The sequence below is a fragment of the Pararhodobacter sp. SW119 genome, from assembly GCF_017811755.1.
Taxonomy (GTDB): Bacteria; Pseudomonadota; Alphaproteobacteria; order Rhodobacterales; family Rhodobacteraceae; genus Pararhodobacter.
The window spans coordinates 111865-158209 of sequence record NZ_JADDJF010000006.1 but is presented as its reverse complement, the minus strand read 5'-3'; the positions used below and the strand labels follow the sequence as shown (position 1 = coordinate 158209).

General features: G+C 69.0%; 40 protein-coding genes and 1 pseudogene (1 of these 41 cut by a window edge). 14 read left to right on the top strand and 27 right to left on the bottom strand.

From position 1 onward, the window contains the following. The 6 genes and pseudogenes from IM708_RS06210 to IM708_RS06185 all read right to left on the bottom strand — a co-directional run. Positions 1-629: pseudogene (locus IM708_RS06210) on the bottom strand (hypothetical protein); the annotation flags it as partial. Next, positions 626-1030, bottom strand: coding sequence for a biopolymer transporter ExbD (locus tag IM708_RS06205; protein ID WP_209425463.1), 405 nt, complete (start codon positions 1028-1030; stop codon positions 626-628). The gene IM708_RS06205 and the pseudogene IM708_RS06210, both read right to left, overlap by 4 nt. Continuing rightward, positions 1027-1449 (bottom strand): biopolymer transporter ExbD, encoded by a 423-nt coding sequence (locus IM708_RS06200; protein WP_348524947.1) that lies wholly within the window; start codon positions 1447-1449, stop codon positions 1027-1029. Before IM708_RS06200 ends, IM708_RS06205 begins: the two co-directional genes overlap by 4 nt. 3 nt (positions 1450-1452) lie before the next feature. Further along, positions 1453-2091: a MotA/TolQ/ExbB proton channel family protein gene (locus IM708_RS06195; protein WP_209425462.1), complete on the bottom strand. Its 639-nt coding sequence runs from the start codon at positions 2089-2091 to the stop codon at positions 1453-1455. 7 nt (positions 2092-2098) lie between these two features. Further along, positions 2099-2536, bottom strand: coding sequence for a hypothetical protein (locus tag IM708_RS06190; protein ID WP_245243024.1), 438 nt, complete (start codon positions 2534-2536; stop codon positions 2099-2101). Positions 2537-2729: 193 nt separating this feature from the next. Further along, on the bottom strand, positions 2730-4394 hold the full coding sequence (locus IM708_RS06185; protein ID WP_209425461.1) for a class I SAM-dependent methyltransferase: 1665 nt from the start codon (positions 4392-4394) through the stop codon (positions 2730-2732). A gap of 188 nt (positions 4395-4582) precedes the next feature. On the opposite strand from IM708_RS06185, the gene IM708_RS06180 reads away from it, so the two are divergent. The 7 genes from IM708_RS06180 (at position 4583) to IM708_RS06150 (ending at position 16274) form a co-directional block, all read left to right on the top strand. Next, complete coding sequence (locus tag IM708_RS06180; protein WP_209425460.1) at positions 4583-6595, top strand: caspase family protein; 2013 nt, start codon at positions 4583-4585, stop codon at positions 6593-6595. A gap of 168 nt (positions 6596-6763) precedes the next feature. Beyond that, positions 6764-8521, top strand: a complete 1758-nt coding sequence (locus IM708_RS06175) for a ShlB/FhaC/HecB family hemolysin secretion/activation protein (protein ID WP_209425459.1) — start codon at positions 6764-6766, stop codon at positions 8519-8521. Between the two features lie 20 nt (positions 8522-8541). Continuing rightward, positions 8542-13722: an MBG domain-containing protein gene (locus IM708_RS06170; RefSeq protein WP_209425458.1), complete on the top strand. Its 5181-nt coding sequence runs from the start codon at positions 8542-8544 to the stop codon at positions 13720-13722. 59 nt (positions 13723-13781) lie between these two features. After that, the gene (locus tag IM708_RS06165) at positions 13782-14075 is read left to right on the top strand and encodes a DUF1330 domain-containing protein (RefSeq protein ID WP_209425457.1); all 294 of its coding nucleotides are present in this window, start codon (positions 13782-13784) and stop codon (positions 14073-14075) included. Between the two features lie 52 nt (positions 14076-14127). Beyond that, positions 14128-14715, top strand: a complete 588-nt coding sequence (hisB, locus tag IM708_RS06160; protein ID WP_209425456.1) for an imidazoleglycerol-phosphate dehydratase HisB — start codon at positions 14128-14130, stop codon at positions 14713-14715. A 4-nt stretch (positions 14716-14719) separates the two neighbouring features. Further along, the gene (gene hisH / locus IM708_RS06155) at positions 14720-15358 is read left to right on the top strand and encodes an imidazole glycerol phosphate synthase subunit HisH (protein WP_209425455.1); all 639 of its coding nucleotides are present in this window, start codon (positions 14720-14722) and stop codon (positions 15356-15358) included. Between the two features lies 1 nt (position 15359). Continuing rightward, positions 15360-16274, top strand: a complete 915-nt coding sequence (locus IM708_RS06150) for a glutaminase (RefSeq protein WP_348524946.1) — start codon at positions 15360-15362, stop codon at positions 16272-16274. 3 nt (positions 16275-16277) lie between these two features. Here IM708_RS06150 and IM708_RS06145 read toward each other — a convergent pair whose 3' ends face one another. Further along, positions 16278-16670 carry a DUF2147 domain-containing protein gene (locus IM708_RS06145; RefSeq protein ID WP_209425454.1) on the bottom strand — a complete coding sequence of 131 codons (393 nt, stop codon included), beginning with the start codon at positions 16668-16670 and terminating at the stop codon, positions 16278-16280. 137 nt (positions 16671-16807) lie between these two features. Between IM708_RS06145 and hisA the strand changes: the two genes are divergently transcribed. Next, positions 16808-17527 (top strand): 1-(5-phosphoribosyl)-5-[(5-phosphoribosylamino)methylideneamino]imidazole-4-carboxamide isomerase, encoded by a 720-nt coding sequence (hisA, locus tag IM708_RS06140; RefSeq protein ID WP_209425453.1) that lies wholly within the window; start codon positions 16808-16810, stop codon positions 17525-17527. Here hisA and IM708_RS06135 read toward each other — a convergent pair. Continuing rightward, positions 17524-17988 carry a DUF302 domain-containing protein gene (locus IM708_RS06135; protein WP_209425452.1) on the bottom strand — a complete coding sequence of 155 codons (465 nt, stop codon included), beginning with the start codon at positions 17986-17988 and terminating at the stop codon, positions 17524-17526. The two genes, hisA and IM708_RS06135, sit on opposite strands and share 4 nt — an antisense overlap. Before the next feature lie 100 nt (positions 17989-18088). Between IM708_RS06135 and hisF the strand changes: the two genes are divergently transcribed. Both hisF and IM708_RS06125 read left to right on the top strand, forming a co-directional pair. Then, positions 18089-18850 carry an imidazole glycerol phosphate synthase subunit HisF gene (hisF, locus tag IM708_RS06130; protein WP_209425451.1) on the top strand — a complete coding sequence of 254 codons (762 nt, stop codon included), beginning with the start codon at positions 18089-18091 and terminating at the stop codon, positions 18848-18850. Then, complete coding sequence (locus IM708_RS06125) at positions 18847-19173, top strand: phosphoribosyl-ATP diphosphatase (RefSeq protein ID WP_209425450.1); 327 nt, start codon at positions 18847-18849, stop codon at positions 19171-19173. Before hisF ends, IM708_RS06125 begins: the two co-directional genes overlap by 4 nt. 185 nt (positions 19174-19358) lie before the next feature. On the opposite strand, the gene IM708_RS06120 is transcribed toward IM708_RS06125, so the two are convergent. The 4 genes from IM708_RS06120 to IM708_RS06105 all read right to left on the bottom strand — a co-directional run bounded on the left by IM708_RS06120 (position 19359) and on the right by IM708_RS06105 (position 26815). Further along, a complete protein-coding gene (locus tag IM708_RS06120) occupies positions 19359-20906 on the bottom strand; it encodes a trimethylamine methyltransferase family protein (RefSeq protein WP_209425449.1) in 1548 nt (515 codons plus the stop codon). 14 nt (positions 20907-20920) lie between these two features. Further along, positions 20921-23356, bottom strand: a complete 2436-nt coding sequence (locus IM708_RS06115) for an FAD-dependent oxidoreductase (protein ID WP_209425448.1) — start codon at positions 23354-23356, stop codon at positions 20921-20923. An 8-nt stretch (positions 23357-23364) separates the two neighbouring features. Beyond that, positions 23365-24267 carry a homocysteine S-methyltransferase family protein gene (locus tag IM708_RS06110; protein WP_209425447.1) on the bottom strand — a complete coding sequence of 301 codons (903 nt, stop codon included), beginning with the start codon at positions 24265-24267 and terminating at the stop codon, positions 23365-23367. Between the two features lie 118 nt (positions 24268-24385). After that, positions 24386-26815 carry an FAD-dependent oxidoreductase gene (locus IM708_RS06105; protein ID WP_209425446.1) on the bottom strand — a complete coding sequence of 810 codons (2430 nt, stop codon included), beginning with the start codon at positions 26813-26815 and terminating at the stop codon, positions 24386-24388. Positions 26816-26920: 105 nt separating this feature from the next. On the opposite strand from IM708_RS06105, the gene IM708_RS06100 reads away from it, so the two are divergent. Beyond that, positions 26921-27772 (top strand): LysR family transcriptional regulator, encoded by an 852-nt coding sequence (locus IM708_RS06100; protein ID WP_209425445.1) that lies wholly within the window; start codon positions 26921-26923, stop codon positions 27770-27772. A 4-nt stretch (positions 27773-27776) separates the two neighbouring features. On the opposite strand, the gene IM708_RS06095 is transcribed toward IM708_RS06100, so the two are convergent. From IM708_RS06095 to pyk, 8 genes are all read right to left on the bottom strand, one after another. Continuing rightward, positions 27777-28244 (bottom strand): hypothetical protein, encoded by a 468-nt coding sequence (locus IM708_RS06095; RefSeq protein ID WP_209425444.1) that lies wholly within the window; start codon positions 28242-28244, stop codon positions 27777-27779. Between the two features lie 47 nt (positions 28245-28291). Beyond that, positions 28292-29281, bottom strand: a complete 990-nt coding sequence (locus IM708_RS06090; protein ID WP_209425443.1) for a protease modulator HflC — start codon at positions 29279-29281, stop codon at positions 28292-28294. Further along, positions 29278-30405: an FtsH protease activity modulator HflK gene (hflK, locus tag IM708_RS06085; RefSeq protein WP_209425442.1), complete on the bottom strand. Its 1128-nt coding sequence runs from the start codon at positions 30403-30405 to the stop codon at positions 29278-29280. The genes IM708_RS06090 and hflK overlap by 4 nt, the downstream gene beginning before the upstream one ends. A gap of 190 nt (positions 30406-30595) precedes the next feature. Then, on the bottom strand, positions 30596-31957 hold the full coding sequence (gene gorA, locus IM708_RS06080; RefSeq protein WP_209425441.1) for a glutathione-disulfide reductase: 1362 nt from the start codon (positions 31955-31957) through the stop codon (positions 30596-30598). A gap of 7 nt (positions 31958-31964) precedes the next feature. Beyond that, entirely contained in the window at positions 31965-32747 is a 783-nt protein-coding gene (rpiA, locus tag IM708_RS06075; protein ID WP_209425440.1) for a ribose-5-phosphate isomerase RpiA, read from the bottom strand. Positions 32748-32914: 167 nt separating this feature from the next. Then, positions 32915-33277, bottom strand: coding sequence for a 50S ribosomal protein L20 (gene rplT / locus IM708_RS06070; RefSeq protein WP_209425439.1), 363 nt, complete (start codon positions 33275-33277; stop codon positions 32915-32917). 13 nt (positions 33278-33290) lie between these two features. Next, complete coding sequence (gene rpmI, locus IM708_RS06065) at positions 33291-33491, bottom strand: 50S ribosomal protein L35 (protein ID WP_209425438.1); 201 nt, start codon at positions 33489-33491, stop codon at positions 33291-33293. Positions 33492-33602: 111 nt separating this feature from the next. Then, positions 33603-35048, bottom strand: a complete 1446-nt coding sequence (pyk, locus tag IM708_RS06060) for a pyruvate kinase (protein ID WP_209425437.1) — start codon at positions 35046-35048, stop codon at positions 33603-33605. A 160-nt stretch (positions 35049-35208) separates the two neighbouring features. Between pyk and IM708_RS06055 the strand changes: the two genes are divergently transcribed. Beyond that, entirely contained in the window at positions 35209-35523 is a 315-nt protein-coding gene (locus IM708_RS06055; protein WP_209425436.1) for a DUF1244 domain-containing protein, read from the top strand. A 31-nt stretch (positions 35524-35554) separates the two neighbouring features. Here IM708_RS06055 and phaR read toward each other — a convergent pair whose 3' ends face one another. The 3 genes from phaR to phaC all read right to left on the bottom strand — a co-directional run bounded on the left by phaR (position 35555) and on the right by phaC (position 38769). Then, positions 35555-36136 carry a polyhydroxyalkanoate synthesis repressor PhaR gene (phaR, locus tag IM708_RS06050; RefSeq protein WP_209425435.1) on the bottom strand — a complete coding sequence of 194 codons (582 nt, stop codon included), beginning with the start codon at positions 36134-36136 and terminating at the stop codon, positions 35555-35557. A gap of 204 nt (positions 36137-36340) precedes the next feature. After that, positions 36341-36829, bottom strand: a complete 489-nt coding sequence (locus IM708_RS06045) for a Phasin (protein WP_209425434.1) — start codon at positions 36827-36829, stop codon at positions 36341-36343. Between the two features lie 146 nt (positions 36830-36975). Next, positions 36976-38769, bottom strand: a complete 1794-nt coding sequence (phaC, locus tag IM708_RS06040) for a class I poly(R)-hydroxyalkanoic acid synthase (protein ID WP_209425433.1) — start codon at positions 38767-38769, stop codon at positions 36976-36978. Positions 38770-38872: 103 nt separating this feature from the next. Between phaC and phaZ the strand changes: the two genes are divergently transcribed. Beyond that, positions 38873-40150 carry a polyhydroxyalkanoate depolymerase gene (gene phaZ, locus IM708_RS06035; RefSeq protein ID WP_209425432.1) on the top strand — a complete coding sequence of 426 codons (1278 nt, stop codon included), beginning with the start codon at positions 38873-38875 and terminating at the stop codon, positions 40148-40150. 171 nt (positions 40151-40321) lie between these two features. On the opposite strand, the gene IM708_RS06030 is transcribed toward phaZ, so the two are convergent. Together IM708_RS06030 and mgtE are read right to left on the bottom strand one after the other, a co-directional pair. Further along, on the bottom strand, positions 40322-40891 hold the full coding sequence (locus IM708_RS06030; RefSeq protein ID WP_209425431.1) for a 5-formyltetrahydrofolate cyclo-ligase: 570 nt from the start codon (positions 40889-40891) through the stop codon (positions 40322-40324). After that, positions 40888-42306 carry a magnesium transporter gene (mgtE, locus tag IM708_RS06025; protein WP_209425430.1) on the bottom strand — a complete coding sequence of 473 codons (1419 nt, stop codon included), beginning with the start codon at positions 42304-42306 and terminating at the stop codon, positions 40888-40890. Before mgtE ends, IM708_RS06030 begins: the two co-directional genes overlap by 4 nt. 113 nt (positions 42307-42419) lie before the next feature. Between mgtE and guaD the strand changes: the two genes are divergently transcribed. Further along, entirely contained in the window at positions 42420-43712 is a 1293-nt protein-coding gene (guaD, locus tag IM708_RS06020) for a guanine deaminase (protein ID WP_209425429.1), read from the top strand. Between the two features lie 291 nt (positions 43713-44003). Here guaD and IM708_RS06015 read toward each other — a convergent pair whose 3' ends face one another. Both IM708_RS06015 and IM708_RS06010 read right to left on the bottom strand, forming a co-directional pair. Beyond that, the gene (locus IM708_RS06015) at positions 44004-44753 is read right to left on the bottom strand and encodes a DUF1028 domain-containing protein (protein ID WP_209425428.1); all 750 of its coding nucleotides are present in this window, start codon (positions 44751-44753) and stop codon (positions 44004-44006) included. A gap of 1 nt (position 44754) precedes the next feature. Next, positions 44755-46345, bottom strand: partial view of a gamma-glutamyltransferase family protein gene (locus tag IM708_RS06010; protein ID WP_209425427.1) — the 3' portion only. The gene runs 197 nt beyond the window's last position; only the last 1591 of its 1788 coding nucleotides appear in the window; its start codon lies beyond the right edge, outside the window — the gene reads right to left on this strand; its stop codon occupies positions 44755-44757.

Here is a 46345-nt window from a genome sequence, read left to right as displayed (position 1 = left end):
TGCGCGACGTCGCCCGGGGGTGCGGCCGGGGCAAGCGTGGGGCTGTCGGCTGATGCCGCGCGCATCCGATCGGCGGTCGCTGCGCCTGCGGTCGCGGTCAGGCGCGGTGCCTCGGTGGCGGTGCTGGCCAGCGCCTGTGCCGCGCCGGTCACGGCCGGCGCGGGTTCGGCGGGCGGTGCGGCGGCCTGCGCGGCGTCGCCCTGCGGCGGGGCGGGCGCAAGCGTGGGGGTGTCGGTCGAGGCCGGGCGCACCCGGTCGGCGGGCGGCGGGGCTCCGGCCATCGTTTCGCCCTCGGCCGGGGTTGTCAACGCGGAGGTGGTGGGCGGCGGAACGGGTGCGGCCCGGCCGGTGGGTGGTGGCACAGGGGTGGCGCGGCCGGTGGGCACGACGCCGGCGGCCAGTTGCGCGGCGTCGGCCTGGCCCTCGGGCGCGGGGGTGCCTTCGGCCGCGCGCGGTTGCGCTGCGACCTGCGCGACGGGTTCGGCCGAGAGATCGAACCGCGCCTGCGGCGAAGGCTCGGGCGGCACCGGGTCCGGCCGCAGCGTCAACGCCAGCGCGGCGGCGACGCCCAGATGCGCCAGCACCGAGGCCAGTCCGGCCAGCCCCCACTGCGCGGCGGCCCCCCTCATGGCGGGTTGGGCGTGACGACCAGGCCGATGTCGCGCAGGCCCGCCGCTTCCAGCCGGGCCAGAAACGGCAGCACCTGCCCCAGCGGCGCGGCGCGGTCGGCGTTGACGCGGACGGGCGTGGCGCCGGTTTCGCCCGCGCGCCGGGCCAGTTCCGCGACGATCGCGTCGGCCGGCATCTCCACCCCGTCGAGCGCGTGGCGCCCGCTTTCGTCGATGGCGACAAGGGTGCCGCCGGCGGGCAGGTCCTCGCCGCTCAGGCCCAGGGGGGGGATGACCGCGAAGGGCGCGGTCGCGTCCATCCGGCCGATCAGCATGAAGAAGACCAGAAGGAAGAAGACCACGTCGATCATGGCGACGATGGTTTCGGCCGGGGTGCGGGGGGGCGGGCGGCGCAGGTTCATGGCGCCTCCTCGGTGCGCAGGATACGCAGACGGGTCAGGCCGGCCGCGGCCGCGGCATCGAGCACGCCGACCAACGCCTGCATATCGGCCCGGGGCGAGGCCAGCAGGCTGACCGCGGCCTCAGGCCCGGCCTGGCGGTGCGCGTCGAGCGCGGCGCGCAGCCCCGGCGGGTCCAGCCGCTGGCCGCGCAGCCAGACCGCGCCATCGGGCGCAAGCCGGATCAGCAGCATCGTCGGGCTGCCCGGTGCGGTGGCGGGTGCGGGGGCGGCGGCGTCCTCGGCGCGCTCGGCGGCGGGGATCACGTCGAGGTCGAGGTAGGTCGAGGTGACCATGAAGAAGACCAGCATGATCAGCAGCACATCGACCAGCGGCACCAGCGAGATCAGCGCCGGCGTCGGACGGATCGCGGCCAGCCGCACCGCTCAGCCCCGCGGCCCGGCGTCCACCCGGGCCCGCTCGATCACCAGAAGCTGGCCGACCGTGCGCTCGATCGACTGCGCCGCGCCCTCGATCCGGGTGGAGAAGAGCGCCGCCGCCGCCGCCGCCGGGATCGCCACCAGCAGCCCCGCCGCGGTGGTCAGAAGCGCCCGCCAGATCCCGCCGGCCAGCACCGAGGCATTGGCCGAGCCGCCGGCGAGGTCGAGCTGCTGGAAGGATTCGATCATCCCCAGCACCGTGCCCAGGAGGCCCAGGAGCGGGCTGATCATCGCCACCAGTTCCAGCACGCGGATATGGCGGTTCATCGCCTCCAGTTCCTGGTTGCCGAGGATCTCGGCCTCGGCCTCGACCGCGGGGGGCGGGGTTCCGGCCAGCAGGCGGTCCATCACCGTGCCGGTCACGCGGTCGGCAGGCGCGGTGCCGGCGGCAAGCTTGGCGCGCGCGGCGTCTCGTTCGCCGGCCAGCCATTGCTTCAGGGCGGCGTCGCGCTGACCGCTGCCGGCGCGCACGCCGCGCAGCTGGATCAGCTTGGCCGCGATCAGCGTCAGCGACAGAAGCGACAGCGCCAGCAGCACCACGATGACCGGGCCGCCTGCGTCGATGATGCCCAGCAGGTCGGTCACGGCGGGCCTAGTTCACCATCGCCGCGCCGGTCCGGCTGACCAGGTCGAGCAACGGAAAGCAGTCCATCTCGTCGGCGTTCTGCGGCTGGCAGGAGGGCAGGTCGTGCAGCAGGATCTCCGAAATCGCGTCGCAGCGCGTTCCCGGGATCTCGAACAGCTTCAGCGTCGTGCGCGCCGCCGGCAGGGGCGCGGCGTCGATGGTCAGAAGCCGGTCGATGACGCCCTGTCGGTCGAGGATCGCCAGCGACATCTCGAAACCCGCAAGGGTCAGTTCGGTCTCGTTGCGAAAGAGGAAGAAGGCGCGGCAGCCTGCGTCCTCGGTCTCCTCGAACTTGTTCAGCTCGATGGTCAGGCGGCCGGGCTCGGCCGCGGCGGGCGCGGCCAGCGCAAGGGTCAGCGCGGCAGCCAGCGCCGCGGCGCGCGCCCCGAGAGTACGAAAATCCATGCCTTCCTCCGCTCTGTCCGGGCAAGTCCAGCCTGCGGCCGCAGCCGGGGCGTTCCGGTCGCGCACGACCGGCGGATCATGCCAGTAGGCGCGAGGCGCGCGGCGCAGGTCAAGACTTTTCTGGCTTCCGCCGGACCGCACGCGGGCGGTGGGAAACCGGGGCGTGACCCGGTTTGCGCGAGGGCCCCGGCGATCAGTCCGTGTCGCGGGGCGGGATCAGGCCAAGCTGGCGCCAGATCGGCAGCAGATCGTCAAGGACGATGCGGGCGGCGTTCTGGACGATCTCGCCCGCCGGACGCGGTTTGGGCGGCGTCGCATCGGTGCCCTCCTTCGTATCGGGCGCCGCGGCCTCCTCCGCGGCGGGGGCGCTGCCGATCGCGGCTTCGGGGACCGGCGGAGACTGCATCGCCTCCGGCGGGACCTTCAGGCGGGACAGCACATGCGCGCTCAGCGGGCCGATCTCGGCGGGGACGCCGGCGAAAAGGCCGTCCAGGATCAGCGTCTGAAACAGGTCGAACTGCCCGCCGCAGTGCCCCACCGGCAGCGCCAGCGTGAAGCTGTTCTGCCGGACCGAGCGGAAGGCCTCGTGGGTGACGACGCGGTTGTGTCGCCAGCAGGCCTCGATCGTCACCGCCGGCACGTCGTGCAGCACGGGCTGCACCAGATCCAGCCCGACCAGCATGCCGACGAGTTCGTTGCCGGTCGCCGACTCGCCTGCGGCTTCGACCAGGGCGCACAGATCCTCGATCGCGGCGGGGCCTTTCTCCAGCCGGTCGAAGACCGGGTCGTAGACCTCGGGCTTGAGCGTGAAGCGCGCGCTCAGCATCGGCCAGTCGCTCTTGTCGGGCGGGGGGCGCGGACCGGACAGCGCCAGCACCACGTCCCCCAGCGCCGCCTCGCGCGTGTCGGCCGAGATCTCGCGCCGCCCGCGCACGAAGACGTCGCGGCGGAAACGGCGATCCAGGAAGTAGTCGGTCAGCGTTTCGCGCAGCGGCCCCGGCGCGACGGAGCCGAGGACCTCGCGCGCCTCCTCGGACAGGCCGATGCCGTCGAAATTCTCCAGCAGGTTCGTCGATCCGACGAAATCGAGCTTGGCCGCGGCAAGTTCGCGCACGACGTCGATGTGATAGCGCGGCTGCCAGTGGGCATTGAGGAACTCGTGCGCCAGGTAGCGATAGTGCCGCGTCCGCAGCTCGGGCAGTTCGATATCGGGAAAGAGCTTGTGACCGATGCCGCTGTCCAGACCGCGCGCTCCGGCGGCCTGCATCCGCGTGGCGAAACCGGCGGCGTCCACGATACGCTCGGCGCTAGGGCCCTGTCGGGTCGCGGCGTATTCGATCAGCAGCTTCTGGATCGGCATGGTGTCGGTCCAGCCGGGCATGGTGTTGTAGCCCAGATAGACCAGTCCGCCGGGTTTCAGGAAACGGTCGATGAAGGCGATGACGCCGCTGCGCACCTCGGCCGAGACCCAGCTGAAAAGCCCGTGGAGCGCGATGTAGTCGAAGCGGGGCAGATCGGCGCCGGGGGCATGCGCCAGCGCCACCACGTCGGCTTCGACCAGGGTCAGGTTGTCGATGCCGGCGGCGGTGCGGAAGGCCTCGGCCCGGGCGATGTGCGCGGGCATGAGGTCGATGCCCCAGAACTGCGCGACGGGATTGGCGGCGGCCAGCGCGCTGATCGTGCTGGCCAGGCCGCAGCCGATGTCGCAATAGGTGAAGGGGGCGTTGGTGCCGGGGCGGCGGGCGGGTTCGACCCCGGACATGATGCAGGCCAGGTCCATCGCCGCCGGGGCCTGTTCGCCGTAATAGCCGGGCACGTATTCGACGTCGCTGACGTACCCCCCGCTCCAGTCGCTCATCGTCTTTGCCCCCGGATGAAACTGCAGATGAATCGCAGGCGCTTCGGCCGCTTCGATCTGGCCGCGGCGCGGTTGGGTCCGCGCCGCGACCTTAGCGGCATCGGCGGCGGGCTGGCAAGCGGCGCGGGCACGGGAAAGTGATTGCGGGGACTTGGCAAATCGCCCCTCTTGCGGTCAGACTGTGTGCGATGGCGGTCCCGGTTCAAAGCAACCTCTGGGCAATCCTTCCCCCGGCCCCCTCGGCGCCGGGAAGGCCGCGCCGTGTCGCGCTGGCGCGTCGGTTTCTGGCGCTGCTGCTGGTCTTTCTTCTGCTGCTGGCGCTGCCCCTGCGTCCGGCGCTGGCCGAGATGCGCGTGGCGCTGGTCATCGGCAACGCGGATTACGCCGCCGTGCCGGCCTTGGAAAATCCGGTGAACGATTCGCGCGACGTGTCGGCGGCGCTGGAAAGCCTGAACTTCCGCGTCTTTCGCGGCGAGAACCTGACCCAGGCCGAGTTGCGCGCGCAGTTCGACGAATTCCTCCAGGCCGCGCACCGGGCGGAGGTCGCGCTGCTGTTCTACGCCGGGCACGGGCTGCAGGTGGGGGCGCGCAACTTCATCGTGCCGACGGATTTCGCCATCGACGGGCAGGCCGAGGTGATGGAGGGCCTGATCCCGCTGGACGAGATGCTGGCGGAGTTGGAGAAGACGCCGGCGCTGAAGCTGATCTTCCTCGATGCCTGCCGCGACAACCCGCTGGGCGCCGAGGGTGCCGAGGACGGCCTGGCGCGGGTCGGCAGTGCGGCGGATTTCCTCTTCGCCTTCGCCACGCAGCCGGACAACGTGGCCTATGACGGGCTGGGCCGGAACAGCTTTTTCACCGAGGCGCTGCTGAGCCGCATCCACACGCCCGGGCAGGACATTTCCGAGCTGATGATCGGCGTTCGGCGCGACGTGCTCTCGGCCACCGGGGGGCGGCAGATCCCGTGGGAGAATTCCTCGCTCACCCGGCAGTTCCGGTTCCTGCCCGGCGCCGAGGCCGTCTCGCCCGAGACGATGCTCTGGCAGGTCGCGTCCCGCGCGCAGGACCCGGTGCTGATGCACCTCTACCTGGAGCGTTTTCCGCAGGGCGCGCATATCGCCGATGTCCGCAGCTTCCTGCAACTGGGCGAGGGCAGCGTCGGCGAGAGCGTGATCCGCCGCCTGCCCGGCACCGGCGATATCGAGGCCGAGCGGCTGTGGACGCTGGCGCAGCGGACCCGGATGCGCCCGCTGGTCGAGCGCTACCTGCAGCTGTTTCCGCAAGGGGCCAATGCCGCCGATGCGCGCCGTCTGCTGGAGGCGCTGCCCGCGGCGCGCGACGACGCGCCGGTGCGCCAGTGCGAACGCCTGGCGACGCATCCGCGCGACGCGACCGCCAATACCGCGGGCGTCGAATTCTCGGTGCTGCAGCGCAACGCCGGCGCCGCGGTCGCCGCCTGCGAGGCCGCGGTCGAGGCGTTTCCGGAGGTGCCGCACCTGACCGCGCTGCTGGCCCGCGCCAAGGCCGCGACGGGCGCGGCGGAGGAGGCGATCGCGCTCTATCGTCGCGCGGCGGCGGCGGGCGATCTGCGCGCGATGGTCAGCCTGGGCCTGCTGCACGAGGCCGGCGACGGGGTGCCGCGGGACCTGGACGCGGCGATGCGCCTCTATTCGCAGGCGGCCGAGGCAGGAAGCCCCGACGCGGCCATCAACCTGGCGGTGGCGCTGTTCGAAGGGCGCGGCGTCACCCGCGATGTCGTCCGCGCGGTCGAGTTGTTCGAGCAGGCCTCGGCCGCCGGATCGGCCATCGCCACGTTCAATCTGGGCGTGCTCCAGGACCGCGGTGTCGCTCAGGTGGGCGAGACCGCGCTCGACCTTTTCCTGCGCGCGGCGCGCGAGGGCGAACCCAATGGCTACCGGGCCGCCGCGACGCTTCTGGACGAGGGGCGCGGGACGCCCCCCGACCCGTTGCGCGCGGCCGAACTGCTGCTGCGCGCCGTCGCCGCCGACGACGGCCGGACACTGGTCGAGTTGACGCAGACCAACAGCGGCTGGAGCCGGCCGACGATCCGCGCCCTGCAGGGTCAGCTGCGCGCCAGCGGCCACTACGGCGGTGCCGTCGATGGCGAAAGCGGCCCGGCGCTGGAAACGGCGCTGCGCAACTGGCGCAACGGCGGGCTGCTGGCCAGCGTGGCGGACTGATCGGCGCCGCCAACAGGCTGTGGCATCAAGATCAACAGCCGTTTCCGTTGTTCGGAATGTGTTAATAGTTGCTATACGGCTGTTGCCGCGCGTGCTAGCAATCTCGGTAATGAGTGAGTGGGGCCTACTTCGAGCGCGTGGTCTCGAAGACGAAAAGGCGAGGGGTGCATGCTGGAACCGACAGGTAACGCGCGCCACCCGTGGCGACGGCACGCCGGGCGTGGTCTGGCCTCCGCCGCCCTGTGCCTTGCGCTGGCGATCCCCAGCGTTGTGGTCCGGGCGCAGACGGCCGCTGACATCACCCCCCCGACCCTGGCCCCCGCGGCGCGGCCACTGACCGGCGCGGTGGTCTTTTCGGGCGACACCGGCCTGGGCGCCCCGGAAGGGGCCGACCGCCTGACCGTGACGATCCGTTCGGTCACGCTGGAGGATGGCTTTTCGGAAATGGCCGCGGCCAACCGCGCGCTGGAGGAACGGCTGACCGGGCGCACCATCCGCGTGTCGGAAATCTTCGAGGCCGCGCAGAACCTCGAAGCCGCCTACGCCGAGGCCGGCTTTGTTCTGGCCCGCGTCGTGCTGCCGGCGCAGGAGTTGCGCGATGGCGGTTCCCTGCGCCTCGTGGTGGTCGACGGTTTCGTCGAGGCGGTCGAGGCCGACTCGGTCCCCGACCCCGTGCGCGGGCGCATCGCACAGGTGACCACCCCGCTCGAGGGGCAGCGCAGCCTGCGCCTGCGCGAGATCGAGCGCGCACTGCTGATCGCTGGCGACACCTATGGACTGGCGCTGGATTCCGCGCTGGCGCGGGGCGTGGGACCCGGCGCGACGCGGCTGGTGCTGGGCGGCGACTTCCGCCCGATGACCGGCTTTGTCGGTTTCGACACCGGATATGCCAGCGACCTGGGCGGCTATTCGCTCGATGCCGGGCTCGAACTTAACGGGATGCTCGGCTGGACCGAGACGCTTTATTTCCGCATCTCGGGCAACCCGGGGTCGGCGGGGGTGTCCGAAGGGCTGTTCAGCCGCACGCCGCGGATGCGCACGCTGGCCGCCGGCATCATCGCCCCGATCGGCACCGATGGGCTGACCTGGAACGTAGAACTGACCGAAAGCCGCACGACGCCGCGCGCCGCAGGCGTGCAGACCACCAGCAAGTTCGAACGCGCTGCCTTCCGGCTCAACTATCCGCTGGTGCGGTCGCGCGAGTTCAACGTCACGCTGCGCGCCAGCCTCGATCTGCAGCAGGACCAGCAGGACGCGATCGCGCCGGATGGCAGCCGCCTGCCGTTCTACCAGGACCGCCTGCGCGTGCTACGCTTCGGCGCAAGCCTGAGCCGCATCGCGCCCGAGGGCGGCAGCTACCTGCTGGACGGAACCGCGTCGCTCGGGCTCGACGCCTTCGGGGCGCGCAGCGGGACCGCCGCGCTGCCGCTGTCGCGGGCCGGCGCGCGCCCGGATTTCGCCAAGCTCGACTTCTCGGGGCGGCTGGTGCGCCCGGTGGGCGAGCGGCTGGTCTTCACCCTGTCGGGCAAGGCGCAGACCGCCTTTGGCCGGCCGCTGCCGAAAAGCGAACAGATCGGGCTTGCCTCGGCCTCCGATCTGTCGGGCTTTGCCACCGGGTCGCTGACCGGGGACAGCGGCCTTGCGGTGCGCGGCGAGATGCGCGCGCCCTTCCAGCCCGAAGGCGCGCGCGCGCTGGTCACGCCCTATGCCTTCGCCGCGACCGGAATCCTGTGGCTGCATCAGCCGACCGCGCTTGAACAGGGTCGGCGGCGCCTGTCCAGCGTCGGCGTCGGGGTCGAGATCCTGCCGCAACTCAATTCGCGCTTCGCCAGCGCCTCGCTCCGCCTGGAGGCGGCGCGCGGCATCCAGCACGGCGGCGGGCCCGACGACAGCCGCGTCTCGCTGGTGGGAACCTTTCGCTTCTGAGGCCCGGGGAGGGTCCGGTCATGCCTGTTCCGCTTCTGCGTTCCCTGCTTCTGGCGACAACGGCCCTGTCTCCGCTGTCGGCCCTGGCCGGCAGCGACGTGCTGCCCAGCGGCGGCGCGGTCGCGCATGGCAGCGTCGACATCACCACCCCCGGTAGCGGGCAGATGGCGATCACCCAGGGGTCGAACGCCGCCATCTTGAACTGGACCGACTTCTCCATCGGTTCCGGCGCGCGGGTCGATATCCACCAGCCCGGCGCCGACGCGATGCTGCTCAACCGCGTCACCGGCAGCACGGGCAGCCGGATCGACGGGCATCTGGGCGCCAACGGGCAGGTGTATCTGGTCAACCCCAACGGCATCACCATCGGCCCTGACGGGCAGGTGCGCGCCGCCGGTTTCGTCGCCTCGACCCTGGATATCCGGGACGAGGATTTCCTGGCCCGCCAGCTGCGCTTCGAAGGGACCGGAACGCCCGGCGCGGTGCGCAATCACGGCACCATCGACATCGTGCCCGGCGGGTATGCCGCGCTCCTTGGCGGGCGCGTGGCGAATAGCGGGACGATCCGCGTGCCGATGGGCCGCGTCGGTCTGGGCGCGGGGGCGCGCGCGACGCTCGACTTCGCGGGCGACGGCTTCCTGCAGGTGGCGCTGCCCTCCGGGATCGAGGGCGAAGAGGCGCTGGTCGGCAATTCCGGCCAGATCGTCGCGGACGGCGGGCGCGTGGAGATGATGGCCGCCACCGCGCGCGAGGCGGCACGCAACGCCATCAACCTGTCCGGCGTGGTCGAGGCGCGCAGCGTTTCCGGCCGGTCGGGCGCGATCTTGCTGGGCGGCGGCGCGGGCGGGCGCGTCACGGTCACCGGGCGCGCCTCGACGCGGGCACCCGCGGCGCTGGTCGAAAGCTCGCCGATACCGCCGGCGCGGCCGACGGGCGGGTCGATCACCGTCACCGGCGCCGAGATCGCGCTGACAGGCGCCGAGATCGACGCGAGCGCGCCCAGCGGCGGCGGCGAGATCCGCATCGGCGGCGACGCCCGCGGCCTTGGCGCCTTGCCGCGCGCGCGCACGCTGGACGTGGACGCCGCAACCACGATCCGCGCCGATGCGACGGACCTGGGCGACGGCGGCAACATCGTGCTCTGGTCGGACGAGGCGACCCGCTTTGCCGGCCGCCTCAGCGCCCAGGGCGGCGCCGCCGGCGGCGATGGCGGCTTCATCGAAGTGTCGGGGCGCGACTACCTGTTCTACGGCGGGCAGTCGGTGACCGTGGCCCCGGCGGGACAGCCGGGTCTTCTGCTGCTCGACCCACGGGATGTCGCCGTCGTTGCCGCCGTCGAAGACGCGCCTGAAGGCTATTCGGTGATCCTGCGCGACAGCCTGCAGGCCGATCTGGCCACGGGCGATGCCGAGGTCACGACCTCGGGGCCGGGCGAGGACGCGGGCAACATCCTGATCCTCGACAGCCTGACCTGGACCAGCGCGAACCGACTCTCGCTCAGGTCGCACAACGACATCGACATCAACGCGCCGATCACGGCGCTGTCGGGCGAGCTTTGGCTGGGCGCGGGCGAGCTGTCCGAAAGTTTCGGCCAGGTCAGCACCAGCCCGGCCGGGGCCATCGACGTCGACCGCTTCACGATGGCCTGGGGCGAATGGCGTCAGGTCGGGCCGGACATACCCGCGTTTAGGGCGCCCAGTTTCACTGTCAGCTTCGGCACCGCGAGTTTCCTGCGCGCCTTCGGCGGTGCCGGCAACGTCGAGGATCCCTGGCTGCTGGGCGATGTCTACGGCCTGCAGGGCGTCGATGGCTATCTGGGCAACAGCTTCGCGCTAGACCGCGACATCGACGCCTCGGGCACGGCGGACTGGAACGTGGGTCTGGGCTTCCTGCCCATCGGGTTCGGCGACAGCGAAGGCATCGGCGCCTTTGGCGGCAACTTCGACGGCCGTGGCTTCCAGATCAGCGATCTTTCGATCAACGTCGGCGTGTCCTTCACGGCAACCGGCCTCTTCATCGCGAACGCGGGCACGATCGAGGATCTGCGCCTTTCCGCGCCAAGCGTGATCGGCGGCTTTCAACCCACGGGGATCCTGGCGGGCGAGAACTTCGAAGGCGGCGAGATTCGCAACGTCGTCATCGAGGGGGGCACGGTCACCGGCGACGGCGCGGCAATCGGCGGGCTGGTCGGGGTCAACTTGGGCCGGGTCGAGCGCGCCTCGGTCGAGGTCGGCCTGATCGGGGGCGGCTTTTCCAACGATCGCGGCGCCGTCGATCTGGGCGGCCTTGTCGGCACCAACCGGGGCGTGATCAGCCAGTCCCGCGCTGCCGGCACCATCGGCAATACCGAGACCGACGACGTCAGCCGCTCGCTCCGGTTCGAGGCCGGCGGGCTGGTCGGCGCCAACTTCTCTTTGATCGAGCGGAGCCGCGCGGATGTCGATATCGGCATCGGCGCGCGGCTTGACGGCAGCTTCGCCCGCACCGGCCAGGCCGAGACCGGCGGTCTGGTCGGCGTGAACCATCCCGGCGGCGCCCTGCGCGATGTCGCGGCCACCGGAAGCGTCCGTTCGATCAGCGACACCGATGCATCCGTCGGCGGGCTTGTCGGCCTCAACGACGGCAGCATCCTGCGCGCCTATGCCACCGGCCCGGTGCGCGGCTCGGCGACAAGCGCCGGCGGGACCCAGGTGGGCGGCCTTGTCGGGCTGCATTTCGGAACCATCACGCAGGGGCTGGCCACCGGGTCGGTCGCGACCGACGCCGAATTCATCCCGGGCGACGACTTCACCTCCGTCGGCGGGCTTGTCGGCAGCTCGGATGTCGGCTCGGACGGCGTCATCGGATCCTTCTGGGATACCGTGACCACCGGCCAGACCGAGGCCGATGGCGGCGGCTTCACCGATCCCGGCGCGCAGGGCCTGACCACGGCCGAGTTGCAGGATTTCGACGGCTTCCGCGAATCGGCCGGCGCCGTCGGCTGGAGCTTTACAGAAAACTGGGCGCCGCCCGAGCCGGGCTTCTACGCGCAGCTCTACGCGATCGACCGGGTGGCCTGGCGCGATGCCGAGGATTCGAGCAACGTCTACGGCTCGCTCACCTATGCCTTCCCCGGCACGACCTATGGCGGCGGCGGCACCTATGTCTTCGGCCCCGAACTGGACGATCCGGGGGGCTGGACCTTTCCGATATCCTCCTTCCCCATCCCGCCCGATGCGGTGGGCGACTATCCCATCGAGGCGTTCGTCTTCAGCCGCGAGATTGCGACCGAGGTCGAATACGACTACCGGACCGTGGTCACGCCGGCCATCTTCTCGGTCCTGCCGGCCCCGTTGACGATCACGGTACTCGAACAGTCCAAGGCCTACGGCGGCGCGCTTGAACCGGTGCCGCCAACCTTCGAACTTGACGGGTTGGTGCCGTTCTTCGGCGATTCCGTCGACGCGATCTCGCTCACCAGCGCCGGTGCCGCGCCCTCGGCCCCGGTGGGCGACTACGCGCTTGTCGGGTCGGACGCGGTCGGCACGGGCCTCTCGAACTACACGATCAGCTATGTCGACGGCACGCTGACGGTGACGCCGGCGCCGCTGACCATCACCGTGCTCGACGCCTCCAAGCTTTACGGCACCACGTTCGACCCGTCCGAGCCTGCCTTCACCGAGGAGGGTCTGATCGAAGGACTGGAGGACAGCGTCGACGCCATCTCCGTGACCAGCGTCGGCGCCGCGCCCTCGGCGTCGGTGGGCGATTACGCGCTGGTCGGGTCGGACGCGGTGGGCACGGGGCTGACCAACTACACGATCAGCTATGTCGACGGCACGCTGACCGTGACGCCCGCGCCGATGACCATCACCGTGCTCGACGCCTCAAAGCTCTATGGCACCACGTTCGATCCGTCCGAGCCCGCCTTCACCGAGGAGGGTCTGATCGAGGGGCTGGAGGACAGCGTCGATACGCTGACGCTGACCAGCGCCGGCGCCGCGCCCTCGGCCACGGTGGGCGACTATGCGCTGGTCGGCTCGGACGCGGTCGGCACCGGGCTCTCGAACTACACGATCAGCTATGTCGACGGGGTCCTGACGGTGACGCCCGCGTCGCTGGTCATCACCGTGCGGGACCAGTCCAAGATTTACGGCGACGCCTTCGATCCCGAAGCCCCGCTTTTCACCGAGGAAGGCCTGCTCGACGGATCGGGCCACTCGGTGGACACGGTGGCCCTGACCAGCGCGGGGGCGCCGGTCACCGCGACGGTGGGCGGTTACGCCCTCGTCGGCTCGGACGCGACGGGCACGGGGCTGACGAACTACACGATCAGCTATGTCGACGGTGTCCTGACGGTGACGCCCGCGCCCCTGGTCATCACCGCCAACGACCGCGAGAAGCTCTTCGGCGAGGAACTCGATCTGGGCACCAGCGCCTTCACCGCAGTGGGGCTGCGCAACGACGATATCGTGACCGATGCGTTCCTGTTCAGCGACGGTGCCGCGGCCGAGGCGCCGGTGGAGGGAAGCCCCTATCCGATCTTCATGGACGGCGTGTCCGGCGTGGGGCTCGAGAACTACGACATAACCTTCGTCGAGGGGGAACTGGTCGTCAGGTCCATCCCGACCGAGATCACCCCGCCGCCGCCGCCCATCCCGCCGCCACCGAACCCGACTGATACCAGCACGCTGGAACTGCCCGGGGACGAGGGATCGGGCGCCGGCAGCGGCGGGGCCGAGGTGGCCGAGGCGCAGCAGGTGCTGGCCGTCATGCAGGACCTGGCGCAGCAGATGGAAGCCGCGGTGCAGGCCTGCCGGCAGGAAGGCCCCTCGGGGACCGAACTGCTGGGATGCATCGCGAACGCGCTGGGCACCTATGCCGACGCGCTGAGCGAGCTGACCCTCGACCTGCCGCCGGAACTGGCGCAGGTCTCGGCGATCATCCGGCAGGCGCAGACCGGCGTTGCCGGCATCCGCACGCGCGCCGAGGCGCAGATGGCCGGCGTCACCACCGATGCCGAGCGCCGCGCAATCGAAAACGCCGCCGTGCAGGAGGCGATCGGCGTCGTCCAGAACGCCGCCGGAGAGGTGCGCCGCGCGATCGAGCTGATCCGTGCCGACGACCCGCAACTGGTCAGCATCTTCTCGGACCAGGGCGCGACCGTGGTCCAGGCGTTGGAGACCGTGGAGATCGAACTGGTGCGCGCCATCGGCATCTGAGGGCGCGCGGCTTGCGGAGGGCTTGCGCGCGCCACTCTCGCCCGATCGGAGGAAACACCATGCCCAAGGCCTATTGGGTCGTCCATGTCGATGTCCGCGACCCCGACACCTATGCGCGCTACCGCGAAGCCAACGCGGCGCCGTTCCAGAAGTACGGCGCCCGCTTCATCGTGCGCGGCGGCCCCCAGACGCAGATGGAGGGCGCGAGCCGCGCCCGCACCGTGGTGATCGAATTCCCCAGCGTGCAGGCCGCGACCGATTGCTTCCACTCGCCCGAATACCAGGCCGCCAAGGCGATCCGCGACCCGGTCAGCACCGCCGACCTGCTCATCGTCGAGGGCTACGAGGGCTAGCAAAGGCGTTTGCCGCGTCCTATACCGCGGGCAGCCAGACTGGAGCCTTCGCATGCGCCGCGCCAAGATCGCCCGCAAGACCGCGGAAACCGACATCACCGTCGACCTGACCCTCGACGGGTCGGGGCGCTACGACAACCGCACCGGCGTCGGCTTCTTCGACCACATGCTCGATCAGCTGGCGCGCCACGCGCTGTTCGACCTGACGGTCACGGCGACCGGCGATCTGCACATCGACGACCACCACACGGTGGAGGATGTCGGCATCGCCCTGGGCCAGGCGCTGGCGCAGGCGCTGGGCGACAAGCGCGGCATCCGCCGCTATGGCGAATGCAACCTGCCGATGGACGACGCGCAGGTGCGCGCCGCGCTCGACCTGTCGGGCCGGCCCTATCTGGTGTGGAACGTCGACTTCCCGACCGCGAAGATCGGCGCCTTCGACACCGAACTGGTGCGCGAATTCTTTCAGGCGCTGTCGACCCACGGCGGCATCACCCTGCATGTCGACCGCTTGCACGGGTTCAACAGCCACCACATCGCCGAGGCCGCCTTCAAGGCGGTGGCCCGCGCCCTGCGCACCGCGGTCGAGATCGACGCGCGCAAGGCCGATGCCGTCCCCTCGACCAAGGGCACGCTCTGATCCCATGCTGACCGTCCTCGTCGATTACGAAAGCGGCAACCTGCATTCGGCCGAAAAGGCCTTCCAGCGCATGGCGGCCGAGGTCGGCGGCGGCGAGATCCTGGTCTCGGCCCGGGCCGAGGATGTGGCTCGCGCCGACCGGATCGTGCTGCCTGGCGACGGCGCCTTCCCGGCCTGCCGCGACGCGCTCGCCGCCGTCCCCGGCATGATAGAGGCGCTGGAAGACGTGGTGATCGACCGCGCCCGTCCCTTCCTGGGCATCTGCGTCGGCATGCAGCTTCTGGCCAGCCGCGGATTGGAATACCGCGCGGTGCCGGGCCTGGGCTGGATCGGGGGCACGGTCGAACGGATTGCCCCCGCGGACCCGAAGCTGAAGGTCCCGCACATGGGCTGGAACGATCTGGTCGTGGACCGCGCCCACCCGGTTCTGGACGGGCTGGAGACCGGCGATCACGCCTATTTCGTCCATTCCTACCAGTTCCACGTGACCGACCCAGCGCATTTGCTGGCGCATGTCGACTACGGCGGGCCGGTCACCGCGATCGTCGGGCGCGACAACATCCTCGGCACCCAGTTCCACCCCGAGAAGAGTCAGGCCGCCGGTCTGCGCCTGATCGCCAACTTCCTGCGCTGGGACCCCTGATGTGAGCGATCTTCAGGCCATCCTCGACCGCATCGCCGCCGAGATGGCCGCCGCGCCGGATCGCGGCAAGGTCGCCGACTACATCCCCGAACTGGCAAGCATCGACCCCGGCCAGTTCGGCATTGCCGTCTGCCTGGCCGACGGCACCCACTGCACCGCCGGCGACGCTGAGGTCCGCTTCTCGATCCAGTCGGTGTCCAAGGTCTTCACGCTGGCCATGGCGCTCGGCCGGCTGGGTGACCAGCTCTGGGCCCGTGTCGGGCGCGAGCCGTCGGGCCTGGCCTTCAACTCCATCCTGCAACTCGAACATGAACGCGGCATCCCCCGCAACCCGTTCATCAACGCCGGCGCCATCGTCGTCACCGACGCGCTGCTGTCGGGCCATGCCCCGCGCGAGATGCTGGGCGACTACCTGCGCTTCCTGCGCCACGCCGCCGATGACGACGACATCCATATCAACGAATCGGTCGCCCGGTCCGAGACCGAGACCGGGCACCGCAACTTCGCGCTGGCGCACGAGCTGTGCGCGCATGGGAACCTGCAGCACCCGCCCGATCACGTCCTGGGCGCCTATTTCCACCAGTGCGCCGCCGAGATGACCTGCCGGCAACTCGCCTTTGCCGGCCGGTTCCTGGTCAATGCACCGGAACTGCCGAGCCTGCTGTCGCTGGCGCGGGTCCGCCGGATCAACGCCTTGATGATGACCTGCGGGCATTACGACGGCTCCGGCGAATTCGCCTTCCGCGTGGGTCTGCCGGGCAAAAGCGGCGTCGGCGGCGGCATCCTGGTGATCGTGCCGTCGCGCGCGGCGGTCGCGGTCTGGTCGCCGGGGCTGAACGCGCAGGGCAACTCGCAGCTGGGCACGCTGGCGGTGGAACGGCTGGCGCGGGCGCAGGGCTGGTCGGTCTTCGGCTGAGGGTCAGTTCACCCGCGTCCACACCCGCTCGCTGCACAGCACCACCATCGTGCAGGCTTTCACGGTCAGCCGGTCGCCCGCCAGTTCCATATGCGCGCGATACTCCTGGTCGCGTTCCGGTATCCATTGGCGCCCGTCGCGGTACTGGCCGGATCCCCGCGGCTCCATGTCCCAGATGTACCTGCGGCCGATATGCGGGGAATCCAGCGGCCGACCCTCGGCGCTGTAGAGCGACACCAGCTGCCCGCAGATCCGGTCGTCGCAATCGACGATCTGGATCAGCGACACGATCCCCTGCGCGTCCGGTTCCGTCCGCCACAGTCCGAAGACAGGATCGGCCAGAACCGGCCCCGCCAGCCCGGCCGCCGCCAGACCTGCGATGAGAAACGTCTTCATGCGGCTCTCCTCCCGCGTGCAGTTTCGCCGTCACCGGCGGGCTTGGCAAGCGTTGTGGTCCGAACGCGCCCCTCGCGCGCGTTTGCATCGGCGGATCGGCTGCGCTAAGCCGCAACCGCACCTGCCGGAGTTTCCCGATGATCCTTTACCCCGCGATCGACCTGAAGGATGGCCAGTGCGTGCGCCTGCTGCGCGGCGCGATGGAAAAGGCCACCGTCTTCAGCGACGATCCGGCGGGCCAAGCGCGACGCTTCACCGATGCCGGCGCCGAATGGCTGCATCTGGTCGACCTCAACGGCGCCTTCGCCGGCGCGCCGGTCAACGCGGCGGCGGTCGAGGCGATCCTGGCCGCGGTCCGGGTCCCCTGCCAGCTGGGCGGCGGCATCCGCGACATGGCGACCATCGAAAGCTGGCTGGGCAGGGGCCTTGCCCGCGTGATCCTCGGCACCGTCGCGGTCGAGGACCCCGATCTGGTGCGACAGGCCGCGCGCGGCTTTCCGGGTCAGGTCGCGGTCGGGATCGATGCGCGGGCGGGCCGGGTGGCGACGCGCGGCTGGGCCGACCAGACCGAAATCGACGCAACGGACCTTGCCCGCAAGTTCGAGGATGCCGGGGTGGCCGCGATCATCTACACCGACATCGACCGCGACGGCGCCATGCAGGGCCCCAACGTGGACGCAACCGCGGCGCTGGCCCGCGCCGTCACCATCCCGGTCATCGCCTCGGGCGGGGTGTCGTCGCTGTCCGACTTGGTCGCGCTGCGCGACACCGGCGTCATCGCCGGCGCCATCTCGGGCCGCGCGCTTTATGACGGCAAGCTCGACCTCGGCGCAGCGCTCGCCGCGCTTCGGTCCTAGTCGCCGGCCGCCGCGGCGGTCAGGTTTTCCAGCGCGCCGGTGATCCGGCCGACATACTCGGCATCCTCCGCGATCCCGTCGAGGCCGCCGAGCATCGTCGCCGGCGCCTCGTAGGCGATCCATGTCTGGCCCTCGGCATCCTCGTAGGCCAGCACCCTGAGCGGCAGCGCCAACCCGGCGAGGACGTCATCCTGGATCGCCGGTGTGCCAAGCTGCGGATTGCCGAAGATCAGAAGCTCTGTCGCGCGCAGTTCCATGTCGACCGATTCAGCCCCCGCGGCGTGATCGACGCGGGCAAAGACCGTGGCGCCGGCATCGCGGACCGCAGCCTCCAGCGCATCCATCGTCGCCGACACGTCCTGCGCCGATTGCAGCCGCACGATGCCGTCCGCCCCCGCGGCCGGCGTTGCAAGGGCGAGCGCGGCGGCCACCGCGACGGCGGGTGCAAGGCGCGTGCGCATGTCGGATCCTCCTCGTTGAGCAATTTGCCAAGGCGAGCATCTGGTATCCGGCGGGTTGAGGCCATAAACAGTCCCGTGAAGCCAAGAAACCGGCGGTGCCATGCTCAAGACCCGCATCATCCCCTGCCTCGACGTCGCCGATGGCCGCGTGGTCAAGGGCGTGAACTTCGTCAACCTGATCGACGCCGGCGACCCGGTGGAGGCGGCGAAGGCCTATGACGCCGCCGGCGCGGATGAGCTCTGCTTTCTGGACATCCACGCCACGCATGAAAACCGCGGCACGATGTTCGACCTGGTGACCCGCACGGCCGAGCAGTGCTTCATGCCGTTGACCGTGGGCGGCGGGGTGCGCACGGTCGCGGATGTGCGCGCGCTGCTGCTGGCTGGCGCCGACAAGGTCAGCTTCAACTCCGCCGCCGTTGCCGACCCCGACGTGGTCGCCCGCGCCGCCGACCGTTTCGGCAGCCAGTGCATCGTGGTGGCCATCGACGCCAAGACCGTCGCGCCGGGCAGGTGGGAGATCTTTACCCATGGCGGTCGCAAGCCCACCGGCATCGACGCGGTCGAATTTGCCCAGACGGTGGCCGGCAAGGGCGCGGGGGAAATCCTGCTGACCTCGATGGACCGCGACGGCACGCGGGCGGGGTTCAACCTGGACCTGACCCGCGCCATTGTCGACGCGGTGCCGATCCCGGTCATCGCCTCGGGCGGGGTCGGCAATCTGGACCACCTGGTCGAGGGGGTGACGAAGGGCGGCGCCTCGGCGGTGCTGGCGGCGTCGATCTTCCATTTCGGCGAGTTCACCATCGGGCAGGCCAAGGCCCACATGGCCGCCGCCGGCATCCCGGTGCGGCTGGCATGAGCGCGCTCGAAAGACTGGCGGCGACCATCGCCGCACGCCGGGGCGCGGACCCTGAGAGCAGCTGGACCGCGAAACTGCTCGCCAAGGGCCCCGAGAAATGCGCCGAGAAGTTCGGCGAGGAGGCGATCGAGGCGGTGATCGAGGCCGTGCGCGGCGACCGCGCCCGCCTGACTGCCGAGGCCGCAGACGTGCTCTATCACCTGCTGGTCATGTGCGCCGCCCGCGGCGTGACGCTGGCCGAGATCGAGGCCGAACTGTCGCGGCGCGAGGGCCGGTCGGGGCTGGACGAGAAGGCCGCGCGGGGCGGCGGTGCTCAAATTTGAGCAGTTCGGCAATGGCTTGATACGACAGGGAAAATCTGCTGCGTTAACCGCAACGAAACTTTCTAGACGGGCGCGGGGTCTTGCGGGAGGCGGCGACACCCGAAAGTTTCATTGCGGTTAACGCGCGTCGATAACCCTGAGATATCAATGCTTTGCGAAAGTGTGCACGCGTGCACACCCCCGCATCAGGCGTGGAAGCGGAAGTTCCAGCGACGGCGCGCCTCCAGGTCGATTTCGGGCGGGATGGTGGTGCCCGAGGCGGCGAGGATCGCGGCCTTGCGGGCGGTGGCGCGGGGCAGCAGTTCGGGGCGGCCGGCCTCCTCCCATTCCTTTGGGCTCATCCGGTTGGCCAGCGCGGGATAAAGGTATTCGGTCTGCATCAGCTTCAGGGTCTGGTCCGCCCCCAGGTAGTGCCCCGGCCCGGACAGGCAGACCGCGCGCATGGTTTCCAGCGCGACCGAATCCTCGCTGACCTCGATCCCCTTCAGGCAGCGCAGCGCCTGGCCCAGGATGTCGTCGCCCAGCACGATGCTTTCCGGGCAGAAGCCGAGGAGCGAGGCATGCATGCCGACCGCTTCGTAGACCATGTTGAGCCCGGAAAGCCCGGCCAGCACGTTGGTGAAAGCCTGTTCCCAGCCGGCCTGCATGTCCGGCAGCTTGCTGTCGGCGATCCCCGCCGCGGCCCCGCCCGGCAGGCCGTAGAAGCGGTGCATCTGCGCGCAGCCGGCGGACAGCAGCGCCTGTTCGGCCGACCCGCCCGACATCGCCCCGGTGCGCAGGTCCGACACGAAGGGCCAGGTGCCGAAGATCGCGGGATGGCCGGGCGCGAGGGCGTTCACGTAGACCACGCCCGCCAGGCATTCGGCCACCGCCTGCACGATCGCCGCGGCGATCGGCGCTGGCGCGGTGGCTCCGGCCTGACCCGCCGAGAGAAGCAGGACCGGCATCCCGGCGCGGATGCAGGCCTCCATCGTGATGCAGGATTCCTCGGCGAATTTCATCGGCGGGACGACGAAGCAGTTGGAGTTCGACACGAAGGGCCGCGCGCGCCATTCCGCCTCACCGCCCGCAACCATGTGCAGAAGTTCGAAGCTGGGGTTGACATGGGCCGGGTCGGAAAACGAGGTGCCGACATGCTTCATGGTGCCCGAGAGGCAGGCGTAGAGGGTGTTGAGGTCCATCTCCAGATTGTCGGTCACGTCGCGGCAGACGCAGATCCGCTGGAAGAAGTGGATGTTGTCGAGGTGCTGGACGAGGCGCGCGGCATCGAACAGATCCTGCGCGGTCGAATCGCGGTAGCTTCCGGTCGCCAGGTCCACGACATGCACCGCCGCCCCCGCCGTGCCGAAATGGACGCGCGCGCCCGACAGGTGCAGATCAAAACGCGGGTCGCGGGCGTGGAGTGTGATGTCGCGGGCGGCCAGCGCCAGCATGTCCTCGACCAGCGCGCGGGGAAAGCGCAGGCGTCCATCCTCGCCCAGCAGCGCGCCGGCGGTGGTCATCGCCGCGACGCCCGAGGGGGACGCGTTGGCGAGGCCGATCTCCTCCAGCGCCGTCAGCGCGGCTTCGTGGATGCGGGCCACGCCGGCGTCGGTCAGGGGGCGGTACTGCCCGCCTTCGAGCCCGGCGCGGACCGGGCGCATCGCCTCGGCCAGGGGGGCCGCGCGTTCGGCCATGCGCGCGGCGCGCCCGTGGCGGCGGGCCGGCGCGGGGGTGCAGAGATCTTCCGTCATGGGGGCCTCCGGTCCTAAAGGCGCGTGCGCGCCGCCGATGCGTCGTAGAGGGGTTTGAGCGAAGGGGTTGCGGGGACGCGCCTGCCGGCGACGTCGATTTCAAAGCGTGAGGCGAGCAGTTGCGCGGGGCTTTCGCCGGGGCAGGGAACGTAGCCCAAGGCCACCGACCCGCCGAGGTGGTGGCCATAGTTGCCGCTGGTCACGGTGCCGACGATACGCCCGTCGCGCAGGATCGGTTCGTTGTGATATGCCATCGCGTCGGGGTCCTGCAGCAGGAACTGGACCATGCGGCGCTCAAGCCCCGCGTCCCGCTTGCGCAGGACGGCGTCGCGGCCGATGAAATCGCCCTTGTCGGGTTTGACGGCGAAGCCGAGGCCGGCTTCGAGCACGTGATCCTCGTCGGTGATGTCGTGGCCGAAATGGCGAAACGCCTTTTCGATGCGGCAGGAGTCGAGCGCGTGAAGGCCGCAGAGGGTGAGATCGGGGGCGGCCTCCATCAGCGTCTCGAAGACATGCGCGGCCTGGTCGGTGGAGATGTAAAGCTCCCACCCGAGTTCGCCGACGTAGCTGATGCGATGCGCGCGGCCGAGGCCGAGGCCGATCTCGATTTCCCGTGCGGTGGCGAAGGGGAAGGCGGCGTTGTCGAGCGCATCGGGGCTGACGCGGGCCAGCACGTCGCGCGATTGCGGACCCATCAGGCAGAGGACGGCTTCGGCGGCGGTGACGTCGGTGATGACGGCGAAGGCGTCGCCCAGGTGCCGGCGCAGCCAGGCGAGGTCGCGCTGCAACGTCGCGCCGGGGACGACGAGGAGGAAGCCGGTGTCGCTGAGGCGGGTGACGGTCAGGTCGGATTCGATCCCGCCCTTCGCGTTGAGCATCTGGGTGTAGACGATGGTGCCGGGGACGGTGTCGATGTCGTTCGCGCAAAGGCGCTGGAGGAAGGCACAGGCGTCGCGCCCCTCCACCCGGATCTTGCCGAAGGAGGTCATGTCGAAAAGGCCGACGCTTTCGCGGACGGCCGTGTGTTCGGCGCGGTGGTTGTCAAACCAGTTCTGCGGCCCCCAGGCATAGCGGTATGCGCGCTCTTGCCCGTCGCGGGCGAACCAGTTGGCGCGTTCCCAGCCGGCGACCTCGCCGAAGACTGCGCCGCGGGCTTTCAGGTGGTCGTGCAGCGGTGACCTGCGGACGCCCCGCGCGGTCGTCACCTGCCGGTAAGGGAAGTGGTCGGCGTAGAGGAGGCCCAGGGTCTCGGTGACCCGTTCGCGCAGGTAGCGGCGATTGCGCTGGAAGGGCTGGGCGCGGCGGATGTCGACCTCCCACAGGTCGAAGGGCGGCGCGCCCTCGGTCATCCAGTGGGCGAGGGCCATGCCGGCCCCGCCCGACGACACGATGCCGACCGAGTTGTAGCCGGCGGCGACCCAGTAGCCCGCCAGTTCCGGCGCTTCGCCCAGGTAGTAGCGGTCGTCGGGGGTGAAGCTTTCGGGGCCGTTGAAGAAGGTGTGGATGCCGGCGGTCTGGAACATCGGCATCCGGTTCATCGCCATTTCCAGGATCGGCTCGAAATGGGCGAAATCCTCGGGCAGGGAGTCGAAGGCGAAATCCTCGGGGATGCCGGCCATGCCCCAGGGTTTCGCCACCGGCTCGAACGCGCCGAGCATCATCTTGCCGGCGTCCTCCTTGTAATAGGCGCATTCGTCGGGGACGCGCAGGACCGGAAGGCGAGAGAGGCCGGGGATGGGTTCGGTAACGAGGTAAAAGTGCTCGGCGGCGTGGAGCGGCAGGGTGACACCGGACTGCGCGGCGAGGTCGCGGCCCCACATGCCGCCGCAGTTGACGACATGCTCGCAGACGATGGTGCCGGTTTCGCCGTTAGCCTGGTATTCGACGCCGGTGACGCGGTGGCCGTCATCCAGGACGCGAGTGACCTTCACCCCCTCCTCGATCCGCGCGCCCATCTGGCGGGCGCCGCGGGCCAGCGCCATGGCGATGTTGGCGGGGTCGCACTGGCCGTCGGCGGGCAGGTGGACGGCGCCGACCACGTCCGCGGTGTTGAGGTGCGGATACATGCGGGCGACGTCGGCGGGCGAGATCTCGTGCGCCTCGATGTCGAAGGCGCGGGCGAGTGCTGCGGAGCGGCGCAACTCCTCGTGCCGGGCCTCGGTCAGGGCGACGGAGATGGAGCCGGTCTGGCGCATGCCGGTACTGATGCCGGTTTCAGCCTCGAGCCGGACATAGAGGTCGGCGGAATACTTGGCGAGCCGGGTCATGTTGCGCGAGCCGCGCAACTGACCGATCAGGCCGGCGGCGTGCCAGGTGGTGCCGCAGGTCAGTTGCTTGCGTTCGAGCAAGACGATGTCGCGCCAGCCGGCCTTGGCCAGATGATAGGCGACCGAACAGCCCGAGATGCCGCCGCCGATGATCACGACACGGGCCTGGGCGGGGGGCGACACGCGGGGCCTCAGGCGATGGTATGGCCGGCCGCGCGCAGGCGGCGCGCAATCTCGGCGATATGGGCGGGGCCGACCTCGCAGCACCCGCCGATGAGGGTGGCGCCCTGTGCGACCCAGCCCATGGCGAAATCGGCGTAGCGCGCGGGCGTCATCTCGGGGCGGGCGGAGAGGGCGTCGACGGTGGGGCTGTCCTTCAGGAAATCGGCGGTGATCTGCTGGAAGCCGTTGGCATAGGCGCCGCAGGGCAGGCCGTGGGCGGCGAGATGCGGCATGGCCTGGTCCATCGCCTCGGGCGCGGAGCAGTTGGCGAGGAGCGCGGCCACGCCGTCGAGTTGGCCGTTGAGGTCGGCGATGGGCTCACCCGAGCGCAGGCGGCTGCCGTCGCGGTCGTCGACGGTGACCGACAGCCAGAGGGGGATGGCATGTGCTTCGGCCGCCGGGCGCGCACCGGCGATCAGGGCTCGGGCGTGGGCGATGGAGGCGATGGTTTCGCCCAGGAGGAGGTCGCAGCGCGGGGCAAGGAGCTCCGCGACCTCGGCATAGAGCGCGGCGGCCTGGTCGTGCGGCGGGTGCGCGTCGGGCCGGTAGGACGCGACGAGCGGGCCGATCGAGCCCGCGATGCGGCCCGAGCCATGCGCGGCGCGGGCGGCCTCGGCCGCGGCCAGCGCGGCGGCGTGGAGGTCCCTGAATCGGTCGTCGAGGCCGTGCTTTGCCAGCCGGTCGTGGTGGATGGCATAGGTGTTGGCGGTGGCGACGGTGGCGCCGGCGGTGAAGTAGTCGGCATGGATCGCCTGCACGAGGCCCGGGTGGTCGAGCATCACCTTCGTCGCCCAGAGCGGGTGGGGATTGTCGCCGGAGCGGTGGACCAGTTCCTGGCCCATGCCGCCGTCGAGGAGGGTGATCGCGGTCATGGCACTTTCCCTGAGGTCGGGCGCGCAGGGGGTTGCCACCCCCTGCAACCCCCGCCCAGGAGGGGCCGCGGGCCCCTCCTGGACCTCCCCCGGGATCTTTGAGGACAGATGAAAGGGGTCATGCGCGCAGCCGTTCGTTCAGGGGGTCCCAGAGGGGGGCGTCGGGCTGGACCTGAGCGGGCCGCCGTTCGCCGAAGACCTCGACCTCGATCGCGGTGCCGGGGGTGGCGAGGTCGCTCCGCAGCATGCCGAGGGCGACGCAGGCGCCGACGCGATGACCCCAGGCGGCGCTGGTCGTCTCGCCCACCACCTGGCCGTCTTGCCAGAGGGTGGACATGTAGGGCGGATCGGTGTCGCCGGGCGCGACGGTCAGGATGACGAAGCGTTTCGTCGCGCCGCGCTGCTTTTCGGCCTGCATCGCGGGTTTGCCCGGAAAGTCGCCGGACCAGTCGATGAAGCGTTCGAGCCCGCCCTGCAGGAGCGTGTAGTCGGTCGAGAGATCACCCTTCCAGGCGCGGTAGCCCTTCTCGATGCGCAGGCTGTTCAGCGCGAACATGCCGAAGGGCTGCGCGCCTTCCTGGGTCAGCGCATCCCAGATGGCGGGCGCGTCGGCGGGGGTGCAATGCACCTCCCATCCCAGTTCTCCGGCGAAGGAGACGCGCAGGAGCGTGGCCGGGCGGCCGGCGACGGTCACGTCGAATTGGGTCGAGAGCCAGGGCAGCGTCAGGTCCGCGTCGGTCAGGGGGGCGAGCAGGTCGCGCGCCCTGGGGCCGGTGAGCAGGAGGCAGGTGAAGCGGTCGCTCTCGTCGGTGACGGTCACGCCCTCGGGCAGGTCCCGGCGCAGCACATCGGCGTCGTGGGACTGGGCGACGGCGGCGGTGATGCAGGTGATGTCGTCGTCGGCGGCGGGGATCACGCTCATCTCGGTGACGATCCGGCCGCCGGCGTCGGCGAAATAGGCAAGCCCCATGCGGCCGGGGCGGGGCAGGCGCGAGGGGGTGAGGGTGTCGAGATGCGCGCGCGCCCCGGGGCCCTGCAGGCGCAGGCGGGTGAAGCCGGGGATCTCGATGAGCCCGGCATGGTCGCGCACGGCTTCGCATTCGGCCTTCACGGCGGCGAACCAGGGGCCCGCGCGGTCCCAGGTGCGCTGCGCGCCTTCCGACGTGTCGTCGCCGGGGCGCGCGAACCAGTTGGCGCGTTCCCAGCCGTTGTAGGCGCCGAACTGCGCGCCGCGCGCCGCCAGCCGGTCATGGAGCGCCGAGAGCTTCTTGCCCCGCCCGGCCGGCCAGGCGTGATGCGGGAAGTGGATGGCGTATTCGTGGCCGTAGACCTCCATTCCCTTGGCGACGCAGTAGTCGGCGTCCTCGAACCCGGTGAAGCGGCGCGGATCGCAGGACCACATGTCCCATTCGGTCGCGCCCTCGGTGATCCATTCGGCCAGCACCTTGCCGGCGCCGCCACCCTGGCAGATGCCGAAGGTGAAGACGCAGGCCTCATACGCGTTGGGCACGCCGGGCATGGGGCCGATCAGGGGGTTGCCGTCGGGGGTGTAGGGGATGGGGCCGTTGATGACCTTCTGCAACTTCGCCTCGGCCAGAAGCGGCACGCGGGCCATCGCGTCTTCGATATGCCATTCGAGGCGTTCGAGGTCGTCGGGGTAGAGTTGGAAGCTGAAATCCTCGGGCATCGGGTCTTCGGGCGTCGCCCAGTGCGCGCGGCAGGGATTCTCGTAGGGGCCGAGGTTGAAGCCCATCTTCTCCTGCCGCAGGTAGTAGGAACTGTCGACATCGCGCAGGAGGGGCAGCTTGTGGCCGACCTCGCGCGTCCAGGCCTCCAGTTCCGGGATCGTGTCGAAGATCAGGTACTGGTGGCTCATCACCATCATCGGCACGCGCCGGCCGAACAGGGCGCCGACGCGGGCGGCGTAGTAGCCGGCGGCGTTGACCACGATCTCGCAGCGGACCTCGCCCTTTGGCGTCTCCAGCACCCATTCGTCGCCATCGCGCCGGGCGCCGGTGACGGGGCGGAAACGCTCCACCCGCGCGCCTAGGTTGCGCGCGCCCTTGGCCAGCGCCTGGGTCAGCTGCGCGGGGTCGATGTCGCCGTCGTGGGGATCGTAGAGCGCGCCGGTGAGGTCGTGCGTCTCGACGAACGGGTAGCGGTCGCGGATCTGGTCGGGCATCAGGATGTCGAGGTCCATCCCCTGATAACGCCCCATTCCGACGACGCGCTGGAATTCGCGCAGGCGTTCGCGCGTGTGGCCAAGACGCACCGAGCCGGTGACGTGGTAGTTCATCGGGTAGCCGACCGCGTCGCCGAGGCCCCGGTAAAGCTGGGCCGAGTAGCGCTGCATGTTCATGATCGACCAGGAGGAGGAGAAGGTCGGCACGTTGCCCGCCGCGTGCCAAGTGGAGCCGGCGGTGAGTTCGTTGCGCTCCAGTAGCAGGCAGTCGGTCCAGCCGGCAAGGGCCAGGTGATAGAGGCACGAGGCGCCGACCGCGCCGCCGCCGATGATCACAACGCGCGCCTGCAGCGATCCGTCCGCCATGCCGTCTCCCCTCCGTGTACTGCCGAAGTCTCGGCGCGCGCCGGGTGGTTGTCAATTGCCGAACCCTTGGTAGATTGATCAAGGATTGCTATCAGCGGGGCGCCCGTGCAGATCGAGCTTCTGGAGACGTTCCTGACGCTTTGCGAGACGCGAAGCTTTCGCAAAACCGCGGAACGGCTGCGGCTGGCGCAACCCACGGTGACGGCGCGGCTGCGGTCGCTGGAGCGGCAGTTGTGCGTGCAGCTGTTCATGCGCTCGCGCGCGGGCACCGAACCGACGACCGAGGGGTTGAAGTTCGAAAGCCACGCCCGCGTCCTGCTGGCGGAGTGGCACCGCGGCGTGCGGGCGGTGCGCGGCAGCGGAAACCGGGCGCTGATGCTGCGGATCGGGTTGCAGCACGATCTGGTCGGATCGGGCCTGGGCGACTGGATCGCGGCCTTTCGCGCGGCCTTGCCGGATTGCGGTTTCTACATCGAAACCGACTATTCGCCCCAGATGTGCGCCGATGTCCTGTCGGGCTTCAAGGATTTCGCGGTCCTGTTCACGCCGCGGCCCCATCCCGACCTGCACTTCGTGACCCTGGGCGCGCTGCGCTACCGCATGGTGTCAAGCCATGCGCGCCGGTTGGAGGAGGTCGATCCGGAGCGCTATATCCACGGAAACTACGCGCCGGCGATCACCAGCGAGCATGAGCGGCTTCTGCCGGCGCTTTCGGCGCCGCCGCTGGTTGCTGGGCAGAACGCCACGGTCGCCGAAATGCTGACCGCCATCGGGGGATCGGCCTATCTGACCGAGGCGACGGCGGCGGCGCTGGTCGCCGCGGGACAGGTGCAGGAGGTCGCGGATGCCCCGCCGCTGTCGCAGCCGGTGCATGCGGCGATGGCGTTGCGGTTGCGCACCAGCCGGATGCAGTCACAACTTCTGCGCCTCGTGCGGCAGCGCATCGGCGGCGGGTAAGCGGTCAATCGCGCTTGCGGCGGGCGCGGCGTTCCTTTGCCTCGGCGATGGTGGTGCGCGCGGCCTCGGCATCGGTCAAATGCTTGATCAGGTGCTTGTCCCCGCCGCGGGTGATGATCTGCAGATCACCCATCAGCTTGCGCAGCGTCTCGATCTCCAGCAACATGACTGCGCCGCCACTGGGAAGGATGATGCGCCGATCGGTGACCCGCCAGCGCAGGGAAAGCTGCTCGCGCGCCAGGTAGGCGCCGCGCACACCCAGGGCCAGCACCGCGCCGAGCGCGCCGATGGCCGCGTGTTCGCTGCCGATGAGCCAGAGGACCGTCCCCGCGCCCGCCATGCCGACAAGCGCCATGACCGCATGGTCGCGCCAGTAGCGGCCGCGATCAGAGCGGAGTTCAGCCACCAGCTTTTCGCCCGGTTCAAGCTCCGGGGCGCGGCGGGTGGTGCTGGGGATGGTAGATCCGCTCACGGCGTGAAAGCGCCCGCACCCGGCTTGCAGGATGCGGGCTGCACTCTTCAGTTGGTGATGTCGGTGCCGTCGGTCCCGGCTTCGGCGTCGGGTGCCGGTGGCACGCCTTCGGTCGCTGCCGGCGCCTGCTCGGACGTCTGGCCGCCGGCACCAAGCGGAACCACGCGTGCGTTCAGCCCGTCGCTGCGCAGGAACTGGAAGAACTCGCTGTCGGGGCTCAGCACCATCGAGGTGTTCAGCCCGGTCAGCGCCCGTTCGTACGAGGTCAGCGAGCGGGTGAAGGCGAAGAACTCGGGATCGCGGCCGAAGGCATCGGCGTAGACCCGGTTGCGCTCGGCATCGGCTTCACCGCGGATGATCTCGGATTCGCGGCGGGCGGCGGAGACGAGTTCGACCACGGTCCGGTCGGCCAGCGCGCGCACCCGCTGCGCCGCCTCGTTACCGCGCGCGACCTCGTCGGCGGCCTCGCGTTCCCGCTCGGCGCGCATCCGGGCGAAGGTCGCGGCGAGGTTCTGGTCGGGCAGGTCGGTGCGGGTCAGCCGCACGTCGATGATCTCGACCCCCAGCGTCGCCGATTCCCGGCGGGCCAGGTCGCGAATGCGGTTCATCAGGATCGTCCGGTCATCCGACAGCACCGCGCCCGAGGGCACCGCCCCGAGGACTTCGCGGATGGCCGCGTTCAGGATCCGCTCAATCCGGACCTGCGCCGCGCGCACACCCTCGGTGCCAACGGCCTGGCGGAAGCGTTCGACATCGGTGATCCGCCAGCGCAGGAAGGCATCGACCACCAGGCGCCGGTCGTCGAGCGGCGTCACCTCCAGCGGTTGGCTCTGCAGACCGAGAATCCGGGCGTCGTAGCGCACGACCTCCTGGATCAGCGGAATGCGCCAGCCGAGGCCGGGTTCGGTGCGAACCTGCTTGACCTGACCGAACTGCAGCACCAGCACGTTCTCGCGTTCGTCGACGATGAAAAGTGCCGAGAGGGCAACGGCCGCGGCGATCACCACGACCGGCAGTAGCAGGGCTAGTCTTTTCATTCTCCGTTCCCCCTCTGGTTCTGACGCAGCCGGTCAAGCGGCAGGTAGGGCAGCACGCCCGAGCCGTTGTCGCCGGTCACGTTGTCGAGAATCGTCAGATCCATGTCGCCGAGCACCTGTTCCATCGTTTCCAGATACATCCGGCGCCGGGTCACCTCGGGCGCGTTGACGTATTCGCCCCAGACGGCAAGGAACCGGCTGGCCTCGCCCTCGGCGACGTTGACGGCCTGGGCGCGATAGCCTTCGGCCTCTTCCTGGATCTGCGCGGCTTCACCGCGTGCGGCGGCGAGAACCCGGTTGGCATAGGCGTCGGCCTGGCGTTCCAGGCGGTCACGCTCCTGCCGGGCGGCCTGCACCTCGCGGAAGCTGTCGATCACGTCGGCGGGCGGGTCGGCCTTGTCGAAGTTGACGCGGATGATGTTGATCCCGGATTCGTAGCTTTGCAGCGTTCCCTGCGCGGCCTGCAGCAGGTCCGCGGCGATCGCGCCGCGGTCGCGGTTGAGGATCGGCGACAGTTCGGACCGCGCGATGATGTCGCGCATCGCCGATTCCGACACGGCGCGCACGGTTTCATGCGGATCCGCCAGGTTGAAGAGGTAGCGTGCGGGATCGTCGATGTTCCAGACCACCTGGAATTCGATGTCGACGATCGCCTCGTCGCGGGTCAGCATCAGCCCGCGGTCCAGCGTCGTGGCGCCGGTGCCGACCTCGGTCACGCGCTCGGTCGTGACCTGCACGATCTCGGCGCGGACAACCGGCCAGGGCGCGAAGTTCAGGCCGGGCTGCCCGATCCGGTATTCCTGACCGAAGAACAGCTCGACCGAGCGTTCCTCGGGACGGACGGTGTAGAAGGACGCGAACGCCCACAGGACCGCGAGACCGGCAAGCCCCAGTAGCACGCCGCGCCCGCTGATCCCCGGCCCGCCGGAGCCCGGCCGGTTGCCGCCGCCGCCACCGCGTCCCCCCATCAGGACCTTGAGTTGCTGTTGACCCTTCTTCACCAGGTCGTCGATTTCGGGGATCTGGGACCCCTTGTTACCCGGGCCCTGGCCACCGCCAGAGCCGCGCCCGTCGCCGCCGCGATTGCCGCCGCCGCCCCAGGGCCCTCCACTATTGCCAGACATGGCCTCTCCTTGCTTGGATCGTCATTCGTTCAGCGCTGATTGCCACCTCCCCAAGGTGGACGCAACCGTAGTGTGGTCAACCCGCAACTGCGCGGCTGCGCGCCGATGTCGCGCAGAAGTGACCCTGCTGCCGGAACCGCCGCGCGGATCGAGCGTTCTGATGGGTCTAGTTGCGGCCTTTTGCGCGGGGTCAGTCCGTTCGCACCGGATCGCGCATCAGCACCAATTCCTCGCTTATCGTCGGATGCACCGCGATCGTGCGGTCGAAATCGGCCTTGGTCGCCTTCATCCCGACCGCGATGGCCGCGATCTGGATCAATTCGCCCGCGCAGGGTGCGACGATATGACAGCCCAGAACCTGCCCGCTGTCGCGGTCGCAGACGAGCTTCATCATCACCCGCGACTGCTGGCCGGCGAAAGCGGTCTGCATCGGGCGGAAGGCGGTCATGTAGACCGCGACCGCGCCACGCTTGCGCGCGTCTTCCTCGGACAGGCCCACGGTTCCCGCCTCGGGCCGGGTGAAGACCGCGCTGGCGACAAGCGCATGATCGACATGCCACTTCTTCGCCCCGAAGACCGTGTCGGCAAAGGCGTGCCCCTCGCGTATCGCGACCGGCGTCAGGTTGACGCGGTCGGTCACGTCGCCAACGGCGAAGATCGACGGCACGTTCGATTGCGACCATTCGTCCACGACGACGGCACCGTTGGCATTCAGCCTGACGCCGGCGTTCTCCAGCCCCAGACCCTCGGTATTGGCGACGCGGCCGGTCGCGAAGAGAACCTGGTCGAACTCGCGCCGCGCGCCCCGCGTGTCGGTTGCGGCAAACCGGCCGTCGGGCAGACGCTCCAGGTCGACAAGGTCGGTATCGACCTGCAGGCCGATGCCCTGGGCGGCCATTTCGGCGGCGACATGGCCCCGCAGATCCTCGTCGAAGCCGCGCAGGATCTGCGCGCCGCGGTAGTATTGCGCCACCTCGACGCCCATACCGTGCAGGATGCAGGCGAATTCGCAGGCGATGAAGCCGCCGCCGACGAGCAGAATCGAGCGCGGAAGTTCCTCGGTCAGGAAAAGCTCGTTCGAGGTCCAGGCGCCGAGGTCGCGGAACTTCTGCGGGATCCAGGGGGCGCCGCCGGTGGCGATCAGGATATGGCGGGCGCGCAGGCGGGTGCCATCGGCAAGTTCCACGGTGTGCGGGTCGACGACCTGCGCGCGCTGGGCAAACAGCGTGACCCCGGCCGCCTCGGCGTTGCGCGCATAGATCGCTTCCAGGCGATCCAGTTCGGCGTGCAGCGTGGTTCGGAAGCGGGTCCAGTCGAAGGCCTTGCAGCGCGCGTCCCAGCCATAGGCCTGCGCCTGCCGCATCGCGTCGGGATAGCTGGAGGCGAAGACCATCAGCTTCTTCGGCACGCAGCCGCGGATGACGCAGGTCCCGCCCATCCGGTATTCCTCGGCCAGCGCGACCTTCGCGCCGTGCTCGGACGAAGCGATACGCGCGGCCCGCACCCCGCCCGAGCCGCCGCCAATCACGAAAAGGTCGTAGTCGAACGTCATCCGATCCTCACAACTCGCGGAAGATGTTGCTGCTTTCCTCGAAAAGCACGTTTTCCTCGTGCACGGTGCCGGCGTTCAGGTCGCGCGTCTCGACCCGCCCGTCGGAATGGCCGATGACGATCGTGTCGCAAAGACCCAGGAACAGCCCGTTCTCGACCACGCCGGGGATCTGGTTGAGCGCCTGCGACAGCGCCCGCGCGTTGCCGATCCGGCCCAGGGCCAGGTCGAGGATGAAGTTGCCCTCGTCGGTGCGGAACGGCGTCTCCCCCGCCATGCGGCGGCTGATGCCGGTTCCCATGACATCCATGCCGGCCAGCAATTCCTCGATCTGGGTCTGGGTGGTGGTCCAGCCGAAGCCGATCACCTCGACCGGCAGGGGAAAGGCGCCGAGCGTCTTCACCTCCTTCGAGGCGTCGGTAATCACGATCATGCGCTCGCTCGCGGCGGCCACGATCTTTTCCTGAAGATGCGCGCCGCCACCGCCCTTGATCAGCGAGAAATCGGCGTCGAACTCGTCCGCCCCGTCAATGGTCAAATCGAGCCGCCCAGCCTCGTCCAGCGTGACGACCTTCAACCCCTCCTGCCGCGCCTGATCCGCCGTGCGGCTGGAGGTGGCGACACAGGTCAGCGTCAACCCCTCGCTACGCGCCAGGTCGGCCAGCGCGCGGACCATCAGCGCCGCGGTCGAGCCGGTGCCGAGGCCGAGCTTCATGCCGTCCTCGACGAAGGCCACGGATCGTTTCGCCGCCGCGGCCTTGGCGCGGTCGCTGGGGGAGAGGGCCTTGGTCATCGGGGGCTCCTGCGGGTCTGGCTTCGGCACCGGGCATAGCGCAGCCAGAAGGGGCTGTCACGCCATGCGATCGCTGCCGCCGCGACGGATCCAAAGGAAAAGCCCCGCGCGTTCGGCGCGGGGCTTGTCGGAATGCTGTAGCTGAAGATCTTTCGCCGGCGCGCGGATCACGCGGTCGCGGCGCGCGCCTTCTCGACGATCTGGCCGAAGGCTTCGGGTTCGTGCACGGCCAGGTCGGCCAGCACCTTGCGGTCGACCTCGATCCCGGCCTTGTCCAGCGCGAAGATGAATCGCGAATAGGTCAGCGTCGGGTCGATGGCGCGCACCGCGGCGTTGATCCGCTGGATCCACAGCGCGCGGAAGCTGCGCTTGCGGTTCTTGCGGTCGCGGGTGGCGTACTGGTTGGCCTTGTCCACCGCCTGCGTCGCGGTGCGGAAGTTGCGCGAGCGCTGGCCGTAGTAGCCTTTGGCGGCGTTGACGACCTTGCGGTGGCGGGCATGGGTGACCTTGCCGGAGGTTACGCGTGACATGACTTGGGTCTCCTTACCGGTCGTAGGGCATGTAGGTCTTGACGATCTTCGTATCGGGCTCGCTCAGCACCCTTGTGCCGCGTGCGTCGCGGATGAATTTCTTCGTCCGCTTGATCATCCCGTGCCGCTTGCCGGCCATCGCCGACAACACCTTGCCGGTGGCGGTGACCTTGAAGCGCTTCTTGGCGCTTGCCTTGGTCTTCATCTTGGGCATTTCCGTCTCCTTCATTCGAGAGGTGATGCGCGCGACTCGGCATGCCACAACGGCCGGCCGCGCGGGTTTGGAGCGTGCGCTATATCGGTGCGTGCCCCGTGGTTCAAGGGGTTATTCGGCCTCGGCGCGGAAGATCAGCCGCTCGTCGCAGGGCGCCACGCGCAGGATGTTGGTGGTGCCCGGCACGTTGAACGGGATGCCCGCGGTGACCACGATCTGGTCGGTTTCCTCGGCAAAGCCGAAGTCGCGCGCGGCGCGCACCGCGTTGATCACCGCCGACTTGAAGCGGTCGACCGGGCCGGTGGCGACGCAATGCGTGCCCCAGTAAAGGCACATCCGGCGCAGGGCCTCGGTCTTGTGGCTGAGCGCGATGATCGGCACGAAGGGGCGCTCGCGGGCCACCTTGCCGGCGGTGGAGCCCGATTCGGTGAAGCAACAGATCGCCTTGATGTCCGTCGTTTCGGCAATCTCGCGCGCGGCGGCGACGATGCCGTCGGCCACGGTTTCATGCGCGATCCGGCGCGAGGCGGTGATGATCTCGCGCCAGGTCGGGTCGGATTCGACCGACACCGCAACGTTGTGCATCGTCTGAACCGCCTCGACCGGGTAGGCGCCCGCCGCCGATTCAGCCGAAAGCATGATCGCATCGGCGCCCTCGTAGATGGCGGTGGCGACGTCCGACACTTCGGCCCGCGTCGGCATGGGCGAGGTGATCATCGATTCCAGCATCTGCGTCGCCACGATCACCGGCTTCGCGGCGGCGCGGGACTTGCGCACCAGCCGCTTCTGGATCGGCGGCACATCCTGCACCGGCAGTTCCACCCCCAGATCGCCGCGCGCGACCATGATCCCGTCGGAGACCTCCAGGATCTCGTCGAAGACCTTGAGCGCCGAGGGTTTCTCGATCTTCGCCATGATCGCGGTGCGTCCGCGCGCCAGTTCGCGGGCCTCGATCACGTCCGCGGGGCGCTGCACGAAACTCAGCGCCAGCCAGTCGACACCCAGGCTGCAGGCGAATTCCAGATCGGCGCGGTCCTTGGGCGAGAGCGCGGCGACCGGCAGTTCCACATCGGGCACGTTCACGCCCTTGCGGTTCGAGATGGTGCCGCCCACCAGCACCGTGCAATCGGCGTGTTCGGGCCCGCAGTCGTCCACCCTGAGGCGGATCTTGCCGTCGTTGACCAGCAGCATCGCGCCCGGAACCAGCGCCGCGAAGATCTCGGGGTGCGGAAGCTGCGCGCGACTCGCGTCGCCCTCGGCCGGGTCGAGGTCGAGGCGGAAGCGGGCGCCTTCGGCCAGTTCGGCCGCGTCGCCCTTGAACGTGCCGACGCGCAGTTTCGGACCCTGAAGGTCGGCGAGGATCCCGATCGGGCGCCCGGTCTCGGATTCGACGGTGCGGATCATCGCGTGGCGGGCGGCGATCTCGTCATGGGTGCCGTGGCTCATGTTCAGCCGGAAGACATCTGCGCCGGCATCGAAAAGCGCGCGGATCGTGGCGACATCGTTCGAGGCCGGACCGAGCGTGGCGACGATCTTCACGTTGCGCTGACGTCTCATGCCTCGGTCCTGCTTGTTGCCTGCGCCAGTCTATCGCGCATTTGCAACAGCAGGGCAACCGGCGCGGGCGGGTTTCTGATAACGCTAACGCAATTTTCGGGGCTTGACCGGGATGCGCCGGCAGACCAGTTCCAGAAGCAGGAAAACCCGGGAGATGGACATGGACGAGGCCACCCGCACCCGCATCGAGGCTGCCGCGTTTCGCCGCCTGCTGCAGCACCTGATGCAGGATCGCACCGATGTTCAGAACATCGACATGATGAACCTGGCCGGCTTTTGCCGGAACTGCCTGAGCCGCTGGTACCAGGAGGCCGCCGCCGACGAGGGCGTCGCGCTCGACAAGGCCGAAGCGCGCGAGATCGTCTACGGCATGCCCTATGCGGACTGGACCGAGAAGCACCAGTCGGAGGCGAGCGCGGAAAAACGCGACGCCTTCGAAAAGGCCTTTGCCGAGAACGTCGGGCGCAAGGACTGACGCCGCGGGTCGCGGCGCGGGGTCGCCCCCGCTACCTGCTCATCTTGGCGAGTTTGGCTTCCAGTGCCGCAAGCTGGCGACGGATCTCGGTGAGGTTCTCTTCCTCCTCGGCGGTTCGTTCGCCCGGCTTGGCTTCCTGCTCTTCCTTTTCCGCCAGGGTCTGCCAGCCCGACACCATCGATTCGAGGAACGCCAACTGCTGGCGCTGCATCGCCTCAAACCCCGGCATCTTGGACAGTTGCGCCATCATCGGATTGATCGACTGCATCTGCTCGGCGAACTTGCCGGGTCCGCGCCGCAGCATGTCGAAGGACATCGCCAGAAACTGCGGCACGACCGACCGGGTCTGCGCGGTGTAGCTGCGCACGAGGTCCGTCAGCACATCCAGCGGCAGCACGTTCTCGCCGCGGCTTTCGTGCTCGGCGATGATCTGCAGAAGGTATTGCCGGGTCAGGTCATCGCCGGACTTCAGATCGACGATCTGGACCTCGCGCCCGGCGCGGATGAAGCGGGCGATGTCTTCCAGCGTGACGTAATCACTGCTTTCGGTATTGTAGAGCCGACGGCTGGCGTAGCGCTTGATCAGGAGTGGCTTGGCACTGTTGTCGGACACCGGAGAAAACCCCTTTGTTGCATTGCAGCAAGCCTAGACCTCCTTGCGGCGGCATGAAACAGTTTTTTCGCAAGGCGCGGCTATCCAGGGACTGCCGGGTCGGCGCAAAGAAAAAGCGGGCGCGCCCTGGGGCACACCCGCTCTGACGGGACCGACCGGGAGGAGGCCGATCCGCATAACTGGGCGCTGACGCGCCCGTACCGTTTACTTCGCAGCAGCGGTGGTGGTCGCCGCTTTCTTGGCCGCGGCGGTCACTTCGTCGGTCGCCTTCTTGGCGGCGGCGGTGACGTCATGCGTGGCCTTCTGCATCGCGGCAGTGGCTTCGGCGGACATGTCCTTGCCGGCGGCCAGCATCAGCTCGACGGTTTCCATCTGCACGCGCTTGGCGATTTCGGCATAGGTCGCCATGTGCTCGGCGGCCAGTTCGGCCGAGGCCGAGGCGAAGTCGGTGACCGACTTGGCGTATTCGGCGGGCTCTTCCTTGACGGTCGAAACTTCGCCCATCTTGGCCAGCGTGGATTTGGTCCATTTGCTGGTCACTTCGGCCGATTTCTCGGCGGCTTCCAGGTAGACCTTGCTCATCCGCTCGCCCAGCTGCGCCTGCGTACGGAACGCGTCCTGCATCGCTTTCGGGTCGACGGGGAAGGCACCCATCATGTCTTGCATCATCTTGTTCATGTCGTTCTTAGCCATGGTATTTCTCCTTGCGGTCATTCCGGGTCGTCCGGTTTGTGCGACTGAACGGAATATGAATGCTGCAGCGCAGAAAATCAACCCCTCTTTCTGCACTGCAGCAAAATTTTTCCGACCATCAGGCCGCGCCGTGACGATGCCCGCGCTCAGCCGTCCTCGGCGTTCGGGTCAGCCGTCACATAGGTGCCCGGCGCCGGGGCGAGAACCTCCTCGGGCAACGGCCGCGCCGCGATCTGCTTGCCCGAGCGACCGCGCAGCCACGCCTCCCAGCGCGGCCACCAGGAGCCCTCGTGATGGGTGGCGCCCGCCCGCCAGTCGTCCGCGTCCTCCAGCGTCGCGTCGCTGATGTAGTGGCCGTACTTCTTCTTGCTGGGCGGGTTCACGATCCCGGCGATATGGCCCGATTCCGACAGGATGAAGGTCTTGTCCTTCGACCCCATCTGCGCCACGCCCCGGAAACTCGACTTCCAGGCGGCGATGTGATCGGTCTCGCAGGCCACGGCGCAGAGCGGCACCTTGACCCCCTCGATCGTGACCTTCTCGCCGCAGACGGTGTAGCCCTCCTCGGCGAAACGGTTCTGCTGGCACAGATCGCGCAGATACTCGACCACCATCTTCGCCGGCAGGTTGGTGCCGTCGCCGTTCCAGTAGAGCAGGTCGAACGCCGGCGGCGCGTCGCCCAGCATGTAGCTGCGGATCGCCGGACCGTAGATCAGGTCGTTCGAGCGGAGGTAGGAAAACGTGCGCGACATGTAGAAGAAATGCAGAAAGCCCTTCTCCCTGACCTCGGCCTCCAGACCGTCGATGAAATCGTCCGACAGGAACACACCCACCTCGCCCTGATCGGAAAAATCGGTCAGCGTGGTGAAGAAGGTCGCCGACTTCACCGCTCGGTTGCGCCGCTTGTTCATCAGCGCCAGCGTCAGGCTCAGCGTGGTCCCGGCGATGCAGTAGCCGATCGTGTTGATCGTCTTGACGTCGCAGATCTCCTTGACCTTCTCGATGGCGGTCAGGAAACCCTCCTCGACATAGGTGTCCATGCCGACGTCGCGGTAGCTGGCATCGGGGTTGACCCAGCTGACCACGAACAGCGTGTAGCCCTGATCGACGATCCACTTGATCAGGCTGTTCTGCGCCTTCAGGTCCATGATGTAGAACTTGTTGATCCACGGCGGAAAGATCAGCAGCGGCGTCTCGTAGACCTTCTCGGTGGTCGGCTTGTACTGGATCAGCTCGAACATTCGGTTGCGGAAGACCACCGCGCCCTCGGTCGTCGCGATGTTGCCGCCGACCTTGAAGGCTTCCTTGTCCGAAAGCGTCACCAGCAACTCGCCGTCGTTCGATTCCAGGTCGCGGACCAGGTTCTCCATCCCCTTGACCAGACTTTCGCCATCGGTCGCCACCGCGCGTTCCAGCGCATCGGGGTTGGTGGCCAGGAAATTCGTCGGCGCCAGCATGTCGATCATCTGCCGGCCGAAAAACTCCAGACGCTTCTTCTCGCTCGCATCCAGCGTGTCGAGGTTGGCGATCGCCGCCTCCATCGCCTGCGAGGACATCAAGTATTGCTGCTTGACGAAATTGAACCAGGGATGCGATTTCCACAGCGGATTGCTGAAGCGGCGATCGTCGGGGGTGTGGTCCTCGGGCGGGGCCAGCTGCCCCTTGCGCAGGACTTCCTGCGCCTCGACGAAATGCTTCAGCGTCTTGCCCCAGTAGCCGACCTGATGCTCGAGAACTTTCGACGGGTTGTTGATCATCTCGCTCCAGTAGGCCGTCGCGGCCCGCATGTAGAGCGCCGGGTCGGGCCCCTGCAGCTCGCTGCGCTGGGGCTGCTTGCGCGCAAAGGCGGTGATCAGGCGTTGTGTCAGCGCCTCGATTCGCGCGATGTTCGTGTTAAGTTTGTCCAAATTCTTGGATTCGTCGTCTCCTGACGTTGCCATGACCTCATTCCCCCCCTATCTTCCTGCACTGCAGCATAAAACGGATCGCCTCCAGTTGCAAAGAAACGACTGAGCCGAGCCGCACCATAAGCAGGAGACATGCATGAGGCAGATGGCCAGCTACGACCTGATGGAAGCGGCGCGCAACACCAACGAGTGGATGGGCGCCTCGGCGCGCGCTTTCGCGTCATACCCGATCTGGGGTCTTGTGCCGCATCCGATGTTCAAGGTCATGTCGGCTTGGGGCCGGGTGACCGAGCGCGCGTTTTCCCGGATGACGATCAAGCCGGACTGGGGCATCCGCACCGTCGTCGCCGAAGATGGGCGCGACCACCTCGTCGAGACCTCGGTGGAGCTTTCGCGCGACTTCGGGGATCTGGTCCGCTTCAACGTCCACAACCGCCCCGAGAAGCCGCGCCGCATCCTGCTGGTGGCGCCGATGTCCGGCCATTACGCGACGCTCCTGCGCTCGACCGTGGCCAGCCTCCTGCCGGATGCGGAACTCTGGGTCACCGACTGGCACAACGCCCGCGACATCCCCGTTTCCGCCGGCAAGTTCGATATCGAGGATTACACCCAGTACCTCGTCGATTTCATGAAGCACATGGGTCCGGACACGCATGTCGTCGCGGTATGTCAGCCGGTGCCGCTGGCGCTCGCCGCGACCGCGATCCTGGCCGAGGACGACCCCGAGGCCCAGCCGCGCACCCTGACGCTGATCGGCGGGCCGGTCGATCCCGATGCCGCGCCGACCGAGGTGACCGATTTCGGCCGTCGCGTGACGATGGGCCAACTCGAGCACCTCGCCATCCAGCGCGTCGGCTTCAAGTATCGAGGGGTGGGCCGGTTGGTCTATCCCGGGCTCCTGCAGCTTGCCGGGTTCATCTCGATGAACCTCGACCGCCACGCCGAGGCCTTCGCCGACAAGATCACCGCCGGCGCGCGCGGCGAAGACAGCGAACGCGACAAGCACAACCGATTCTACGACGAGTATCTGTCGGTGATGGACATGACCGCCGAATTCTACCTCTCGACGGTCGAACGCATCTTCAAGGACCGCGAAATCGCGCGAAACGCCTTTACCGTCAACGGTCGACTGGCCGATATCGGCAAGATCAACCGGGTCGCGGTGAAGATCGTCGAAGGCGCGAAGGACGACATTTCCGCGCCCGGCCAGTGTCTGGCGGCGCTGGAGTTGCTGACCGGGCTGCCCGACGACAAGAAGGCGCAGCATCTGGAACCCGGCGCGGGCCACTACGGCATCTTCGCCGGCCGCAGCTGGCGCGAGAACATCCGCCCGCTGGTCTTCGAATTCATGGACGCCAACGGCGCGCAGCCGCCCAGCGGCACGCGGTTGTCGCTGGCCGCCTCGAACCCCTGATCGCCGCGCCTCGCGCCCGCCCGATGGCTGGCGCGAGCGTGCAACTTCGCGGCCTTGTCCAGAAGTTTCATTGCGGTTAACGGCGTCAGATTTTCCTGCTTTACCAGCGCGTTGCGAAAGTGTCCAAATTTGGACACTGCCGCGCATCTGCCCGAAAGCCGCGTTGCGGGCTCAGGTCGTGAAGTGCCGCACGCCCGTCTCGGTCACGATCAGGTCGAGCCGCTGGTCGAAGGCGTCGATCGGCACCTCCGGCAGTTCCTGCGCGGCATAGGCGAAGCCGATCGCCAGCACCGGCCCGGCGGCGCGCAGCGCGGCCAGCGTCCGGTCGTAGAATCCCCCGCCATAGCCTAGCCGATAGCCGCGCGCATCAAAGCCGACCAGCGGCACGATCAGGACCTGCGGCACCATCACCTCGGCCGTCGCGGGGATGCGCGCGCCGAAGGGGCCGTCGATCATCGGCGTGTCCGGCGCCCAGCGGTGGAAGACCAGCCCCTGCCCCGGCCCGAGGATCACCGGCACCCCCACCGGCCCCCGATGCGCCGCCATCACCGGAAGCGGGTCGACCTCGGTCCGGATCGGCATGTAGCCCGCCAGCGGCGCTGCGGCCTGCGCGGCCAGCGCCGCCGCCAGATGCCCCTGCGCCCCGGCGTCCAGTCCCGCCCCCTGCGCCGCCCGGCGCGCGGCAAAGGCCGCCTTGCGGGCCGCGGCCTTCGCCTGCGCGATCGCGTCGGTTTCGGTCACAGCAGCATGATCGTCGCAAGCCCGAGGAAGGCGAAGAAGCCGACGACATCTGTCACCGTGGTCACGAACGGACCGGAGGCAAGCGCGGGGTCGATGTTCAACCGGTCCAGAACCACCGGCAGGACGATCCCCGCCAGCGCCGCCGCCGCCAGCGTCGCCACCATGGCCAGCGCGATTACCAGCGCAAGCATCGGAATCCCGAACCAGAACGCCGCGACCCCCGCCATCAGCGTGCCGAACGCCAGGCCGTTGATCGCCCCGGTCATGACTTCGCGCCAGATGACCCGGCGTCGGTTCTGCCCGGTCAATTCGCGCGTCGCGATCGCCCGCACCGCGACCGTCATGGTCTGCGTGCCGGCGTTTCCGCCCATCGACGCCACGATCGGCATGAGCACCGCCAGCGCCACCATCGCATCGATCGACTCGGAGAACTGCGCGATGACCACCGAGGCCAGGATCGCCGTCAGCAGGTTGATGAACAGCCAGATGAACCGTGCCTTCACCGTGTCGAGGACCCGGTCGCTGAGCGAGCTTTCCTCGTGCACCCCGGCCAGACGCAGGATGTCCTCCTCGTGCTCCTCGTCCAGCACGTTCATCGCGTCGTCGATGGTAATGACGCCGACCAGACGCCCGCCCGGATCGACCACGGGGGTCGAGATCAGGTGGTACTTGTTGAACATGTAGGCGACCTCGGCCTCCTCCTCGGTCGCCTCGACGGTGCGGAATTCCTCTTCGGTGATGTCGGTCAAGGGCGTGTCGCGCCGCGACGACAGCACCCGCCCCAGCGTCACATGCCCGACCGGCCGGTGGCGCGCGTCGACCAGGATGACGTGATAGAACTGGCTGGGCAGCCATTCGATCGCGCGCAGATGGTCGATAGTCTGCCCGACCGTCCAGTCCTGCGGCACGGTCACCGTTTCCGACTGCATCAGCCGGCCGGCGGAATATTCCGGCCAGGACATGGCGCTTTCGACGGCGGCCCGGTCGTCGCTTTCCAGCGATTGCAGGATGAAGGCCTGGTCGCTGTCCTCCAGATCCTCCAGCAGATCGACGACATCGTCCGAATCAAGCTCGCGCACCGCGTCGGCCAGCACGTCGCGCGGCAGCGCCTCGATCACCTCTTCGCGGATCGATTCGTCCAGCTCCGACAGGATCTCGCCGTCGATATGCGCCGAATAGAGGGCCAGCAGCCCGCGCCGTTGCTGGCCGCTGATCTGTTCGATCAGGTCGGCAATGTCGGCGCCGTGCAGCGGCTCCAGTTCCGCGGCAAGCGTTTCGCCATCGCCCGCGTCGATTGCGTCCAGCACACGGCCCAGCCGCGCCGCATCCAGTTCGGGCGCGTCGCCCGCCTCGGCTTCGGTCGGATCGGCGGCGGTGGCGGGCTCGGCGTCGTCCTGGCGTCGGTCCTCGGTCATCGGCCTCCCCTTCGGCTCTGGTGTTTCGGCGGGCGCTCTCTCTCCGATGGTTGTTATGCGCAAACGGCTGCGCGATAAAGCCGCTCTGTTGTCCCTCCACCCAAGAGTTGCCCATGCCCGACATCCTGATCGGCCAGACGCTGTCCTTCGCGGCCGATCCCCAGATCGCCGGCGTCAGCGCGGCCCGCCACGAAACCCGCGGCGGCCTACTGCTCGACAGTGGGCGGATTCGCGCCCTTGGCGCCGCGGAGGATCTGGTGCGCGCCCATCCGCAGGCGCGCGTGCACGACTACGGGCAAGCGCTGATTTCCGCCGGCTTCATCGATGCGCATGTCCACTATCCGCAGACCGCGATCATCGCCTCCTGGGGCAAGCGGCTGATCGACTGGCTGAACACCTATACCTTCCCCGAGGAAATGCGGCTCAACGACCCCGCCTTCGCCCGCGCCACGGCCGAGAGCTGCCTCGACCTGATGCTGGCGCATGGCACGACGACGATGTGCAGCTATACCACCATTCACCCGGCAAGCGTTGACGCCTTCTTCGCCGCCGCGCAGGCACGCGGGATGCGCGCGCTGGCCGGCAAGACCTGCATGGACCGCAACGCGCCCGAGGGGCTGCGCGACACCGCGCAGTCGGCCCATGACGACAGCGCCGCGCTGATCGCCCGCTGGCACGGGGTGGATCGTCTTTCGTATGTCATCACCCCGCGCTTCGCGCCCACCTCCAGTCCTGAGCAACTGGAAGCGCTCGGCGCGCTCTGGGCGGCGCATCCGGACTGCCTGATGCAGACGCATCTGAGCGAGCAGACCGACGAGATCGCCTGGGTGCGCCGCCTGTTCCCCGCGGCGCGCGACTATCTGGACGTCTATGAAAGCTTCGGCCTGCTGGGGCGGGGCGCGGTCTTCGGCCACTGCATCCATTTGGAGCCGCGCGAGCGTGCGCGGCTGCTGGAGGCCGGCGCGGCGCTGATCCATTGCCCGACGTCGAACACCTTCATCGGCTCGGGGCTTTTCGACATGGCCGGCCTGAAGGCCGAGGGGCAGCGCATCGGGCTGGCCACCGATATCGGCGGCGGCTCGTCCTTCTCGATGCTGCGCACGATGGCCGCGGCCTACGAGGTGGCGCAACTCGGCGGGACCGCGCTGCATCCGGCCGCGCTCTGGTGGCTGGCGACGGCGGGCTCGGCCGCGGCGTTGGGGCTGGGGGACCGGATCGGCAACCTCGCTGTGGGGATGGAGGCGGACCTGGTGGTGATCGACCTCGCCTCGACCCCGGCGATCGCGCAGCGGGCGGCGCGCGCCGAAAGCTTCTGGGAGGCGCTGTTTCCGACGATCATGATGGGCGACGACCGCGCGGTGCGGGCGGTCTGGGTCAACGGCGCGCCGGTCGCGCGGCCGGGCTGAGGCACGCGCGCCGGTTCTGCCTGCCGGCTCCAGACCCGCGCCCCGGAGGCTGGCGGGCAGCACTGCTCACGCGTGAGCAGCCTGGCAAGACATTGAAAAGGATGCGCAAAATTCAAAAATTAACCGCAATGAAAGGTTCGTGCCCGCGCGCGGCTTACCCCGCGGTTCGCCCAATCCCCTGCCGTCAAGGGTCGTGCCGCCCTGCGCAAAACCTTTTCCAGAAAGTTGCGATCACGAATTAGTGTAAACGAAATCAGTATCTTGATGAATTGTCCGCATGCGGACGCTCGGTCACTTGTTCACCATGCGCGAGGCGGACGCGATCCCCTTCGCTGCACGCTCCGCCTCCAGCGCCGCGATGCGGGCGTCGATCGGTCGGCGGTCGATCATGCCATCGGGATTCGCGCGCGTCGGCATCGTTTCCGCGACGTGCAGGAAACGCTCCTGTGCGACGGCATGGAGCCGGCGCAACTCGGCAAGGGGATCGCTGTCGTCGTCGGCACGGATATCGAGCCAAGCGTAATCCTGATCGCGATAAATCGCCAGCGCCGCGGACTGGCGGCCCCGCTTGTCGCCGCCGGCATCCTCTCCGGCCTGCATCGCCGTCAGCAGCCTTTCGGCGAACTGAAGGTCCCTGCCGGCGCGATAGCTGGCCAGCGTCGCCTCCAGCACCTGCGGCCCTTCCAGCATGTTGCCGGCGACCGACACGCTGTCCGCCACCAGGTGCCCGCACCAGTCGATGCAATCGGCGCCGGTGAAGGCGGCGGCACTTCCCTGCGCGTCGATCAGGTGCAGCTGTCGGTTCGGGTGCCCGGCGTCCGCCGCGACCAGGCGGTCGATGACCTCCTGCGGGGCGAGCCCCTCGGCCAGCATGCGAAGCCCCTCGGTGCCCCACATCGGGCTGATGAAGGCCTGCGTGGCGATGGCGCCCAGCCCTCCGCGGATATGCGGCACCACCGCGCCGACGGCGAAGAAGCGGCTGGCGACAGCGATGCCCAGGCGGCCGGTCGCGGAGTCGCGGGCGGTGATCGACCAGGTCATCTCAACGCCCCACCGCGTAGGCCTGCATCAGCCGCGGCGTCGCCGCCGCGCGCAGCAGCCCGTCGGGGTCGCGCCGGGCGGCGGTCAGCCGTCCGACCGACCAGTTCGGCGCTTCGGTCACGCGATGGCCGCGGGCGCGCAGATCGTTCAGCACGCCAGAGCCGATGTTGCGCTCGATCATCAGGCCGCCGGGTTCGCGGGCCCGGGGGTAGAACGAGGCCGGAAAATGCGTCGTGTGAAAGAGCGGCTGGTCGATCACCTCCTGCAGGTTCAGCTTCGAATGGACGTAGCGCAGGAAGAAGACCAGTTGCCACTGATCCTGCTGATCGCCGCCGGGGGTTCCGAAGACCATCTGCGGCTGCCCATCCTTCAGCGCGAGCGACGGCGTCAGCGTCGTGCGCGGCCGCTTTCCGGGCGCGAGCGAGGTCGGCAGGCCTTCTTCCAGCCAGAACATCTGCGCGCGGGTGTTGAGCGCGAATCCCAGTCCCGGCACCACCGGCGAGGATTGCAGCCATCCGCCCGAGGGCGTGATGGAGACCATGTTGCCCTCGGCGTCGATCACGTCGATATGGACCGTGTCACCCTTCTTTTCGGTCAGGTGCGCCATCGTCGGCTCGTAGACCGCCTGATCGGTGGGGCTGAGCGCTTCGAGCATCTTCAGGGTGCGTGCGCGCAGATCCTCGTACCCCGGTACGGTGCCGGGGTTCAGGTCCAGGCTGGCGCGGTCGGTGATCAGCGCGCGGCGGGCGGCGTTGTAGTCGTCCGAAAGCAGCGCCTCGAGCGGCACTTCGCTGAACGCGGGGTCCCCGTAATAGACCTCGCGGTCGGCGAAGGCGAGCTTCTTGGCCTCGGTCACGGTATGCACGAACTCCGCGCCCAACGGGTCCATCGCGCCCAGATCCAGCCCCTTCAGCAGCGCCAGGGCCTGCAGGAAGACCGGCCCCTGCGTCCAGGGTCCGCATTTGGCGACGGTCCAGCCGTGGTAGTCATGGGTCAGCGGTGCTTCGATCCCGGCGTGGTATCCGGCCATGTCGTCGGCCGTCAGCACGCCCTTGTGCCGTTCGCCCGACGCGTCCAGAACCTCGGCGGTGTCGAGGAAGGCGGCGATCTTCTCGGCGACGAAGCCGCGGTAGAAGGCGTCGCGCGCGGCTTCGATCTGGTCGTCGCGGTCCGATTTCGCCTCGGCCTCGGCCAGGATGCGGGTCCAGGTTGCCGCCAGCGCCGGGTTGCGAAAGTTCGAATGCGGCGCGGGGGCGGTGCCGCCGGGCAACCATGTCTCGAACGAGCTTGGCCATTCCTTGCGGAAGAAGTCGCCGAGCCCCGCAATGGTGTTCGCGACGCGGGGCAGCATGGGATGGCCGTGTTCGGCGTAGAAGATCGCGGGTTCGAGGACGTTGCGCAGGGGCAGGCGGCCGTAGTCGCGCAGCATCAGCATCCAGCCGTCCCAGGCGCCGGGAATGACGGTCGCCAGCAGCCCGTCGCCCGGGATGACGGTCAGCCCCTCGCTTCGGTAATGGTCGATGGTGGCGCCGGCCGGGGCGGGACCCTGGGCGCAGATCACCTCGACCTTGTTCTTCTTTTTCGAGTAGAGG

Excerpts from the sequence above, each read along its gene's own strand:
- IM708_RS06205 (WP_209425463.1), bottom strand. The coding sequence starts at position 1,030 with ATGAACCTGCGCCGCCCGCCCCCCCGCACCCCGGCCGAAACCATCGTC.
- IM708_RS06190 (WP_245243024.1), bottom strand. The coding sequence starts at position 2,536 with ATGGATTTTCGTACTCTCGGGGCGCGCGCCGCGGCGCTGGCTGCCGCG.
- IM708_RS06185 (WP_209425461.1), bottom strand. The coding sequence starts at position 4,394 with ATGAGCGACTGGAGCGGGGGGTACGTCAGCGACGTCGAATACGTGCCC.
- IM708_RS06180 (WP_209425460.1), top strand. The coding sequence starts at position 4,583 with ATGGCGGTCCCGGTTCAAAGCAACCTCTGGGCAATCCTTCCCCCGGCC.
- IM708_RS06175 (WP_209425459.1), top strand. The coding sequence starts at position 6,764 with ATGCTGGAACCGACAGGTAACGCGCGCCACCCGTGGCGACGGCACGCC.
- IM708_RS06170 (WP_209425458.1), top strand. The coding sequence starts at position 8,542 with ATGCCTGTTCCGCTTCTGCGTTCCCTGCTTCTGGCGACAACGGCCCTG.
- IM708_RS06165 (WP_209425457.1), top strand. The coding sequence starts at position 13,782 with ATGCCCAAGGCCTATTGGGTCGTCCATGTCGATGTCCGCGACCCCGAC.
- hisB (WP_209425456.1), top strand. The coding sequence starts at position 14,128 with ATGCGCCGCGCCAAGATCGCCCGCAAGACCGCGGAAACCGACATCACC.
- hisH (WP_209425455.1), top strand. The coding sequence starts at position 14,720 with ATGCTGACCGTCCTCGTCGATTACGAAAGCGGCAACCTGCATTCGGCC.
- IM708_RS06145 (WP_209425454.1), bottom strand. The coding sequence starts at position 16,670 with ATGAAGACGTTTCTCATCGCAGGTCTGGCGGCGGCCGGGCTGGCGGGG.
- hisA (WP_209425453.1), top strand. The coding sequence starts at position 16,808 with ATGATCCTTTACCCCGCGATCGACCTGAAGGATGGCCAGTGCGTGCGC.
- IM708_RS06135 (WP_209425452.1), bottom strand. The coding sequence starts at position 17,988 with ATGCGCACGCGCCTTGCACCCGCCGTCGCGGTGGCCGCCGCGCTCGCC.
- hisF (WP_209425451.1), top strand. The coding sequence starts at position 18,089 with ATGCTCAAGACCCGCATCATCCCCTGCCTCGACGTCGCCGATGGCCGC.
- IM708_RS06125 (WP_209425450.1), top strand. The coding sequence starts at position 18,847 with ATGAGCGCGCTCGAAAGACTGGCGGCGACCATCGCCGCACGCCGGGGC.
- IM708_RS06120 (WP_209425449.1), bottom strand. The coding sequence starts at position 20,906 with ATGACGGAAGATCTCTGCACCCCCGCGCCGGCCCGCCGCCACGGGCGC.
- IM708_RS06110 (WP_209425447.1), bottom strand. The coding sequence starts at position 24,267 with ATGACCGCGATCACCCTCCTCGACGGCGGCATGGGCCAGGAACTGGTC.
- IM708_RS06105 (WP_209425446.1), bottom strand. The coding sequence starts at position 26,815 with ATGGCGGACGGATCGCTGCAGGCGCGCGTTGTGATCATCGGCGGCGGC.
- IM708_RS06090 (WP_209425443.1), bottom strand. The coding sequence starts at position 29,281 with ATGAAAAGACTAGCCCTGCTACTGCCGGTCGTGGTGATCGCCGCGGCC.
- hflK (WP_209425442.1), bottom strand. The coding sequence starts at position 30,405 with ATGTCTGGCAATAGTGGAGGGCCCTGGGGCGGCGGCGGCAATCGCGGC.
- gorA (WP_209425441.1), bottom strand. The coding sequence starts at position 31,957 with ATGACGTTCGACTACGACCTTTTCGTGATTGGCGGCGGCTCGGGCGGG.
- rpiA (WP_209425440.1), bottom strand. The coding sequence starts at position 32,747 with ATGACCAAGGCCCTCTCCCCCAGCGACCGCGCCAAGGCCGCGGCGGCG.
- rplT (WP_209425439.1), bottom strand. The coding sequence starts at position 33,277 with ATGTCACGCGTAACCTCCGGCAAGGTCACCCATGCCCGCCACCGCAAG.
- rpmI (WP_209425438.1), bottom strand. The coding sequence starts at position 33,491 with ATGCCCAAGATGAAGACCAAGGCAAGCGCCAAGAAGCGCTTCAAGGTC.
- pyk (WP_209425437.1), bottom strand. The coding sequence starts at position 35,048 with ATGAGACGTCAGCGCAACGTGAAGATCGTCGCCACGCTCGGTCCGGCC.
- IM708_RS06055 (WP_209425436.1), top strand. The coding sequence starts at position 35,209 with ATGGACGAGGCCACCCGCACCCGCATCGAGGCTGCCGCGTTTCGCCGC.
- IM708_RS06045 (WP_209425434.1), bottom strand. The coding sequence starts at position 36,829 with ATGGCTAAGAACGACATGAACAAGATGATGCAAGACATGATGGGTGCC.
- phaC (WP_209425433.1), bottom strand. The coding sequence starts at position 38,769 with ATGGCAACGTCAGGAGACGACGAATCCAAGAATTTGGACAAACTTAAC.
- phaZ (WP_209425432.1), top strand. The coding sequence starts at position 38,873 with ATGAGGCAGATGGCCAGCTACGACCTGATGGAAGCGGCGCGCAACACC.
- mgtE (WP_209425430.1), bottom strand. The coding sequence starts at position 42,306 with ATGACCGAGGACCGACGCCAGGACGACGCCGAGCCCGCCACCGCCGCC.
- guaD (WP_209425429.1), top strand. The coding sequence starts at position 42,420 with ATGCCCGACATCCTGATCGGCCAGACGCTGTCCTTCGCGGCCGATCCC.
- IM708_RS06015 (WP_209425428.1), bottom strand. The coding sequence starts at position 44,753 with ATGACCTGGTCGATCACCGCCCGCGACTCCGCGACCGGCCGCCTGGGC.